The sequence below is a fragment of the Devosia oryzisoli genome, from assembly GCF_014837245.1.
In the GTDB taxonomy this organism is placed as follows: Bacteria; Pseudomonadota; Alphaproteobacteria; order Rhizobiales; family Devosiaceae; genus Devosia; species Devosia oryzisoli.
Map to the genome: position 1 here is coordinate 282,489 of NZ_JACYFU010000004.1, position 56,973 is coordinate 339,461.

The 56,973-nt window shown below is 61.7% G+C and carries 53 protein-coding genes, 1 tRNA gene and 1 pseudogene (2 of these 55 running past the window's edge); 35 read left to right on the top strand and 20 right to left on the bottom strand.

All coding sequences use genetic code 11. The features are described 5' to 3' along the window. Positions 1–169 carry the final stretch of an MFS transporter gene (locus IC608_RS15830; RefSeq protein WP_345890912.1) on the top strand. The gene continues 1,139 nt to the left of window position 1, outside the view, so only the last 169 of its 1,308 coding nucleotides appear in the window; the start codon falls outside the window, past its left edge; its stop codon occupies positions 167–169. Between the two features lie 334 nt (positions 170–503). On the opposite strand, the gene IC608_RS15835 is transcribed toward IC608_RS15830, so the two are convergent. The 3 genes from IC608_RS15835 to IC608_RS15845 all read right to left on the bottom strand — a co-directional run bounded on the left by IC608_RS15835 (position 504) and on the right by IC608_RS15845 (position 3,353). Continuing rightward, positions 504–580: transfer RNA gene (locus tag IC608_RS15835), tRNA-Met, on the bottom strand. A gap of 59 nt (positions 581–639) precedes the next feature. Then, positions 640–2,118: a UdgX family uracil-DNA binding protein gene (locus tag IC608_RS15840; RefSeq protein ID WP_191777525.1), complete on the bottom strand. Its 1,479-nt coding sequence runs from the start codon at positions 2,116–2,118 to the stop codon at positions 640–642. Then, positions 2,118–3,353: a putative DNA modification/repair radical SAM protein gene (locus tag IC608_RS15845; protein ID WP_191777527.1), complete on the bottom strand. Its 1,236-nt coding sequence runs from the start codon at positions 3,351–3,353 to the stop codon at positions 2,118–2,120. The genes IC608_RS15840 and IC608_RS15845 overlap by 1 nt, the downstream gene beginning before the upstream one ends. 186 nt (positions 3,354–3,539) lie before the next feature. Here IC608_RS15845 and IC608_RS15850 point away from each other — a divergent pair, with 186 nt between their 5' ends. The 3 genes from IC608_RS15850 to IC608_RS15860 all read left to right on the top strand — a co-directional run bounded on the left by IC608_RS15850 (position 3,540) and on the right by IC608_RS15860 (position 5,342). Continuing rightward, positions 3,540–3,896 (top strand): DUF2200 domain-containing protein, encoded by a 357-nt coding sequence (locus IC608_RS15850; protein WP_191777529.1) that lies wholly within the window; start codon positions 3,540–3,542, stop codon positions 3,894–3,896. A gap of 170 nt (positions 3,897–4,066) precedes the next feature. Continuing rightward, a complete protein-coding gene (locus tag IC608_RS15855; protein ID WP_191777531.1) occupies positions 4,067–5,017 on the top strand; it encodes a ring-cleaving dioxygenase in 951 nt (316 codons plus the stop codon). 136 nt (positions 5,018–5,153) lie between these two features. Continuing rightward, positions 5,154–5,342: a hypothetical protein gene (locus IC608_RS15860; RefSeq protein ID WP_191777533.1), complete on the top strand. Its 189-nt coding sequence runs from the start codon at positions 5,154–5,156 to the stop codon at positions 5,340–5,342. An 83-nt stretch (positions 5,343–5,425) separates the two neighbouring features. Here the strand turns inward: IC608_RS15860 and mnmA are convergent, their stop codons facing one another. Next, entirely contained in the window at positions 5,426–6,577 is a 1,152-nt protein-coding gene (mnmA, locus tag IC608_RS15865) for a tRNA 2-thiouridine(34) synthase MnmA (RefSeq protein WP_191777535.1), read from the bottom strand. A 248-nt stretch (positions 6,578–6,825) separates the two neighbouring features. On the opposite strand from mnmA, the gene IC608_RS18525 reads away from it, so the two are divergent. The 3 genes from IC608_RS18525 (at position 6,826) to sciP (ending at position 9,498) form a co-directional block, all read left to right on the top strand. Further along, entirely contained in the window at positions 6,826–8,388 is a 1,563-nt protein-coding gene (locus IC608_RS18525; RefSeq protein WP_191777537.1) for a flagellar hook-length control protein FliK, read from the top strand. Positions 8,389–8,397: 9 nt separating this feature from the next. Further along, positions 8,398–9,057, top strand: coding sequence for a flagellar hook assembly protein FlgD (locus tag IC608_RS15875; RefSeq protein WP_191777539.1), 660 nt, complete (start codon positions 8,398–8,400; stop codon positions 9,055–9,057). A gap of 162 nt (positions 9,058–9,219) precedes the next feature. Then, positions 9,220–9,498 (top strand): CtrA inhibitor SciP, encoded by a 279-nt coding sequence (gene sciP, locus IC608_RS15880; protein ID WP_191777541.1) that lies wholly within the window; start codon positions 9,220–9,222, stop codon positions 9,496–9,498. A 187-nt stretch (positions 9,499–9,685) separates the two neighbouring features. Here sciP and IC608_RS15885 read toward each other — a convergent pair whose 3' ends face one another. Beyond that, positions 9,686–10,306, bottom strand: coding sequence for a glutathione S-transferase family protein (locus IC608_RS15885; RefSeq protein WP_191777543.1), 621 nt, complete (start codon positions 10,304–10,306; stop codon positions 9,686–9,688). 212 nt (positions 10,307–10,518) lie between these two features. Here IC608_RS15885 and fliF point away from each other — a divergent pair, with 212 nt between their 5' ends. From fliF to IC608_RS15920, 7 genes are read left to right on the top strand one after another with little or no spacing between them, the layout of a single operon-like run. Continuing rightward, positions 10,519–12,159, top strand: coding sequence for a flagellar basal-body MS-ring/collar protein FliF (fliF, locus tag IC608_RS15890; RefSeq protein WP_191777545.1), 1,641 nt, complete (start codon positions 10,519–10,521; stop codon positions 12,157–12,159). Positions 12,160–12,162: 3 nt separating this feature from the next. Then, complete coding sequence (fliG, locus tag IC608_RS15895) at positions 12,163–13,245, top strand: flagellar motor switch protein FliG (protein WP_191777547.1); 1,083 nt, start codon at positions 12,163–12,165, stop codon at positions 13,243–13,245. A 4-nt stretch (positions 13,246–13,249) separates the two neighbouring features. Next, complete coding sequence (locus IC608_RS15900) at positions 13,250–13,909, top strand: FliH/SctL family protein (RefSeq protein WP_191777549.1); 660 nt, start codon at positions 13,250–13,252, stop codon at positions 13,907–13,909. 50 nt (positions 13,910–13,959) lie between these two features. Continuing rightward, a complete protein-coding gene (fliN, locus tag IC608_RS15905) occupies positions 13,960–14,247 on the top strand; it encodes a flagellar motor switch protein FliN (RefSeq protein WP_248306452.1) in 288 nt (95 codons plus the stop codon). Positions 14,248–14,262: 15 nt separating this feature from the next. Then, complete coding sequence (gene flbD, locus IC608_RS15910; protein WP_191777553.1) at positions 14,263–15,630, top strand: sigma-54-dependent transcriptional regulator FlbD; 1,368 nt, start codon at positions 14,263–14,265, stop codon at positions 15,628–15,630. A 15-nt stretch (positions 15,631–15,645) separates the two neighbouring features. Further along, positions 15,646–17,769, top strand: a complete 2,124-nt coding sequence (gene flhA, locus IC608_RS15915; RefSeq protein WP_191777554.1) for a flagellar biosynthesis protein FlhA — start codon at positions 15,646–15,648, stop codon at positions 17,767–17,769. A gap of 51 nt (positions 17,770–17,820) precedes the next feature. Then, on the top strand, positions 17,821–18,165 hold the full coding sequence (locus IC608_RS15920) for a nuclear transport factor 2 family protein (protein WP_191777557.1): 345 nt from the start codon (positions 17,821–17,823) through the stop codon (positions 18,163–18,165). A 138-nt stretch (positions 18,166–18,303) separates the two neighbouring features. Here IC608_RS15920 and IC608_RS15925 read toward each other — a convergent pair whose 3' ends face one another. Next, a complete protein-coding gene (locus IC608_RS15925) occupies positions 18,304–18,498 on the bottom strand; it encodes a DUF2934 domain-containing protein (RefSeq protein ID WP_191777559.1) in 195 nt (64 codons plus the stop codon). 162 nt (positions 18,499–18,660) lie between these two features. Here IC608_RS15925 and IC608_RS15930 point away from each other — a divergent pair, with 162 nt between their 5' ends. Then, on the top strand, positions 18,661–19,119 hold the full coding sequence (locus IC608_RS15930; protein ID WP_191777561.1) for a GNAT family N-acetyltransferase: 459 nt from the start codon (positions 18,661–18,663) through the stop codon (positions 19,117–19,119). Between the two features lie 351 nt (positions 19,120–19,470). Further along, the gene (locus tag IC608_RS15935; RefSeq protein ID WP_191777563.1) at positions 19,471–20,631 is read left to right on the top strand and encodes a PRC-barrel domain-containing protein; all 1,161 of its coding nucleotides are present in this window, start codon (positions 19,471–19,473) and stop codon (positions 20,629–20,631) included. Positions 20,632–20,696: 65 nt separating this feature from the next. On the opposite strand, the gene fliJ is transcribed toward IC608_RS15935, so the two are convergent. Together fliJ and fliI are read right to left on the bottom strand one after the other, a co-directional pair. After that, positions 20,697–21,113, bottom strand: a complete 417-nt coding sequence (gene fliJ, locus IC608_RS15940) for a flagellar export protein FliJ (RefSeq protein WP_191777565.1) — start codon at positions 21,111–21,113, stop codon at positions 20,697–20,699. Positions 21,114–21,174: 61 nt separating this feature from the next. Continuing rightward, positions 21,175–22,503, bottom strand: coding sequence for a flagellar protein export ATPase FliI (gene fliI / locus IC608_RS15945; RefSeq protein ID WP_191777676.1), 1,329 nt, complete (start codon positions 22,501–22,503; stop codon positions 21,175–21,177). Between the two features lie 456 nt (positions 22,504–22,959). Here fliI and ctrA point away from each other — a divergent pair, with 456 nt between their 5' ends. From ctrA to IC608_RS15960, 3 genes are all read left to right on the top strand, one after another. Next, the gene (gene ctrA, locus IC608_RS15950) at positions 22,960–23,667 is read left to right on the top strand and encodes a response regulator transcription factor CtrA (RefSeq protein WP_191777567.1); all 708 of its coding nucleotides are present in this window, start codon (positions 22,960–22,962) and stop codon (positions 23,665–23,667) included. A gap of 143 nt (positions 23,668–23,810) precedes the next feature. Continuing rightward, positions 23,811–24,941: a coiled-coil domain-containing protein gene (locus IC608_RS15955; RefSeq protein ID WP_191777569.1), complete on the top strand. Its 1,131-nt coding sequence runs from the start codon at positions 23,811–23,813 to the stop codon at positions 24,939–24,941. Positions 24,942–25,120: 179 nt separating this feature from the next. Continuing rightward, positions 25,121–26,383, top strand: coding sequence for an RNA polymerase sigma factor (locus tag IC608_RS15960; protein ID WP_191777571.1), 1,263 nt, complete (start codon positions 25,121–25,123; stop codon positions 26,381–26,383). 3 nt (positions 26,384–26,386) lie between these two features. Here IC608_RS15960 and IC608_RS15965 read toward each other — a convergent pair whose 3' ends face one another. From IC608_RS15965 to IC608_RS15975, 3 genes are all read right to left on the bottom strand, one after another. Next, complete coding sequence (locus IC608_RS15965; protein ID WP_191777573.1) at positions 26,387–26,758, bottom strand: response regulator; 372 nt, start codon at positions 26,756–26,758, stop codon at positions 26,387–26,389. A gap of 73 nt (positions 26,759–26,831) precedes the next feature. Beyond that, the gene (gene chpT / locus IC608_RS15970; protein ID WP_191777574.1) at positions 26,832–27,518 is read right to left on the bottom strand and encodes a histidine phosphotransferase ChpT; all 687 of its coding nucleotides are present in this window, start codon (positions 27,516–27,518) and stop codon (positions 26,832–26,834) included. Between the two features lie 70 nt (positions 27,519–27,588). Continuing rightward, complete coding sequence (locus tag IC608_RS15975; RefSeq protein WP_191777576.1) at positions 27,589–28,056, bottom strand: YHS domain-containing (seleno)protein; 468 nt, start codon at positions 28,054–28,056, stop codon at positions 27,589–27,591. Between the two features lie 119 nt (positions 28,057–28,175). Between IC608_RS15975 and IC608_RS15980 the strand changes: the two genes are divergently transcribed. After that, on the top strand, positions 28,176–28,742 hold the full coding sequence (locus IC608_RS15980; protein WP_191777578.1) for a DUF1134 domain-containing protein: 567 nt from the start codon (positions 28,176–28,178) through the stop codon (positions 28,740–28,742). A gap of 173 nt (positions 28,743–28,915) precedes the next feature. After that, entirely contained in the window at positions 28,916–30,070 is a 1,155-nt protein-coding gene (locus tag IC608_RS15985; protein WP_191777580.1) for a coiled-coil domain-containing protein, read from the top strand. Here IC608_RS15985 and IC608_RS15990 read toward each other — a convergent pair. Beyond that, positions 30,067–30,432: a hypothetical protein gene (locus tag IC608_RS15990; RefSeq protein WP_191777582.1), complete on the bottom strand. Its 366-nt coding sequence runs from the start codon at positions 30,430–30,432 to the stop codon at positions 30,067–30,069. The genes IC608_RS15985 and IC608_RS15990 overlap by 4 nt on opposite strands. On the opposite strand from IC608_RS15990, the gene IC608_RS15995 reads away from it, so the two are divergent. The 7 genes from IC608_RS15995 to IC608_RS16025 all read left to right on the top strand — a co-directional run bounded on the left by IC608_RS15995 (position 30,431) and on the right by IC608_RS16025 (position 38,322). Then, positions 30,431–31,477: an RluA family pseudouridine synthase gene (locus IC608_RS15995; RefSeq protein WP_191777584.1), complete on the top strand. Its 1,047-nt coding sequence runs from the start codon at positions 30,431–30,433 to the stop codon at positions 31,475–31,477. The two genes, IC608_RS15990 and IC608_RS15995, sit on opposite strands and share 2 nt — an antisense overlap. A 206-nt stretch (positions 31,478–31,683) precedes the next feature. Further along, positions 31,684–32,553: an RNA polymerase sigma factor RpoH gene (gene rpoH / locus IC608_RS16000; RefSeq protein ID WP_191777586.1), complete on the top strand. Its 870-nt coding sequence runs from the start codon at positions 31,684–31,686 to the stop codon at positions 32,551–32,553. A 268-nt stretch (positions 32,554–32,821) separates the two neighbouring features. Next, a complete protein-coding gene (gene ftsH, locus IC608_RS16005) occupies positions 32,822–34,753 on the top strand; it encodes an ATP-dependent zinc metalloprotease FtsH (RefSeq protein ID WP_191777594.1) in 1,932 nt (643 codons plus the stop codon). A 126-nt stretch (positions 34,754–34,879) separates the two neighbouring features. After that, positions 34,880–36,223 carry a phosphoglucosamine mutase gene (glmM, locus tag IC608_RS16010; RefSeq protein WP_191777596.1) on the top strand — a complete coding sequence of 448 codons (1,344 nt, stop codon included), beginning with the start codon at positions 34,880–34,882 and terminating at the stop codon, positions 36,221–36,223. Between the two features lie 160 nt (positions 36,224–36,383). After that, positions 36,384–37,124, top strand: a complete 741-nt coding sequence (locus IC608_RS16015) for a hypothetical protein (RefSeq protein ID WP_191777598.1) — start codon at positions 36,384–36,386, stop codon at positions 37,122–37,124. Between the two features lie 127 nt (positions 37,125–37,251). After that, the gene (locus IC608_RS16020; protein ID WP_191777600.1) at positions 37,252–37,491 is read left to right on the top strand and encodes a Rossmann-fold NAD(P)-binding domain-containing protein; all 240 of its coding nucleotides are present in this window, start codon (positions 37,252–37,254) and stop codon (positions 37,489–37,491) included. Positions 37,492–37,731: 240 nt separating this feature from the next. Further along, positions 37,732–38,322, top strand: a complete 591-nt coding sequence (locus IC608_RS16025) for a transglutaminase-like cysteine peptidase (RefSeq protein ID WP_191777601.1) — start codon at positions 37,732–37,734, stop codon at positions 38,320–38,322. Between the two features lie 15 nt (positions 38,323–38,337). Here the strand turns inward: IC608_RS16025 and IC608_RS16030 are convergent, their stop codons facing one another. Further along, complete coding sequence (locus IC608_RS16030; protein ID WP_191777603.1) at positions 38,338–39,564, bottom strand: hypothetical protein; 1,227 nt, start codon at positions 39,562–39,564, stop codon at positions 38,338–38,340. 13 nt (positions 39,565–39,577) lie between these two features. Here IC608_RS16030 and IC608_RS16035 point away from each other — a divergent pair, with 13 nt between their 5' ends. Beyond that, a complete protein-coding gene (locus IC608_RS16035) occupies positions 39,578–40,702 on the top strand; it encodes a hypothetical protein (protein WP_191777605.1) in 1,125 nt (374 codons plus the stop codon). A gap of 1,242 nt (positions 40,703–41,944) precedes the next feature. Here the strand turns inward: IC608_RS16035 and IC608_RS16040 are convergent. Beyond that, positions 41,945–42,466 (bottom strand): transposase, encoded by a 522-nt coding sequence (locus IC608_RS16040; RefSeq protein WP_428056036.1) that lies wholly within the window; start codon positions 42,464–42,466, stop codon positions 41,945–41,947. Here IC608_RS16040 and IC608_RS16045 point away from each other — a divergent pair. The 5 genes and pseudogenes from IC608_RS16045 to IC608_RS16065 form a co-directional block, all read left to right on the top strand. Continuing rightward, a pseudogene (locus tag IC608_RS16045) lies at positions 42,404–42,810 on the top strand (transposase); the annotation flags it as partial. The gene IC608_RS16040 and the pseudogene IC608_RS16045 sit on opposite strands and share 63 nt — an antisense overlap. Before the next feature lie 197 nt (positions 42,811–43,007). After that, positions 43,008–44,204 (top strand): hypothetical protein, encoded by a 1,197-nt coding sequence (locus IC608_RS16050; RefSeq protein ID WP_191777607.1) that lies wholly within the window; start codon positions 43,008–43,010, stop codon positions 44,202–44,204. Positions 44,205–44,364: 160 nt separating this feature from the next. Continuing rightward, positions 44,365–46,230 (top strand): Z1 domain-containing protein, encoded by a 1,866-nt coding sequence (locus tag IC608_RS16055; protein WP_248306431.1) that lies wholly within the window; start codon positions 44,365–44,367, stop codon positions 46,228–46,230. A gap of 31 nt (positions 46,231–46,261) precedes the next feature. Continuing rightward, positions 46,262–47,047: a hypothetical protein gene (locus tag IC608_RS16060; RefSeq protein ID WP_191777609.1), complete on the top strand. Its 786-nt coding sequence runs from the start codon at positions 46,262–46,264 to the stop codon at positions 47,045–47,047. Next, positions 47,010–47,555 (top strand): hypothetical protein, encoded by a 546-nt coding sequence (locus tag IC608_RS16065; RefSeq protein WP_210316382.1) that lies wholly within the window; start codon positions 47,010–47,012, stop codon positions 47,553–47,555. The genes IC608_RS16060 and IC608_RS16065 overlap by 38 nt, the downstream gene beginning before the upstream one ends. A gap of 134 nt (positions 47,556–47,689) precedes the next feature. Here IC608_RS16065 and IC608_RS16070 read toward each other — a convergent pair whose 3' ends face one another. The 6 genes from IC608_RS16070 to IC608_RS16095 form a co-directional block, all read right to left on the bottom strand. Further along, positions 47,690–49,609: a TniQ family protein gene (locus tag IC608_RS16070; RefSeq protein ID WP_191777613.1), complete on the bottom strand. Its 1,920-nt coding sequence runs from the start codon at positions 49,607–49,609 to the stop codon at positions 47,690–47,692. After that, positions 49,606–50,607: an ATP-binding protein gene (locus IC608_RS16075; RefSeq protein ID WP_191777615.1), complete on the bottom strand. Its 1,002-nt coding sequence runs from the start codon at positions 50,605–50,607 to the stop codon at positions 49,606–49,608. Before IC608_RS16075 ends, IC608_RS16070 begins: the two co-directional genes overlap by 4 nt. Further along, positions 50,604–52,721, bottom strand: coding sequence for a hypothetical protein (locus IC608_RS16080; protein WP_191777617.1), 2,118 nt, complete (start codon positions 52,719–52,721; stop codon positions 50,604–50,606). Before IC608_RS16080 ends, IC608_RS16075 begins: the two co-directional genes overlap by 4 nt. Continuing rightward, a complete protein-coding gene (locus tag IC608_RS16085) occupies positions 52,718–52,954 on the bottom strand; it encodes a hypothetical protein (RefSeq protein ID WP_191777619.1) in 237 nt (78 codons plus the stop codon). The genes IC608_RS16080 and IC608_RS16085 overlap by 4 nt, the downstream gene beginning before the upstream one ends. Then, a complete protein-coding gene (locus tag IC608_RS16090; protein ID WP_191777622.1) occupies positions 52,951–53,697 on the bottom strand; it encodes a hypothetical protein in 747 nt (248 codons plus the stop codon). Before IC608_RS16090 ends, IC608_RS16085 begins: the two co-directional genes overlap by 4 nt. Before the next feature lie 890 nt (positions 53,698–54,587). Beyond that, entirely contained in the window at positions 54,588–55,211 is a 624-nt protein-coding gene (locus tag IC608_RS16095; RefSeq protein WP_191777624.1) for a hypothetical protein, read from the bottom strand. Between the two features lie 311 nt (positions 55,212–55,522). Between IC608_RS16095 and IC608_RS16100 the strand changes: the two genes are divergently transcribed. Continuing rightward, positions 55,523–56,973, top strand: partial view of an AAA family ATPase gene (locus IC608_RS16100; RefSeq protein WP_191777626.1) — the 5' portion only. It continues 544 nt past the right edge of the window; only the first 1,451 of its 1,995 coding nucleotides appear in the window; its start codon is at positions 55,523–55,525; its stop codon lies beyond the right edge, outside the window.

The following is a 56,973-nucleotide window of genomic DNA, read 5'->3' on the forward strand; positions in this document are numbered from 1 at the left end:
TGCCGGCTCGGTCGCACGGTTCGGCGGGCTGCTGGCACCCTCGGCCCTGGCGGTCGTCATCGCCCAGGACTTCTCCCTCGCCATCGCTCTGTTCGCGGGCCTGCTCATCGTGGGTGCAGTCGCGGCCTCTTTCGTCGATACCGAAACGCGCCACGCGGTTCTGACCTGAAGACCGGAACCAGAACGAGCGCACGGCCTCGGACAAATCAGTGCCTTCACGGCAGTCAACGCAAGGCCTGCATGTCCGAAAAAGGGCCGGCAGCCGACGGCGTATAAGGTGGCCCACAATTTCCCTTGCAGAGGACGGAAGCCTTCCCTCGTCGCCTCCGATCGCCTGCAAAGGAGATCAGCGGCGGTTAGGCAGCGCGGTCAACGGTTATAAATCGCGCTGAGAGCCAGTCGTTACCCCGCCCGTCACAGTGCGGTGACATGTATCCGGCGCTGCGCCTACCAATTGCTGGCAAACGTCAAGGATTCCGGGCTTCTTTTTCGGTGATACAAATTGGTAGCGGAGGAGGGATTTGAACCCCCGACACAAGGATTATGATTCCTCTGCTCTAACCAACTGAGCTACTCCGCCCCAAGAGGCTGCCGGTGGTTGGCCGACGCGGGCCTTACTAAGTTCGCCCCTGACTGCTGTCAAGCGCGACCGCGCGTACCACCCGACTTTTCGAGGCTTTCCATCACTTCACGCACCATCGCCAGGTCCGCTTCGAATTTCCCGCGCTCACGCGCCTTCCCCTCAGCGTCGGGGATGCGCAGCAGATAGGACGGATGATTGGTGATGAACAGCACCGAACCATCATCGAGCGGGATCGGCTCGCCGCGCACCTTGGAGATGGTGACACTGGCCCGGCCGAGCAGGCTTTGTGCGGCCGTGGCGCCGAGAGCAACGACGACCTTGGGGCGCACGAACTGACGTTCAAGGTCGACCCAGAACTTGCAAGCTTGCACCTCGCCCCCATCGGGACGCTGGTGAATCCGCCGCTTGCCGCGCGGCTCGAATTTGAAGTGCTTGACCGCATTGGTCACGTAGACTTTCCTGCGATCGATCCCCACCTTTTCGATCGCCTCGTCCAGCACCTGCCCGGCCGGCCCGATGAAGGGTTTGCCTTGCAGGTCCTCCTGGTCGCCCGGCTGTTCGCCGACGAACATGACCTCCGCCGACACAGGACCCTCCCCGAACACGGCCTGCGTGGCGTGCTCGTAAAGCGGGCAGCGGCGGCACTCTTCGATGGCAATCTTGGCCTCCGCCAGCGAAGCGATCTCCTTGGGCTCATTGGGATCACCGTCGTGCGCTCGCGCTTTTTGGCGCAAATGGCGGGCGGGGGGCTGGGTGGCGGCGCGGGCGATCATGTCCTGCTCCAAGGCCTGGGCGTTCCGGATCAGGGGGGCAATGCGCTCCGCTTCGGGCAGGTTGCGCCAGTATTTGACCGGCATCTCCGATTTCATCATGGAAACCTTGAGCCGCGCCGGATTGAAGATCGAGCTGTAGTAGGTTTTCCAGTCCTCCTCCACCGCATCCTCGGCCGGTACGTCGGCCTTGCGCCCGCCCGGCCCGAAGCGCAAGTGCTCCAGATCCCACCAGGCGCTGGCATAGGGCGTGACGATGCCCCAAACCATGCCGGCGAACCGCCGGGCAAAGAAGGGCGCAGTAGCCTCAAGTGTGTAATGCTCAGGCTCGAACCAACCGAGGAAGCGTTCGGCACCGGACGCGTCGGGCACCGTCTTGAACCGCACGAAAGCCTTCATCTTGTGGCTGTCCCGCCGGACGGCAGACGCCATCCTGGTCAGCACGCTGGCGTCCCTGTCGCCCGCATTGGTGAGCAGTTGCGAATCCGCCTGTTGACGCCACAGCACCCGATAGAGAATGGCGAACCGCTCGGGGTCGGAGTGCTGGATCACCTGCCGCGCCAGATCGATGAACGCGCGGGGGACCGACCCCACCGGCCCATCCGGGTTCGGCAGGAATTCCTCGCCGCCCTCGAAGAGACCATTTTCCTCCCTTCCCTGTCTCCAGACGATCTGGTGCGGCGCCACGCCCGCCGCCAGCAGGCGCCGCGCCTTGCCGCGCCATTCGTCGAAGTCATTGGGGCTCTCGATACGGACCGCCAGCATCAGAAGAGCGAGAGCTGTTCAGGCGGCGGCGCGAGCTTCTGGCGCAGGCGGGCATCGTCGGTGAGGCCGCCCGGCGTCCAGTCGGCGGTGGAAATGAAAGGCCGCACCTTGTCGATCGAGGCGGTCATGCGCGCCACGTCGTCGAGCCGCAGCCGGTGGTGACGGCGTGACACCAGGATCCGCTTGACGGCGTTCACCCCCAGCCCCGGCACACGCAGCAGGGTTTCGCGTTCTGCCCGATTGACGTCGACCGGGAAATTCTGGCGGTGCTTGAGCGCCCAGGCGAGCTTGGGATCGACGGCGAGGTCGAGGTGCCCCTCCTCTCCGCCCGAGACGATTTCCGGCACGTCGAACCCGTAAAAGCGGATCAACCAGTCTGCCTGGTAGAGCCGGTGCTCCCGCATCAGCGGCGGCGGCTTGAGGGGCAGGCGTGAACTGGCATCAGGGATGGGCGAGAAGGCGGAATAATAAACGCGCTTGAGCTGGTACCCCGAATAGAGCCCCGCCGCTCGGGTCAGGATCGCCCCGTCGTCGGCGCCATCGGCCCCCACGATCATCTGCGTCGATTGGCCAGCGGGGGCGAATTTGGCCGGCTTTGCGCGCGCCTTCTTTTCCGGCTCGGCCTCGACCAGTTTGCCGCGCAGGCGCGCCATGGCGGTGCGGATTTCGGAGGGCCGCTTTTCCGGCGCAAATGTCTCGAGCGCCGCGTCAGTGGGCAATTCGATATTGGTGGAGAGGCGATCCGCCCAGCGCCCAGCCTCCACGAGAAGCTCAGGCGAGGCGTTGGGAATGACCTTGAGATGGATGTAGCCGGCGAAATGATGGGTTTCGCGCAGGGTGCGCGCCACCCGCACCATCTCCTCCATCGTGTGGTCCGGCGAGCGGATGATGCCGGAGGAGAGGAACAACCCTTCGATATAGTTGCGCTTGTAGAAGTCGAGCGTCAGCCGCACGACCTCGTCGACCGCAAAGCGGGCACGCTGCACATTGGACGAAGACCGGTTGATGCAATAGGCACAGTCATAGATGCAGAAATTGGTGAGCAGCAGTTTGAGCAGGCTGATGCAGCGACCGTCCGGCGCGTAGGAGTGGCAGATGCCGCTGCCTTCGGTCGAGCCGATGCCCTTCGTCCCGCTGCTGTCGCGCTTTTCCGTCCCGCTCGAAGCGCATGAGGCATCGTACTTGGCCGCGTCGGCCAGAATGGCGAGTTTTCGCGTCAGCGTCAGAGCAACCATATGTTCATCCTTTGTTCTTTAGCTCTATCGCTTTGCGCGGCGACCGGCATGTCAAAAAGACATAGGTGGAGAACTTGTGATCGCGGTCCCGTGGTCAGCCGAGAAAAGCGGCCGAGGCAGCCGCGCCAACAGGCGTTCCAATGACGGGCGCTGGGGGTTATGCTGACCCCATTGCGGAGAAGGATGATGACCGAGGACCGGATTTTCACCACTAGTGTCGCCAGCGTCTACCCTCTCTACGTCGCCAAGGCCGAGCGCAAGGGACGATCCAAAGCGGAGGTAGACCAGATCCTCTTCTGGCTCACCGGGCACGACGCGGCATCCCTGCAGCGCGAACTGGACGCCGGGACGGACTTCCGGACCTTCTTTGCCACCGCGCCGCACATGAACCCCGTGCGGGAACGGATCACCGGCGTGGTGTGCGGTGTTCGTGTGGAAGAGATCGAGGACCCGTTGATGCGCGAGATCCGCTACCTCGACAAGCTGATCGACGAACTGGCCAAGGGCAAGGCGATGGACAAGATCCTTCGCCAGCCTGCCTGACCGGCTCGGGAGCGCGTGCGCGAAACGGGGACTATTGAGGCTCGCCTCCTAGCGCCGTTCACTAATCGACACCAATGCGTTGCCATTGGTGCGCTATTAAACCTCACCGATCAGCCATACATTTCCGGTCGAACACGGCGACAGGCGCCGCACCTTTTGGGAGCACAACCATGACCCTCGACCTTGGCGGCATCCACCATCTGACGGCCGTTACCGCCGACGCCCCACGCAATCTCAAATTCTACACCCAGACGCTGGGCATGCGGCTCATCAAGAAGACGGTGAACCAGGACGACACCTCGGCCTATCACCTGTTCTATGGCGATGGCGTCGCCTCGCCCGGAGCCGACCTCACCTTCTTCGATTTTCCCGCAGCGCGCGAACAGCGCGGCAACCACACCGTGGGCCGCACCGGCCTGCGGGTGGATAGCGAGGACACGCTGGCCTGGTGGAAGGACCATCTGCAGAACGCCGGGGTCGGCACCAGCGCCATCAAGGAGCGTTTCGGCCACACCTCGCTTGATTTCGAGGATTTCGAGGGCCAGCGCTTCCGGCTCGGCGTCGATCCTGCGCATGCTGTCGTTCCGTGGTCAAAATCTCCCGTCCCCGAGGACAAGCAGATCATCGGCCTTGGACCGATCACGCTGTCCGTGCCCAAGCTCGAGCCCACCGACGCCATGCTGACGCGGGTGATGAACATGCGGCAAGTGCGGCACTATCCGGCGCGTGAACGAGGCAGCGAAGTGTTCGTCTACGAAATGGGACCGGGCGGCCCGGCGGCCGAACTCCATGTCGCGGTCGATCCCAGCCTGCCCGTGGCTCGGCCCGGGGCCGGCGGCGTCCACCACGTGGCCTTCCGCACGCCCGATCAGGAGAGCCTGCGGCAGTGGATCGAGCGGGTGAACAGCTTCGGCATCCGCTCCTCGGGCGAAGTGGAGCGGTTCTATTTCACCTCGCTCTATTTCCGCGAACCGAACGGCATTCTCTTTGAGATCGCCACGGACGTGCCCGGATTTGCCACCGACGAGCCGATGGAGAGCCTGGGAGAGAGCCTGTCCCTGCCACCCTTCCTCGAAAGCCGGCGGACGCAGATCGAAGCGGGTCTCAAGCCGCTGGTCTGACACAGACCGGTCTCCGCGGGCCGCCGGGAGTCTCTCTGGCGGCCCACAAACCGATGGGCGAAGCGTCGCACCGGCGCTTAGGGCGTGACAGCAGAGCCGATGCGGCCTATCTGGCACCAAGGAAAGGTTTCTCGCCATGCCCGACACACCGCCCGAAAGCCCCTTCAAGCTCAACCGCACGCGCATCTTCCTGCTGGCGATGGGTATCCTTGTGGTGTTGATCACCATGTCGATGATGATGGGCGGGCTGACCTCGTACCAGAGCCTCAAGGAGGCGGCCGACGCCGCCAAGGAACCAAGCGCGGCGCAAATGAACACGAACTAGGCGGATCCGGCCTGAGGATCCCGCCTTTTTCTGCTCCCCCTCGGGGAGAGGAATAGGAGCGTCTGACCGGAGCGGGACGAGTCTTAGGCCACCAGCGCCTGCGGCACTGCTTCGGCGATAAAGCCGCCGCCGAGCACCTGCGCGGTGGCACTGTCGTCGGCGTAAAAGACGCAGGCCTGGCCTGGGGAAATGCCGTATTCGCCGGCGACCAGTGTGACGTAGACCGCCCCCTCGCGCATCTGGATGACGGCCGGCTGCGGTCCGCGCGTCGAGCGCACCTTGACCTCAACCGGCGCGCCATTGCCCGCGCTGGCTTCCGCCAGGGGGGAGGCGCCCAGCCAATTGACGTCCCGCAAGCGCACTGTGTGCGTCCTTAGCGCCTCCCGCGGTCCCACGATAACGCGCCCTGCGCGGTGATCGAGCTTGACCACGTAGAGGGGTTCTCCGGCTGCGATGCCGAGGCCCTTGCGCTGTCCGATCGTGTAGTGAACGATCCCGTCGTGCGTGCCGAGGACGCGACCATCAAGGTGCACGATCTCGCCCTGCGCCAGCGCTTCGGGATACATGCGGGCGATAATGTCGGCATATTTGCCTTGCGGCACAAAGCAGATGTCCTGGCTGTCATGCTTGTCGGCGATTTCGAGATCGAACTCGCGTGCCAGCGCCCGCACTTCCGGCTTGCTCATGCCCCCGAGGGGAAAGCGCAGGAAGTCGAGCTGCTCCTGGGTGGTCGCAAACAGGAAATAGGACTGATCCCGATCCCCGTCGACCGGCCGGTAGAGCTGGCGATGGCCATCCTCGCCCAGCTTCGTCTGAACATAATGGCCGGTCGCCAGCACATCGGCGCCCAGCTCGCGCGCGACAGTCAGGAGGTCGACGAACTTCACCGACTGGTTGCAGGCGATGCACGGAACCGGCGTCTCGCCCTGCTGGTAGGCATTGGCGAAGGGCTCGATCACCGACGCCTTGAAGCGCTCTTCATAGTCGAGCACGTAATGCGGGATGCCCAGCTTTGCCGCGACCCGCCGGGCATCATGGATGTCCTGCCCGGCACAGCAGGCGCCCTTGCGATGCGTCGCTTCGCCATGGTCGTAAAGCTGTAGGGTGACGCCCACCACCTCGTAGCCTTCTCGGGCGAGCAGGCCTGCAACGACGGAGGAATCCACGCCCCCGGACATGGCGACGACGACGCGCGTGTCCTCCGGGCGCTTGGCGATATCAAGCGAGTTCAGCATCTCTTTTGGGTTCCGGTTGGGGTCAAGGGCCAGCGAAACTGTGTCGGGGGTTCTACGCCGCGACGGCGCGGCTGTCCACTTCCGCCCGGCAGCTTTTGCCGACCATCCGGCAGAAGCGCCCCCGATTTGCCTGGAAAAATGTGCAATGGGACGAACAAAAGCCCTGATGCACAACGGATTTTGGCCGCTCGCGAACTTGGCAGGGTGCTTGCATCGCACTGGAAAGCATTTTGATGAAGGGCGCCCCCGTGGCATCACATCTGACCATCACCAGCGGCTCCACACCCGCCGCGTTCGGCAAGGCGTCCGGCCCGCAGGGCGACGACGCCAGGTCCGGATTGGGCGGCCTTTTTGCGGCCCTGCTTGGCGGCAGCGCCACGATACCGGGCGGCACGGCGCAGCAGAGCGGTGAGAACGCGGCCAGCCTCAACATCGGTGACCTGCTCAAACTTGGCCTCGAAACGGGCGACACGGACAACAAGGATGGCGAGGCACCGGACCCGGAGGCTTTGGCCGCCGCGCTCGGCGGCGCCATTCCTGCAGTGCCGCAGGTAACGCCCCAGCCGTTGGTGGATTTCATCGACGCCCTGTCGGCGCTCAAGACCAGCCTCGATGCCGGTCAGCCGCTCGACCCCGACCTGCTCAAGAAGGTCGATACTGCCCTTGATGGGCTGGCAGATGCACTCGGCCTCGACCTTTCTCAACTGGCTTTGCCGGAGGACTTTTCAAAGCTCCTCGGCGGCCTCGACGGCAAGTCGGCAAATCTTGCCAACACGCTCGCTGGCGCCCTGGGACCCATCGCGCAGTCCCTGGCCGGGGCACAGCCGGCCACTGATGCCTCCGCGCTTGAGGGCGCCGGAAGCGCAACTGCCATCTTGCAGGCCATCGGCGACAAACTCGCCGGCCTGATCGCGGCGCTGGAGGACGGCGAGGTATCGGCAGACAAGCTCAACGCCCTCGGCATGGGCAAGGGTCAGGCTGTCGACGCGCGCATCGAGGCCGCCCCGGCCCGTCTTGCGGAGGGGACAAAGCCGGATGCCTCAGCCCTCCCCGACCAGCCCGAGTTGGCCAAACCCAAGCTCGAACCCTCCCAGCCAACGCTGACCGGCTCGGCAGGGAGCGCAGCCTCGCCTGCCGAGGCCACCAAGGATGGCGCCGGCAAGTCCGGCAGCGACAAGGGCGAGGACAGCGGGCCGAACAAGGCGCACGAAATGCGCGCGGAAAAGCGCGAGGCTCGCGCTGACACGGCGGCCAATCCGCCTCCGCCGACCGATGCCTCCAACAATCCCGCACCCACCGGCTCGCAGCAGACCGGGTTCAGGGTCGATGCGACCGCCAATCCGCGTATCGTTCAGACCGGCTACCAGACCAGCCAGCAGCAGCTCAACCTGCCGCAGATCGCGTTCGAGCTGGGGCGTCAGGTTACCGAAGGCAACACGCGGTTTCAGATCCGCCTCGACCCGCCCGAATTGGGGCGCATCGATGTGCGGCTCGACATCGACAAGTCCGGGCAGGTGAACGCGCGCCTGACCGTGGAAAAGGCTGAAACGCTCGATCTCATGCAGCGCGACCAGCGGGGGCTGGAAAAGGCCCTGCAGCAGGCCGGCCTCGACAACAGCAAGACCAACCTCGAATTTTCGCTCAAGCAGAACCCGTTCGCCGGAAGCCAGGGTCAGCAGCAACAGTCCGCGCACGCGCAGGAGGGTCCCTTCCGTCTTGCCGGCAGCCCGGAGGAAGCGGAACCCTCCGCCCCCACCGTCAATCTCTACCGCGGCTCGCTGGTGGCGAGCGGCGTCAACATCATCGCATAGGAGAACGCCATGGCCGTCTCGGGCGTGAACCAGTCCCCATCCACCAGTTCCACGGCCAAGGGCCGGGCCGGCATCGCGGACAATTTCGACACCTTCCTCAACATCCTGACCACGCAGTTGCAGAACCAGAACCCGCTCGACCCGCTCGACACCAACCAGTTCACCCAGCAACTGGTGCAGTTCAGCGGCGTGGAGCAGCAACTCAAGACCAACGACTTCCTTCAGTCGCTGCTGCTCTCGACGCAGAACTCGTTCATGGCCGACGCCGTATCCTACATCGGCAAGCAGGTGACGGCCTCGGGCCAGACGGCCGAACTCAAGGATGGCGGCGCCAACTGGTCGTTCAACGCCGAAGCGGCCGTGGCCAACGCCAACGTCACCATCAAGAATGCAAGCGGCCAGGTCGTCTATACCGAAACCGGCTCGCTCGACGCCGGCAATGGCAGCTTCCTCTGGGATGGCAAGGGATCTGACGGCAATACCCAGCCGGACGGGCTCTACACCATCTCGATCGACGGGACCGATCTTTCGGGGCGCAATGTCAACGTGACGACCTCCTCCACCGGGGTGGTTACCGGGGTCGATTTCTCGGGCAGCGAACCGATGCTGACGGTGGGCAACCAGAAAATGGCTCTCAAGGACGTCACCAGCGTCAAGCTGGTGAGCTGATCATCGGCACGCTCTGGCGCACCGCAGCGGCCCCTGTTTGCACTGTATCAATACATTGAAAGACAAGACGTTTCTTAACCTGTTGTAAGTTTCCCCTTAGGGGTATTTTAAGGCCAACCCTCTACTCTCAGGACTATATGGTCAGGTTGAGTAGAGAGTAGAATGACCGTACAGATGCGTCCCCGCGTGAAGTACGTTATCGGCCCGGATGGAAGTCCGCTTACGATAGCAGACCTTCCGCCCCCTAATACACGCCGGTGGGTCATCCGGCGCAAGGCCGAGGTCGTTGCTGCCGTTCGCGGCGGGCTCCTCAGTCTCGAAGAAGCCTGCGAGCGTTATACGCTCAGTGTCGACGAATTCCTCAATTGGCAGGCCGCCATCGATAAGCATGGCCTTGCCGGTTTGCGGACCACCTGGATCCAGCACTACCGCGAGGGGTGAGAGGCGACGGGCGGAGCCCGTCAAATTGCTCCAGTGGAGCAATTTGAGCCTCGAACGCTCTGAGCCTTGCGAAGGGCCGGGCATCGGCGACATCAACACAAAGCCCGCCGGGGCGATCCGGCGGGCTTCTTGCGTCTATGCGTTCTACCCCTCCCGGGCCTCCCGGGGCCAGTGCGGCTAACCGCAATCACCCGTAGTCATCGGGCATCCAGCGCGCGCCAGCTGCGCGCGACCGCGAGCGCTCATAGTACGCCCGGGCCGCCGGCATGGCCTTGAGCTCGCGCGGCACCTTGTACCATCGGTGCACCGAGAGCCCCAGGGCGATGTCGGCAATCGAAAAAGCGTCGCCGGCAATGAACGGCTTTCCCTTCGCCAGTTCGGCCTCGAGAATGTCCATGCGCGTCGTCCACCTCTTCAGGCACTCGGAGATGCGTGCTTCGTCGTCGTAACCGGCAATCCCGCGCACCAGGCCCATCACGGCATAGCCCCAGACGGTCGAGAGTTCCGTCCCCTGCCAGCCGAGCCACTGCAGCGCCAGCCCCATCTTGTGCCGCTCCTCCGGCATCAGCCGCCCGCGCGTCTGCGCCAGATAGACGAGCAGCCCGTTGCTTTCCCACAGGCTTGAGCCGTCGTCCTCGATCAGCACCGGCACCTGTGCATTGGGGTTGAGCGCCAGAAACTCCGGCGTGCGAGGGTCGCGGTTGGGCAGACCCCAGTCCTCGCGCTCGTAGGGCTCGCCGAGTTCATCCAGCGCCCAAAGCACCTTGCGCACATTGATAGAGGTCACCCGACCCAGAACCTTGGTCATTCCATCCACTTCCCGTTAACCGCACCCGGCAGTTTTTGCCCGAATTCGCAAACGGGGGCGAGGGATTAAGACAATGTTTACCATAGGGTAGGTAATTTTTGCCCAGCGGTCGCGGGGGCTCCGATGACCGGCAAGGTGCGCAAGGCCCGGGCCGCGGGGGTTTTCCGGGTCCTGCGCCCTTCAAGGCAATCGGTAGGCGATCGAGTAGCGGCGTGGAAAGTCTGACCAAACTCATTAATCGCATCGGCATGCCGCGCATCGCGGCCATGGCCATGGTGGCCGTTCTGATGCTCGGCTTCTTTGCCTTTCTCATCACCCGGGCCCAGACGCCCAACCTTGCTCCCCTCTACTCCGGCCTGAGTCTCGAGGATTCCTCGGCCATCGTCACCGAGCTGCAGACGCTTAACGTGCCCTACGAGTTGCGCGGCGAAGGCGACACGATCCTGATCCCGCGCGACCAGATCACCACCACCCGCATGAACCTCGCCGGCCAGGGCCTGCCGCAGCGTGGCCAGGTGGGTTACGAAATCTTCGACCAGCAGTCGACGCTGGGCGCCACCAGCTTCGTCCAGAACATCAACAATGTTCGCGCGCTCGAAGGCGAACTGGCGCGCACCATTTCGTCGCTCAACCGCATCAAGGGCGCCCGCGTCCACCTCGTGCTGCCCGAGCGCGAACTGTTCCGCCGCGAACGGCAGGACCCCTCCGCCTCCATCGTCCTCTCGGTCCGCGGCGAGCTGTCGGCGGGTGAAATCCGGGCCATCCAGCACCTCGTTTCGTCCGCGATCGAGGGGCTGACGCCATCGCGCGTTGCTATCGTGGACGACAAGGGCAATCTCCTCGCCGCCGGCACAGGCGAGGCAGACAGCGGCATTCTTTCCGGTCAGGCGGACGAGAAAAGGCTTGGGTTCGAGAACCGCCTGCGCACCCGCCTCGAGGACATGCTCTCCAACGTCGTCGGCCCGGGCCGGGCGCGTGTGGAAGTGGCCGCCGAACTCGACTTCAACCGCTCCACCACGACGCAGGAAACCTTTGACCCGGATGGTCAGGTCGTGCGGTCCACCCAGACCAGCGAAAGTGAAAACCAGACCAATGGCGCAGACGGCCAGGTAACCGTGGCCAACGAACTGCCCGGCGCGAGCCAGGACGCCGCCGCCAACGGCCCGCTGGACCTGGGCAAGTCCAGCCAGGAAACCATCAACTACGAAATTTCCAAGACCACCCAGACTGCCGTGACCGAAGCGGGCGCGGTCAAGCGCCTCTCCGTGGCGGTCGTGGTGGATGGCACCTACACCGACGACGGCCAGGGCAACCTCACCTATACGCCGCGCTCTGCCGATGAAGTCGCCCAGATCCAGACGCTGGTCCGCTCCGCCGTCGGCTACTCGGCCGATCGCGGTGACACGGTGGAGGTGGTCAACATGCAGTTCGCCGAGCGGCCCGACCTCGCGCCCCCCGGAACCGACCAGACTGCCGGCCTCTTCGACTTCACCCGCGACGACCTGATGAATGGCGCCCAGATGGCGGTAACACTGCTGATCGCGCTGGCGCTCATCTTCTTCGTGATGCGGCCGCTGCTGCGTAAGGTGCTGACCCCTGAAACCCAACCACTGGCGCTGCCGACGGCCGCGGAACTGGGCCACCACGGCACGCTTGGCCCCAACGGGCAGTTGATCTCTGACGAACCGGCCGTACCCGAGGTCCCCAGGGACAAGACCCCCGCCTGGGTCGCCAACGCCAAATCCATGGGAGAAACGCAGCTCCAGACGCTCAAGACCGTGGGCACGCTGGTCGAGGAAAACCCCAAGCAGGCGGCCCTCATCGTCCGCGACTGGCTGGGGAGCGCAGCGTAAGCCATGGCCCTGGTTTCCCAATCCGGCTCGGAACAGTCCCTGACGCAAGGCGCGGGTGCACAACTCCAGGTTGGCGCCGGCGCCGAGCAGCGCGTGCTCAAGGGCGACGAGAAGGCGGCGGCGCTCCTCCTGGCGCTCGGCCCCGACTACGGCAAGCCCATATTCAGCGAACTCGACGAGCTTGAGATCAAGCAGCTCTCGCGCGCCATGGTCCGCCTCGGGCCGATCACGCAGGAAATGCTCGACGACCTGATGATCGAGTTCGTGACCACCATCTCCTCCAACGGCTCGCTCTCGGGCAACACGGACTCGACCGAACGGCTGCTGCTGTCCTTCCTCTCGCAGGAGCGCGTCGACGCCATCATGGAGGAAATCCGCGGTCCGGCCGGCCGCAACATGTGGGAAAAGCTTTCCAACGTGCAGGCCGACGTGCTCGCGGCCTATCTCAAGAACGAATATCCTCAGACCATCGCGGTGGTGCTGTCCAAGATCGCGACCGAGCACGCCTCCAAGGTGCTCGCCGTGCTGCCCGAGGAACTGGCCATGGACGTCGTCCAGCGCATGTTGGGCCTCGATCCGGTGCAGAAGGAAATCCTCGAGAAGATCGAGATGACCTTGCGGACCGAGTTCATGTCGACGCTCAACCACACCAAGCGCCGCGACAGCCACGAGCAGATGGCCGAAATCTTCAATGCCTTCGACCGCCAGACCGAAGCGCGCTTCATCACCAATCTCGAAGAGGTCAACCGCGACGACGCTGAGCGGATCAAGGCCCTGATGTTCACCTTCGAGGATCTGGCGAAGCTGGAGATGTCGGCGATCCAGACCCTGCTGTCGCGCATGGACAAGCGCGACCTGGCGCTGGCGCTCAAGGGCGCCAACGAGACTCTCAAGGAGTCCTTCTTCAAGAACATGTCGGCCCGTGCCGCAAAGCTGATGCAGGACGACATGGCCGATATGGGTCCGGTGCGCCTCAAGGACGTGGACGAGGCCCAGAGCCGCATGGTCGCGACCGCCAAGGACCTGGCGGCCAAGGGCGAGATCATCATCCTCAAGACCAACGCCGACGACCAGATGGTGGCGTGATCCGATGGCCAGTCCCGCCCGCTTCACCTTCGATCTCGATCTCGAGCCCCGCCCCGGCAATCGGGCCGCCGCGGGCCCGGTGCCCTCCATTCCCGAAGACGTCGTGGCCCAGCTGGTCGCCAACGCGCGCCAGGAAGGCTACGCCGAGGGCCTTTCGGCGGGCCAGCGCAACGCCGCGCACCAGGCAGAGCAAACTGTTGCCGCGGCGGCCGGTACGCTTGCCATGCAGACGGCCGAACTGGCGCGAGCCCTGGACGACGCCATCGAAAGCCACCGCAAGGACGCCGTCGATCTTGCCGCTGCTATCGGGCGCAAGCTGGCGCTGCACCTGGTCGCCCGTTTCCCCATTGTCGAGATCGAGGCGCTGATCGCCGAGTGCCTGCCCAGCCTGAGTGGCGTGCCCCATCTCGTCATCCGCTGCCATCCCGATCTCGCCGATGCCATTCGCGACGCCGCCACGGCGCAGATTACAGCGTCGGGGTTTGCGGGGCGGCTGGTCGTCATGGGCGACCCGGAGATCCGCATGGGCGACGGTCGTCTTGAATGGGTCGACGGGGGTCTCGGGCGCGACATCGCCGACACCTCTCGCCAGATCGACCGGCAGATTTCGGCTTATCTCGCGGCCCGCAGCCGCACCAGGACGCACGAGGAGCACGGCGCATGACCGGTCCGAACGACGATTTCACCGCCAGCGATGCCCTGAGCCTGGACGAGATGGAAGCCACCATGCGCTCCACCGAGGAAGGCTACGATGAAAAGACCGCCGCTGACCTCGAGGCCGTGTTCGACGTCCCCGTCCGCGTCTCAGTGGTGCTTGGACGCACCAAGATGCCCGTTTCCCACCTGCTCAAGCTCGATACCGGCACGGTGATCGAACTGGACCGCCAGGTGGGGGAAGCGGTGGAAATCTTCATCAACGACCGCCTCGTCGCGCGTGGAGAAATCGTGCTGGTCGAGGACCGGCTCGGCGTCACCATGACCGAAATCATCAAGCCGCAATAAGGAGGGAGAAAACCCATGCGCCTCCTGATCATCGGAGCTCTCGAAGGCCAGCTCTCCACCGCCACCAAGATGGCGATGGATGGCGGCGCCAAAGTGGCACACGCACCCTCCATCGAAATCGGCCTCGCCTCCCTTCGCGCCGGCAAGGGCGCCGACCTGCTGCTGGTCGATGTGATGATGGACATCGCCGCCCTGATCGCCGGGCTCGAAGCCGAGCGCATCGCGGTGCCGGTCGTGGCCTGCGGCGTCGAGACCAATGCCGCGGCCGCCGTCAACGCCATCCGGGCGGGAGCCAAGGAATACATCCCCCTGCCGCCCGATGCCGAGCTCATCTCGGCCGTCATTGCTGCCGTGGCGCGGGAAAGCTCGGACTTCCTCTATCGTGACCCGGCCATGGAGCGCGTCGTCCGCATGGCCGAACAGGTCGCTGGTTCCGAGGCATCCATCCTCATCACCGGCGAAAGCGGCACCGGCAAGGAAGTCGTCGCCAAATACGTGCATGCGCGCTCCAAGCGGGCGAGCAAACCCTTCATTTCGGTCAACTGCGCCGCCATCCCCGAAGCGCTGCTCGAAAGCGAACTGTTCGGCCACGAGAAAGGCGCCTTCACCGGCGCCATCGCGCGCCGCATAGGCAAGTTCGAGGAAGCCTCGGGCGGCACGCTGTTGCTCGACGAAATCTCCGAGATGGACGTGCGGCTGCAGGCCAAGCTGCTGCGCGCCATCCAGGAGCGTGTCATCGACCGCGTCGGTGGCACCAAGCCGGTTCCGGTGGACATCCGCATTCTGGCCACTTCGAACCGCAACCTGAACGAGGCGGTGCGCGAGGGCAGCTTCCGCGAGGATCTGCTCTTCCGCCTCAACGTGGTCAATCTCAAATTGCCCGCGTTGCGCGACCGCCCCGGCGACATCATCGCGCTTTCCGAGCATTTCGTGGCCAAGTATGCCAAGGCCAATGGCATCCCGCCCCGCGAACTGTCTCGGGAAGCGCGCGAGGCGCTCGTCAAGGCGCCCTGGCCGGGCAATGTCCGCGAACTGGAAAACACACTGCACCGGGCCGTGCTGTTGTCGTCTGGCGATACCATCGGCCCCGAGGCCATCGTCCTGCCCGATGGCATGGGCCTGGCCGAAGCGGCCCGCGCCACCTCTCCAGCTGAAATGGCGGCCCAGACGGCCGAGGCCATGAGCCGCGCCCTGGTCGGCCGTACCGTGGCCGACGTGGAACGCGACTTGATCCTCGACACCCTCGATCACACCTTTGGCAACCGGACCCATGCCGCCACCATCCTCGGCATCTCCATCCGGACGCTGCGCAACAAGCTCAACCAGTATGCCGACGAGGGTGTCGACGTGCCCGAGCCGGGCGAACGGCGTGGCGCTGCGTAAGGGCGTGCACAAGCAATGACCGACGTCCCCTCCTCCCCATCCGGGTTCAAGCTACCCAGTTTCGGCACGGTGCTGACCACGCTGCGCTCGGGCGATATTGCCCTTGCCACTGGCGTGATGGGGCTGATCGTCATTCTCATCGTCCCCATGCCGCCGATCCTGGTGGACATGATGCTGGCGATCTCGATCGTCTTCTCGGTCATGATCCTCATGACCTCGCTGTTCATCCAGAAGCCGCTCGAATTCTCGTCTTTCCCGACGGTCCTCCTCATCGCCACCATGTTGCGGCTGGGCCTCAACCTCGCCACCACGCGGCTGATTTTGGGCGAGGGCCATAACGGGACGGCCGCCGCCGGCCACGTCATCGAGGCGTTCGGGCAGTTCGTCACGCGCGGCAATTTCGTCATCGGGCTGGTGGTCTTCATCATCCTCGTGATCGTCAACTTCATCGTCATCACCAAGGGCTCGGGTCGTATCGCCGAAGTCGCGGCGCGCTTCAGCCTCGACGCCATGCCCGGCAAGCAGATGGCCATCGACGCCGACCTTTCGGCCGGCCTCATTGACGAAGCGACGGCCAGGAAGCGCCGGGCCGAACTCGAAGGTGAAAGCGCCTTTTTCGGCAACATGGACGGCGCCAGCAAATTCGTGCGCGGCGATGCCATCGCCGGCTTGATTATCACCTTCATCAATGTCTCGGCCGGCATACTGATCGGCGTCATGCAGGAAGGACTGACCTTCCAGGAGGCCGGCAACGTCTATACCCTACTCACGATCGGCGACGGTCTGGTTTCGCAAATCCCCGCGCTCATCGTATCGACCGCGGCGGGCATTCTGGTGTCGAAATCTGGCGTCACCGGCGCCGCAGACAAGGCCCTTACGCTGCAGTTCACCGGTTATCCAAAAGCCCTCGGCATGTCTTCGGCCGTCATGGGCGCGCTGGCCCTCCTGCCGGGCATGCCGCTCATCCCGTTTCTGGCCCTCTCCGGCGGGGTCGGTTACGCGGCCTGGCGGGCCGGCCGGACCAAGGCGGCACGGACCATTGAAGAGGCGGTGAAAACCGCTGCCGAAGCCGCGCCGGCCGCGGCAGCACAATCGGCCGAGCCGCCCATCACCGACAGCCTCAAGATCGACGATCTGAAGCTCGAACTGGGCTACGGGCTCCTCAGCCTCGTCAAGGAAGACGAAACGGGCACCGATCGCCTCACCGAGCAGATCAAGGCCCTGCGCCGCCAGCTCGCGCTCGAGCTCGGCTTCGTCATGCCCCCGGTCCGCATTCTCGACAACATGCAGCTCGAGCCCAACGACTACAAGGTGCGCATCAAGGAGGTCGAGGCCGGCCACGGGCAGATCTACGCGAACCAGCTCATGGTCATGGACCCTTACGGCAACCAGGTCGACCTGCCGGGCAACCACACCACCGAGCCCACCTTCGGCCTGCCTGCCACATGGATCGATCCGGCCCTGCGCGACGAGGCGGAACTGCGTGGCCTGTCCATCATCGATCCCTCGACCGTCATTTCCACCCACTTGACGGAAATCCTCAAGGCCAATGTGGCGGACCTCCTGAGCTACGCCAACGTGCAGTCCCTGCTCTCGGGCCTGCCCAAGGATCAGCAGAAGCTGGTGGAAGACATCGTGCCGAGCCAGATTTCCGTCTCGGGTGTGCAGCGGGTGCTCCAGGCGCTCTTGGCCGAGCGCATTTCCATTCGCGACCTCTCAACCATTCTCGAGGGCATTGCCGAGATCGCCGGCAATGGCCGGTCGGTGCAAACGGTGACCGAGCATGTGCGCTCCCGGCTCGCGCGCCAGATTTGCGCTGCCAACCAGGGGCCGGACGGCACGCTGCCGCTGCTGACGCTCTCGCCGCAATGGGAACGCGACTTCGCTGAAGCCATGATGGGTGATGGCGAGAACCGGCACCTCGCCATGGCCCCGAGCAAGCTGCAGCAGTTCATTGGCGCCATCCAGAGCGGCTTTGAACGGGCCGCGCAACAGGGTGAACTGCCGGTGCTGATCACCTCCCCCGGCATTCGCGTCCATGTCCGGTCCATCATCGAGCGCTTCCGCCCGCAGACCGTGGTCATGAGCCAGAACGAGGTGCATCCGCGCGTCCGCCTCAAGACCGTGGGCAGCATCTAGCGGGCTGGAACTACTCCCAGCCATGGTCATTCCTCCGCTGGGAGGTGAGCCATGGATGAACCCTGGGTCCTCGAAGAACGCATGTGGAGGGGAGGCGGCGTCGCCTTCGGTGCCGCCATGGCTCCCGATTGCCTCATGGCCTTTGCCCCTGTCGGCATCCTGCGCAACCAGGCTATCGTTGAGGGGCTGGAACAGGCCCCGCGCTGGAGCGAAATTCACATGAACCAGCGCATCACCGCCTCGCCCAGCGCAGACACGATGGTGCTCGCCTATCGGGCGACGGCGCGGCGGGAGGGTGCCGAGCCCTACGAGGCTTGGTGCACGTCCACCTACATCCGCCTCGGCGGACGCTGGAAAATCGTCCAGCATCAGCAGAGCCAGATCCTTCAGGACTGAGCACGAGAGCGCTCGGTCAGGGCAACCGCGCGCTGAGAAGCACGAAAGGCGGCCGCTCGAAGCAACATGCCGCAAGGGAGGGCCGACCGCCAGCGACAACGGTGAAGCCGTTGCCCCGGCGGCTGGCTGCGCCCGTGCCTAACCCAGGCCACCCGGTACGACGGGGGGCGGCGTGACGGTCGAGGTTTCTTCGGACGTATCGACGTCCTCCTTCTCAGCCAGTTCCCGCTCGGCCTGATACCAGAAGTCCTGTTCCCGGCCCTCGGGCTGCCCGGCCTCATCCCAGAGCTGGTAGGCACGGTTGCGAATCTTGTCATTGTCGATGTCGTGCATGATATCCCTCCTCGCATGGATCATGATCAACGCCACGGTGCGAACACGGTTGCCTCGGTATCGAGCGCCGCAAGACGTATCGCCCTGGCCCCGCAATTGGCGGCCTTAAAAAGGCCGATGCAGGTGATTGAGCCCCGGCAGGGGCAGGGCTAGAACGGTGCCATGCAAGAGCCAGTCATTCTCCCCGTTCCCGTTTTCTCAACCTTGGCCAATGCGGCCTTTGCGCTTCGCCGCGAAGTCTTCGTCTGGGAACAGAAGGTGCCGCCCGAGGTCGAGCTCGACCACTACGATCTTGAGGCCACGCACTTCGCCGCCATTGCGGAAGGTGAAGTGGTCGGAACGCTGCGGCTGGTCTACCTGCGTGAGCACGTCAAGATCGGGCGCGTCGCCGTACGCCAGCACTTCCGCGGACGGGGCATCGCCAGGAAGATGATCGGCATTGCCATGGATCATGCGCGGGCGCAGGGGCACGACCGCTTCTACCTCGGTGCGCAATCGGACAAGCTTGAATTCTACCGCAGCCTCGGTTTCGTTCCCTTCGGCCCGGAATTTATCGACGGAGGCATGCCCCACCGGGCCATGCGCGACTACGACAAGGATAGCGCCCGGCTCGCCGATTAACACCGCGTTAAGCCGTTAACCCCGTGCCCCTCGCCCATCCTGAAAATTTCACTAAAGGTGTGGTCGTGGCCCACCGCACACCTACCTAGCGCCGGGCCCGCACGGCGCTCCTCGTTGACGCTGCCGAACGACAGGACCCGGTTAACGGGAGGCAAAAAGGAACCGGCGCTGGCCAAAATCAGCGCCGGTTCCTTTGCTTTTACGGGCCTACGGCCAAAGCAAAAAAAAGCTGCGGAACGGCATCCGTGATCGTGGCGTTGTGATCACATGACGGGCCGTACGATGCGCTACCGCCAAGTGTTGCATCGCACGGCCCAGTTCACCGCCAACGATGAACCTATGGAGCTTACAATGATCCGCACGCTTCTGACCACTACGGCCATCGCCGTTGTGATGAGCACCAGTGCCTATGCCCAAGACGCGAATACGAACGCTCCGGCCACCACCGAGACCGCGCCTGCGGCCACCGATTCGATGGCTCCGGCTGCGGGTTCGACGGATGCCAACGCTTCCACGAACACTGATGCCTCGGCCGGCGCCAGCACGTCCACGGACGCCGCCGCCTCGGACAACAACGCCATGGATGCCAATGCCCAGGCGAGCCAGTCTTGGGACATGTCGGCTGGCTACACCCGTGTCGACAGCGACAGCCTTGTCAGCAAGATGATGGGCATGCCCGTCTATTCGAGCGCCGGTGATGACGCCGAGGAAATCGGTACCATCAATGATCTGGTGCTGGGCGAGAACGGCGAGATCAACGCCGTGGTGATTGGCGTGGGTGGCTTCCTCGGCATCGGCGAAAAGAACGTCGCCGTCGATTTTGGCTCGCTCGAGTTCACCATCGCGGCCGACAACACGGAGCGTTGGGTGCTCCCGACCACGGCAGACGCGCTGAATGCAGCTCCCGAGTTTACCTGGGAAGATGATGAGCCGGCTGACAACATGGCTCCAGCTGCCGACGGCGGCGCGATGGCCCCGGCCGCTCCGGCGGCGGATAACGCCATGGCCCCCGCTGCTGATCCCAACGCTGCGCCGGCAGATGCCAATGCGGCTCCGGTCGATCCGAATGCAGCCCCGGCTGATCCTGCCGCCGCTCCAGATGCGAATGCGGCTCCGGCGGCTGACGACTCCGCTGCGATGGCCCCGGCGGACCAGGACGACAACGGGATGCAGCGCGAAGGCTACAACACCATCGAGGTTGACGCCCTGACCGCTGAAAACCTCACCGGCGCCACCGTGATCGGCCCGGACGGCGAGGACATTGCGGAAGTGGGTGACATCCTTCTCACCCAGGACGGCAAGATCGACGCCATGCTGATCGACTTTGGTGGCTTCCTGGGCATCGGCCAGAAGCGCGTTGCCGTGGCGCTCGACAATATCGAGTTCGCGGCCAATGAAGACGGCGACATCGTAGTCTACACGAACTTCACCAAGGAGCAGCTCGAGGCCCAGCCCGAGTACAACGAAGACACTTATGCCAATGAGCCCAACCAGCGTCTGACGGCCCAGTAAGCTCCGCTGGACCGAAATGGAAGAGGCCCGCTCCGGCGGGCCTTTTTCGTATGCTCTGGACGCTTCTACTGGCCGCTGCGGAACCGCAGCCGGGCAATCTCGTCGTACTCTGACTGCTCGATCTTGTTCTGCTCGTCCTTCTCGCGCTGATGCTCGCGCTGGTCGAGCAGTTCAACCTTCTTGAGGTCCTCCAGCGCCTCGGCAAGGGCATCCTGCGCGCTTTCGAGCTTGCTCTTCATGTCATTGGCCGAAGCCAGCAGATTGTCCCGCCGCTGCAGCGCCGCCTTGGCAAAGGTCGAGTAGGCGAAGTGCGCCACGTCCGAAATGCCGGTCTTGGTGTGCTCGATCTCGATCTGCTGGTCGAGTTCGGTCGCCATGCGCTCGAAGTCGGCGATCATCATCTCGATCTGCACGACCTGACGACGCTTTTCGTCCACCTGGAACTTCTTGAGCCGGATGAGGCTCTCGCTGCGCGATTTCACGACCTGTACTCCTTACACACCAAGTCAGTTCCGGACCGAGCCCGACACCCGGACCCCTCCATCAGTCCCCCGCCTCCGCGTCGGCGACGATCCCGGCCAGCATCGCATAGCCTTCCCCGATCGACGTCGTCTCTTCCCGCTGCTGGCTCAGAAAAGCTTCCAGCTTCGGGTTGATGGCGATGGCGCGGTCCACTTTCGGATCTGACCCTTTCCGGTAAGCCCCCAGCCGGATCAGTTCCTCCATGTCCGAATAAATGGACATGAACTCCCGCGCCTTGGCCAGGACCGGCCGTACCTCGGCCGGGACGCACCCTGGCATGGTGCGCGAGATGGACCGGAGCACGTTCACGGCGGGGTAGCGCCCCCGCTCGGCAATCCCGCGCTCCATCACGATGTGCCCATCGAGAATACCGCGAACGGCATCGGCGATCGGCTCATTGTGATCATCACCTTCCACTAAAACGGTAAAAAGACCGGTAACGGAGCCGGAGCCGGGAGTGCCCGGGCCGGCCCGCTCCAACAGGCGCGGCAATTCGGTGAAAACCGTCGGCGGATAGCCCTTGGCCGTGGGCGGCTCGCCGATCGAGAGGCCGATTTCACGCTGGGCCATTGCGAAACGGGTCAGGCTGTCCATCATGCAGAGCACGCGTTTGCCCTGATCGCGGAAGTACTCGGCCAGCGCCATGGAGATGTACGCCGCCTGGCGCCGCATCAGCGCCGCCTCGTCCGAGGTAGCAACGACAACCACGGCGCGGGCCAGCCCCTCCTCGCCCAGATATTCCTGGATGAACTCGTGCACCTCCCGCCCGCGCTCGCCGATCAGCCCGATCACCGACACGTCGACATCGGTATTGCGGGCTAGCATGGACATGAGCACCGACTTGCCCACGCCCGATCCTGCAAAGATGCCCATGCGCTGCCCTTCACACAGCGTGGTGAAGGTATTGAGGCACCTTACTCCCAGTTCGATCGGCTCGCCGACGCGCGTGCGGTCATGCGCCGCCAGGGGGGACTGGCGCAGCGGATAGGACAGCGCGCCGCGCGGCAACGGACCCTTGCCGTCGATGGGTTCGCCATTGGCATTGACGACACGCCCCAGCCAGCCTTCCGAGGGATTGACCGAGCCGTCATGGCGCTTGAACACGGCCTTGCACCCCATGCGAACGCCGCTCAATTCACCAAACGGCAGGCACAGCGCATGCCCGCTGCGAAAGCCGATGATTTCTGCCACCAACATGCCGCCGTCGCTGGTCTCTATCTCGACGCGGCCGCCGATCTTGAGCTCGCGCACAGGCCCCACGACCTCGATGAGAAGACCCTGGACGGACTTCACCCGCCCGAACACCTCGATCTCGTCGATAGCATCGATGGCCGCGATCAGCGCCTTCATGGGGATCATTTTCCCTGCTGACGAACCGGCGAAGCAATGCATCCGCAGGCCGTGACAATGGTTACTCCACAGGCTTAAGAAGGGCCTATCCCGCGAATCACCAGGTAACCCGACGTTAACGCAAAAGCGCTATTTGCGGAGGGTGGTGGACACTATCGGCTACGCGCCTCTCCCGTCCCCCAACCCCCTCCCTTGCCACAATTGCTTGAGTCCCGAGAGTCGCTTAACCGCGCCACTTAATGTATTACCTTAAGAAAAATTGATAGAATTAACCTTTATTTTTCAATGACTTAGACTAAATTCATCTTACCTGCGATTGCGTATTGCCTAACCGAATTAAACTTTGTTAACTATTTGGGCTTAGGCTTCAGTCATATCCAGTAGGGTTGGAGCGATAGAGGCAATTGGCCTTGCTTCTCGCGGGTTCCAGCAGGAACGAATGACAAGGGGAATATAATGCGGGTACTCCTTATTGAGGACGATAGCGCCACGGCGCAGAGCATCGAGTTGATGCTCAAGTCCGAGAGTTTCAACGTCTACACCACCGATCTGGGTGAGGAGGGCGTCGATCTCGGAAAACTCTACGATTACGACATCATTCTTCTCGATCTGAACCTGCCCGACATGAGCGGTTACGAGGTGCTGCGCACCCTTCGCGTCGCCAAGGTTCAGACACCCATTCTGATCCTTTCCGGTCTGGCCGGTATCGAGGACAAGGTGCGCGGTCTCGGCTTCGGCGCCGACGATTACATGACCAAGCCCTTCCACAAGGACGAGCTCGTGGCCCGCATCCACGCCATCGTCCGGCGCTCCAAGGGCCATGCGCAGTCGGTCATCTCGACCGGCGATCTCATGGTCAACCTCGACACCAAGACTGTGGAAGTCCAGGGCCAGCGCGTGCATTTGACAGGCAAGGAATACCAGATGCTGGAACTCCTTTCGCTGCGCAAGGGCACTACGCTCACCAAGGAAATGTTCCTCAACCACCTCTATGGCGGCATGGACGAACCCGAGCTCAAGATCATCGACGTGTTCATCTGCAAGCTGCGCAAGAAGCTCAGCGTGGCCACCGGCGGCAAGAACTACATCGAGACCGTCTGGGGTCGCGGCTATGTGCTGCGCGAGCCGGACGAGAGCGAGGTCTATGCCGAGAGCGTCGCCTGATCCTGAGGCGACTGCTGATTTCTTCAAAGCCCTGCGCTCACCAGCGCGGGGCTTTTCCGTTTTGACCCTGTCGCCCAGTTGACGCACACTCGGAACCGGGCCCGCAAAGAGGGCGTTCCGAGCCAGGCACAAAGGGGATTTCCATGGCAGACATGTCTCAACGCTTGCGCGAACCGCTTGTTCTCACCCTGCTGGTCCTGGCCGCGGTGGGATGGTTTGCCTTCCTTGCCATGTGGATCAACGCCAGCAATCAGGCCAACCAGCTCCAGCAGCAGCTGGCGCAGGCAAACACAGCCCGCCAGGAAGCCGCGGCTCAGCTTGCAGAGCGCGAGGGACTGAACGGAGACATCGAGCAGGTCCAGGCTGAACTCGAGGCAGCCAAGGGCGACCTCCAGAGCACGAACGCCGACCTGCAGGCTGCTCGCGATAATCTCACGTCGATCGCAGCGGACATCGAAAGCGGCAAGGGTGAAATCGAAGCTCGGCAGCAGCAATTGGCCGACTTTACGGCACAGCAGGAAGAGGCCCAGGCACAAACCGACGCCTTGACCGAACAGAACGACCAGCTCACCCAGCAGATCGAAACGGCAACGCAGCAGTTGAACGATGTGGGCGCCCGCCTCGCTGAAGCCCGCAAGCAGGAAGAGACGGCAACGGCCAATCTGGCCCAGCTGACGCAGGAAGCGGCGGTCGCCACCAAGCAGCTTTCCGACACCCAGACCAGCCTGCAGTCCTCCCGCGAGGAGATGACGACGCTTCAGACACAGCTGGCCGACCGCACCGCGCAACAGGAAGAGGCTGGCAAGCAGGTTCAGACTCTGCAGCAGCAGATTGATGATCTGACCTCCCGTCGCGACGAGTTGCAGGCCAGTGTCGATGATTATCAGGGCCAGCTCAACACGCTTCAGCCCCAGGTGCAGGAACTGACGGCGACACTGGCCCAGCGCAGCCAGGAGCTCAAGGATATGGAGGCCCGGATAGCCGACCAGCGCGCCGCCCAGGCGGTGCCGAGCGGAAACTATCGCGCCGAAAGCGGGCTGGGCCTGACGCTCAATGACGATGGCAGTTTCGAGATGCGCGCCCGCAACGGCCGGAGCGTGGATGGACAGTACACAATGGACGACACCGCCCTGGTCCTGACCGACGCCTCCGGCGACATTGGAAACGCCAGCTTCCCCATGACGTGCACCCTCTCGAGCCAGGGCAGCACCATCGTCATTGCCGACGACGCCGATTGCCCGCTGGCAGGCCTAAGCTTCGCCCGCGGCAACTGATCGTCCAATATACCACTCGAGGCCGGCGCCACCGACGCCGGCCTTTTGCTATGCCCAGCCGGCTGTCGAAACAGCCCGCCGCCACGCGTCGTATCCCCAGAGGCCGCAAGGGCCTTGACGAGGTGGGGCGAACGCGATGCTCTTTCGCTGGAACGGGCTGACAGGGAATGGGCACCAGGATGAGCGATCGGAGCGAAACCGAGCGGGCCATCACAACCGTGTGGAGAACCGAGCAAGCCCGCCTCATTGCCGGACTGACGCGGCAGGTGCGGGACATTTCGCTGGCAGAAGAGCTGGCACAGGAAGCGCTGATGGCCGCCTTGCGGACCTGGCCGGGAACGGGCGTCCCGCGCAACCCGGGCGCCTGGCTCATGCAGGCCGGCAAGCGCAAGGCCATCGATTACTTCCGCCACCGCAAGATGGCAGCGGGCAAGCTCGAGGAAATCGGGCGCGCGCTGGAGGACGATGTGCCTGACGCCGAGGCGGCCCTGCACGAGGGGCTGGACGACGACGTCGGCGATGATCTGCTGCGCCTCATCTTCACCTCCTGCCATCCCATCCTGCCGGCGGAAAGCCGCGTGGCCCTGACGCTGCGGCTGATCGGAGGCCTGACCACGGAAGAGATCGCCCGCGCATTTCTGGCCAACGACACAACGATCGGGCAGCGCATCGTGCGGGCCAAGCGCACGATCGCCGATGCGGGCGTCCCCTTCGAAGTTCCGCGCGGAGCCGAGCGCGAAGAGCGGCTGGCATCAGTTCTGGGCGTCCTCTACCTCATCTTCAACGAAGGCTACTCCGCCACCGCAGGCGAAGACTGGATGCGGCCACAGCTCTGCGAGGAAGCCATGCGCATGGGACGCATTCTGGCCGGGCTGATGCCCGACGAGCCGGAAGTCCATGGACTGCTCGCCCTGATGGAGCTCCAGCACTCGCGCTCCGCGGCGCGCACTGACGCCAGTGGCGCACCGGTCCTGCTGCTCGATCAGAACCGCGCGCTATGGGACCAATTGATGATCCGGCGGGGCCTCGATGGCCTCACCCACGCCCAGCGCCTCGGCGGAGCCATGGGTCCATACACGCTGCAGGCCGCCATCGCAGCCTGTCACGCCCGCGCTCGAAGGGCCGAAAACACCGACTGGGACCAGATCGCCGCCATCTACGACCTGCTCAATCAGGTGACGCCGTCACCGGTGATCGCCCTCAATCGCGCCGTGGCCGTCTCGATGGCCAAAGGTCCGCAGGCCGCGCTTCCGCTCGTCGACGCCATTCGCGACGAGCCGGCTCTCAAAAACTATTACCTGCTCTACGGCGTGCGCGGCGATATTCTGCGCAAGCTAGGCCGGCACAGCGAGGCGAACCTCGAGTTCCGCCGGGCGGCGGAACTGACGCGCAACGCGCGTGAAAGATCGTTCCTCCTGGGCCGCGCGGAGGAGACTGCGTAGGGCTCAGGCGGCCGCAGCGGCGCCCTTGCCGAACTTTTGTGCCATTGATTTCCGGTCGAACGGCTTCATCATGTAGTCGTTGGCACCGGCCCGCAGCGCCATGGCGATGGCGCCGACGTCGTTTTCGACGGTGCAGTAGACGACGTGGGGCGTCTCCCCACCGATGAAGGCGCGCAGCAGTTTGAGAAACTCCAGCCCGCTCATGATCGGCATGTTGGAGTCCAGCAGGATGACGTCGGGCATGTCCTGCCGGCACTTTTCGAAAGCGTCCTGCCCGTCCTCCGCCTCCTCGACGATATAGTCGAGGTCCTCGAGGATCCGGCGGGCAACCTTGCGCACGACGGTCGAGTCATCAACGATCAGGCAACTGCGCATGGCCAGAGGACCCTGTGAATGGTGGACGCCTCTGCAACTATGCCAGCCAAACGGTTGGAGAAAGGTTGACGGGTTAGGCGCTATTGGCGCTCTTGTCCTGCGTCTTGGGCACGGCGGTAAAGAAGAACGTGTCGTTCTCGATGCCGATGGCGAGCTCCATGTCCGTCATGCGGGCAAGAAGACCGGTGTAGAACGGCTGGATGCCCCGCGCGTCGACAGCCCCTTCCTCCGGCATGCCGGACAGCAGGCCGGCCGAGCCTGAGGGCACGAGGGTTTTCTGGCGCTTTTCCGGGTCACTCGACGAGGCGAACTCGAATTTCTCTTGGCCCGCCGGCCCCGAAATGCGTGCCGCCACCCGGCCACCGCGCGGCACCGAACCGGCCGCGATGAGCAGCATGTTCATGAACAGCTTGGCCTTGTGCTTGGGCAGCAGGATCAGCGGCACGTCCCATTCGAGGTCGGCTTTCTCGATATCGAACAGAATGCGGGCGACCCGCTCGCACTCGCGCGTATCGATGTCCGTACCGGCCGTGGAGGAAGCACCATAGGCCAGGCGCGCGAATTCGAGCTTGGCGCGGCTCTGCTTGGCAGCGCTGGCGATCAGGTCGCGCGCTCCATCCGCCATGTCGGACTGGGCAGGATCGGATAGGACTTCGAGCCCGTTGCCGATGGCCCCGATGGGATTGATGAGATCGTGGCAGACCCTAGAGCACAGCATAGCCGCCAAATCGGTCGCCTTGAGCTCAATGATATCGGTCATCGCACGTCTCCATGGGTCGCCCACCGGCGAGAATCGTTTTTGCGACAATAGAAGGCTCGTCGCCTGCGCACTACTCTCGGGAGAGCGTTTTGGACAGAACCTGCCAATGCTCCTCGGCGCGCAGCGCGGCCGCATCTGGCGCCAGCAGAAATGCCTCCCGATTGGCCGCCGAATAGAAGAGGTAAAGCCGTTCCTTGTAGACGACGTAGATGGCGGGATCGGCATCGGCGACAAAGCCGCGCGACAGGCTCATCGCACCATGCCCGCCGAACTGCGGGGAATAGAGCTCCGGGTGACGCCGGAAGATTTCGAGATTAGCCGGGTTGGCGAAATACCATGGCGCGCCCATCCAGTCGAATTCGTGATCCGGCCGTCCTGGCAATGGCGCCGGTTCGGTGAAATAGGAAATCGGGTCGAAGCCGCCGATCGCCACCCCCGTCAGGGGATCAGTCAGAATGAGGCTAACGGTCGACTGCCCGAGCGCCGGCCCCATCATGGCGCCAACCGGCCCGAAAAGCGGCAGAACCAAGGCAAGCATGGTTAAGATTTGTTTAGAGGTTTGCTTCATCATTGCCCAATGATTGGCGCGCCGGAAGGCCCCACCCTGCCGCAAAGACCTTAGGTCTTCGTAACCGGCTCCACACGAGGAGACACTCCATGCTCAAGCGCCTCGCACAGCTCGCTACCTTCTTGCTGGCCCTGCTGGCCGCCGCGCCCGCTCTGGCGCAGGGGTCGCTGAGCGACACCTATTCCGGCGAAGAACTGGTCGAGAGTGGAAACCAGTTTTTCGGTTCGGCCGCGCAGGGCCTGGCGTCCCTTGTTGAACGGGCAGTGGGGCAGTTCGGTCAGCCCAATGGCTATATCCTGGGCCAGGAAGCCGGCGGCGCCCTCATCGTCGGCGCCAAGTACGGGGAAGGCACGCTCTATACCCGCAACGCCGGGCAGTATTCCATCTTCTGGCAGGGCCCCTCCATCGGCTTCGACGTCGGCGGCGATGGGTCGAAGGTGATGATGCTGGTCTACAACCTCACCTCGGTCCCCGAGATCCTGGGCCGCTACCCCGGTGTCGATGGCTCGGCTTATCTCCTGGGTGGCTTGGGCATGACGGTCACCAAGCGCGGCGGCGTGGTGGTGGTGCCGATCCGCTCTGGCGTCGGCGCCCGCCTCGGAATGAATGTCGGCTATCTCAACTTCACCAACCAGCCCACATGGAACCCCTTCTGACCCATCGGGCTTTAGCATCATAACCGTATCAGGCCGGGGCCTAGCCCCGGCTTTTTCGTGACGGCAGGGGCCAAACCCATTAGGGTTAACCTTGGGCAGGACTGGCCAGCGTCCTCCCATGCCACCAATCTAAGGCGGACCGTACGGGTTCGCGCGGCGCCGGAGAGTGCTCGATGCCGATCGAAAACATCATGTATTTTGCCTTGGGCCTGCTGGTGGCGGGCCTGATGGCGCTTGCGATATTACCGGCCGTGTGGAAGCGGGCCGTGCGGCTGACCAAGCGCCGGATCGAGGCCGCGACGCCGATTACCCTGGCCGAGTTCCGGGCCGACAAGGATCAACTGCGCGCTGAATTTGCGCTGTCGGCCCGCCGGCTCGAAATGACCATCGAGCAGTTGCGGACGCGCCTTGCCGAGCAGGCCAGTCTGGCCAACCAGGCCCGGACGGATGTCGGCGCGCTCACCGCCGAACGCGCCAAGCACCTCGAAATCGTCTCCGATCTTGAGGAACGCGAAGCGAGCCTGCGGGCGCGGGTTCTCGAGCTCGAAAAGGAAGGGGCCGATCTGGCCCAGCGCCTGAGGATGCGGGAACGCGATCTTGAATCGCGGGCGGCCGAAGTGCAGGACCTGCGAAATTCCCTGCGCCGCGGCCTGCCGGCGGAGACGGAACTCGACGGAGCCGACCTCTCGGGCGATTATCAGATCGACATCGAGCGGTTAACGACGGCTCTGGCGGTCGAGCGCAAGCGCGCGTCTTATCTCGAGGACCAGGCGCGCACCCTGGTTGCCGAGCTTGAAACCTCAGGCCGGCGCACCACCGAGGCCGAAGCAGCCATCGCCCAGATGCGCGACGCCTTGAGCGGCCGGGATGCCGAGCGGGAGGAGAGCGCCGAAGAGCTTCACGCAGCAGAGGCCCGCATCGCAAGCGCGGGAACCCGCTTGACCGAGCTTCTGGCCGAAACCACAGAAGAAGACGACACGGAACGTCCAGCCGATCTGGAGCGCAGGACCGTCAGCCTGGACGATTTGCGCGACGAGATCGGCGCCCTCGAAAGCGATATTCTGGCTGATTGGGGGACGGACCGCGCCGACGAGAACGCGTTGCGCGAGCGTCTCACCAGCATCGCCGCCGCCGTCAGCCGGGTGGTGTACACGGATCAGGAGGCCGCCGAGGCCAGTTCTGCCGGCCAGGAGAGCCTGTTCGACCGGGTGCAGCGCTTTGCCGATGACGGCGAGAGTGCCGATGTGCTGCCACGCGCCGCGGCGCAAAGCCGGCAGGGCGCCGTAACCGATCGCCTCGCCGCGCTCCGCGAACTCCAGGGGCGCTAGTTGGCCGCCGGTGCGTTGGTTATCACGACGCTGCGCAACAATTCCCCTGTGCCCGCATCGAACACGGCCAGTGTCACGGCAGCGCCCGCGCGATAGGTGACCTGCAGCGTCCCGTCCGTGTTGAGAGCCGAAAGCACCTCGGCGTCGGCCGGCACACTGACCGTCTCGGCCACGACCGGTGGCGGGCTGTCGCGCATCACGCGATAGACAAGGGCGAACCCAATCGCCATAAAGCCGAGCAACAGGATGCCGATCGACACACCGAACGAGCGGCGCGCCCGTCCCAGCAAAGCCCGTGCTTCCGGCGTTAACTCCGTCTGGGCCTGCGCGGCATTGGCATCGGACGGTTCAGGATTGGTCATGGCGGAAGACACCGATTTCGAATGTGAAGGCGAACCCGTGACGGTTGTCGTCGACGAGGCGATGGCCGGTGGCCGTCTTGATGCGACCTTGGCGCAAGCCCATGATGCGCTGAGCCGGAACCGGATCAAGGATCTGATCCTAGGCGGCGCCGTCTGCATCGACGGGCGACCGGCCGCCGAACCCAAATACCGGCTCAAGGCGGGAGAAACAATCACCCTTCTTGCGCCACCCCCGGAAGACCCCGATCCCGAGCCCGAGGATATCCCCCTCGACATCCTTTACGAGGACGAGCACCTGATCGTCATCAACAAGCCGGTCGGCATGGTGGTCCATCCAGCCCCCGGCTCTCCCAATGGCACACTGGTCAACGCCCTCATCTTCCATTGCGGGGAGAGCCTCAAGGGCATCGGCGGCGTCAAGCGGCCGGGCATCGTGCACCGGCTCGACAAGGACACGTCCGGCGTCATGGTGGCGGCCAAGACGGAACAGGCGCATCGCCATCTCTCCGCGCAGTTCGCCGATCACGGCCGCACCGGGCCCCTGCATCGCGCCTACACGGCCTTTGCCTGGGGCGCGACACAGTCGGGCATGGGGACGGTTGATGCGCCGCTGGGCCGCGATCCCGGCAATCGCCTCAAGCAGGCCGTGCTCCGACATGGACGCGAGGCCATCACCCACTATGCCGTCGAGCGCCGCTTCGGCGATGCCGGGTGGGATATCACGCAAATCCGGTGCGAACTCGAGACCGGGCGTACGCACCAGATCCGCGTCCACATGGCCCACATCGGTCATCCCCTGGTCGGCGACGCTCTCTACGCCCCTGGCTTTGCCACCAAGGTCCGCAAGCTCCCCCAGGAATTGGCAGCACTGGTTTCCAATCTGGAGCGGCAGGCCCTGCACGCGGCCGAACTGGGCTTTGAGCATCCTGCGATGGGTGAGGAGATGTTCTTCGAAGCCGACCTCCCCGACGATCTCGCCGACATCCTTGGCGCGCTCGAGCCCTATGACCGCAGCAACGCACGATCATCTCGCGATCGTGTTTGAACCATCCGGTGTTTTATCGTATTATGCCGATGAAGCAGTTTTGGCGCTGTTCGGAACCAACGTCGATTTGTAACGTTTCGAACCCTTCGTCCTCTTAAAAACGCCAAACTGACACCTATATCAACAGAGCGTCTGCCTTCGTGCCGGAAGGACGTAGCCAGGCGGTTCCGCCCGCGACAGCGGGGGATGTGAAAGGGGGTGCGTCCATGGCCCAAACCAATTTGCCGGTCCTCTCGTCCGAAGGGGGCCTCAGCCGCTATCTTCAGGAAATCCGCAAGTTTCCCATGCTGGAAGCGGATGAAGAATACATGCTGGCCAAGCGGTACAAAGAGCACGCCGATCCCGGCGCTGCCCAGAAGCTGATCACCAGCCATCTGCGTCTCGTTGCCAAGATCGCCATGGGCTATCGCGGCTACGGCCTGCCGATTTCCGAAGTGATCTCGGAAGGCAATGTCGGCCTGATGCACGCGGTCAAGCGCTTCGAGCCCGAAAAAGGCTTCCGGCTCGCGACATACGCCATGTGGTGGATCCGCGCCTCGATCCAGGAATACGTCCTGCGCTCCTGGAGCCTGGTCAAGATCGGGACGACTGCCGCGCAAAAGCGCCTGTTCTTCAACCTGCGCAAGGTGAAGGGTCAGATTGCCGCTCTCGAAGACGGCGCCCTGCATCCCGATCAGATCAAGCAGATCGCCACGACCCTTAAGGTGTCAGAGGCCGAAGTCGTGCAGATGAACTCGCGCCTCTCCGGTGATGCGTCACTCAATTCTCCCATGCGGGCCGACGAAGGGTCTTCGGAATGGCAGGATTGGCTGGTCGACGAAACGCCTGACCAGGAAACCAGCCTTGGCGAGAGCGAGGAATACGCCGAGCGCATGGGAATGCTCAACGAAGCCATGGATGTGCTCAACGAGCGCGAACGCGCCATCTTCCAGGCTCGGCGCCTGCAGGAAAACCCGTCCACCCTCGAGGAACTGGCCCAGCAATACGACGTCAGCCGCGAGCGCATCCGGCAGATTGAGGTGCGTGCGTTCGAGAAGGTGCAGGAGGCGGTCCGCGGCGCAGCGGCCGCTCACTGACACTACCCGGCAGCCATTTTGAAGCGCCCGGCCCTGGCCGGGCGCTTTCGCTTTTTGCTCCAGTCTGCGCCGCAGCATCGGTCGATGTTAATTTCACCGCGGCCCTGCATCCAACTGGCGGGGCAGAACGTATTAACCCCGACGCGACAAAATGACTGGACGCAGCGGCGGCAACGCCGCAGGTGTTGCCCTTGTAACGCCCTATTGCGGGACTTACATTCGCCCAAACACTGGTGCAGGACGCACCGGCTCCTCCGGGACAGGATTGATGAACGGAAATTTCCGCAACTTCGCCATCTGGCTGGTCATACTTTTCATGCTGATGGGCCTGTTCCAGGTCTTCCAGTCTTCCACGCGGTCGATTTCCGTTTCGGACAAGAGCTACAGCCAGTTCGTCTCCGACATCGACTCCAGCCGCGTCTCTAGCGTGACCATCACCAACAATGTGGTCTCCGGTGTGCTCAATGACGGCACGCGCTTCGAAACCATCATTCCCGATGGCGCCGACGTCATTTCCCGGCTCGAAGACCACAACGTGACGATCACGGCGCGCGAGCCCGAATCGAGCCCGTTCTGGTCTATCCTGCTGTCCTCCTGGCTGCCGTTCATCGTGATCATCGGCGTCTGGTTCTTCTTCATCCGGCAGATGCAGGGTGGGGGCCGTGGCGGCGCAATGGGCTTTGGCAAGTCCCGCGCCAAGCTTCTCACCGAGACCCAGGGCAAGGTGACCTTCGAGGACGTTGCTGGCGTGGATGAAGCCAAGCAGGACCTCGAGGAAATCGTCGAATTCCTGCGCGATCCAGGCAAGTTCCAGCGCCTGGGCGGCCGCATTCCGCGCGGCGTGCTGCTGGTCGGCCCTCCGGGTACCGGTAAGACGCTTCTCGCCCGCTCCGTGGCCGGCGAAGCCAACGTGCCCTTCTTCACCATCTCGGGTTCCGATTTCGTCGAAATGTTCGTCGGCGTCGGCGCATCGCGCGTCCGCGACATGTTCGAACAGGCCAAGAAGAACGCGCCCTGCATTATCTTCATCGACGAAATCGACGCGGTTGGCCGCCAGCGCGGTGCCGGTCTGGGCGGCGGTAACGACGAACGCGAGCAGACGCTTAACCAGCTCCTCGTCGAAATGGACGGCTTTGAGGCCAATGAGGGCATCATCCTGATTGCGGCCACCAACCGCCCTGACGTGCTTGACCCTGCCCTGCTCCGTCCCGGCCGCTTCGACCGGCAGGTCGTGGTGCCGAACCCGGACGTCTCGGGCCGCGAGAAGGTGCTCAAGGTCCACGTCCGCAAGGTGCCGCTGGCACCCGACGTCGATCTCAAGGTACTTGCTCGTGGCACGCCTGGCTTCTCGGGTGCCGATTTGATGAACCTCGTCAATGAGGCTGCCCTCATGGCGGCCCGGCGCAACAAGCGCTTCGTGACGCATCAGGAATTCGAGGACGCCAAGGACAAGATCATGATGGGCGCCGAGCGCCGCACCATGGCCATGACCGACGACGAAAAGAAGCTGACGGCTTATCATGAAGCCGGCCACGCCATCATTGCTCTCAAGATGGCCGGGCTCGACCCGATCCACAAGGCGACCATCATTCCCCGCGGCCGCGCCCTGGGCATGGTGATGACGCTGCCCGAGAACGACACCTATTCCTTCTCCAAGGAAAAGGCGTTGGCCCGGCTCGCCATGCTGTTTGGCGGCCGCGAGGCGGAGATCATCAAGTTCGGTCCCGCCAAGGTGACATCGGGCGCTTCGGGCGACATCCAGATGGCCACCGGTCTGGCCCGCTCCATGGTGATGGAATGGGGCATGAGCGAGCGTCTCGGTCGCGTTCGCTACAAGTCCAATGACCAGGAAGTGTTCCTTGGCCACTCGGTGACGCAGTCCAACAACATGTCGGACGAAACTGCCAAGCTGATCGACGAAGAAGTGCGCCAACTGATCGAGGATGGTGAGAAAACGGCCAAGAACATTCTCACCACCTACCATGACCAGTGGGAAGCCATCGCCCAGGCGCTCCTGGAATACGAGACGCTGACCGGCGACGAGTTGCGCGCCCTGATGGACGGCAAGCAGCCGGTCCGCCCCGATGACAATGGTCCGTCCGCGCCCAAGGCGTCGGGCGTACCCTCGGCTGGTGCTGCCGGCAAGAAGCGTCCTGGCCCGTCGCCCGATGCGCCGCCCGAGCCTGCTCCGGGCACTTAGGCAACGGGATCACACTCGCACAACAATTAAGGGTCACCTCACGGTGGCCCTTTCTCTTTACCCCGCTGTCGGCTATGCCGGTCGAAAAGTGGTATTCTACCAAGCGGACCAGTTGGGAGAACGGCGATGGCCAGGAAATACTTTGGCACCGATGGCATCCGTGGGCTCGCCAATGGCGACAAGCTGACCCCTGAACTCGCCATGAAGGTCGGCATGGCCGCCGGCACGCGCTTCGTGCGCGGCGACCATCGCAACCGTGTCGTGATCGGCAAGGACACCCGCCGCTCCGGCTATATGCTGGAAAACGCCCTCGCCGCCGGGTTCACCGCGGTGGGCATGGACGTCTATTTCCTCGGGCCCATGCCGACCCCGGCCGTAGCCATGCTGACCCGCTCGCTGCGCGCCGATCTTGGCGTCATGATCTCGGCCTCGCACAACCCTTACGACGATAACGGCATCAAATTCTTCCGCCCCGACGGCTACAAGCTCAGCGACGAGGTCGAAGCCGAGATCGAGCGGCTCATCGAAACCGACATGAGCAAGCTCCTCGCCCACGGCATGAAGATCGGCCGCGCCCACCGCGACGAAGAAGCCCGTACGCGCTACGTCGAATATGCCAAGCGCACCCTGCCCCGCGGCATGGACCTGTCGGGCCTGCGCGTCGTGCTCGATTGCGCCAACGGCGCCGCGCACAAGGTCGCCCCCATGGCGCTTTGGGAACTGGGTGCCGAGGTCATCGCCATCGGCATCGAGCCAGACGGCTACAACATCAACTACAAGGTCGGCTCCACGGCCCCCGACGCGGTTGCTGCCAAGGTCAAGGAAGTGCGGGCCGACATCGGCATCGCCCTCGACGGGGACGCGGACCGCGTCATCATCATCGACGAAAAGGGCAATGTCGTGGATGGCGATCAGTTCATGGCCGTCATCGCGCAGAGCTGGATGGAGCGCGAACTCCTCCAGGGCGGCGGCATCGTCGCCACCGTCATGTCCAATCTGGGCCTCGAACGCTATCTGCTCGGTCTCGGCCTGACGCTCGAGCGCACGCAGGTGGGCGATCGCTATGTCCTCGAAGCGATGCGCGCCAAGGGGTTCAATGTCGGCGGCGAACAGTCGGGCCACATCATTCTCTCCGACTACACCACCACCGGCGACGGTCTAGTCGCCGCGCTGCAACTGCTCTCCGTGCTCAAGCAGCAGGACAAGCCGATCTCCGAAATCTGCTCCCGCTTCGACAAGGTCCCGCAATTGCTGCGCAGCATCCGCTTCCGCTCCGGCAGGCCCCTGGAACACAAGCAGGTCATCCAGGCGATCGCCGATGGGCAAGCACTTCTGGGCACGGGCGGCCGCCTCGTCGTCCGGCCATCGGGCACCGAGCCGGTCATCCGGGTGATGGGCGAAGCCGATGACGCATCCTTGGTGGAGACTGTGGTCAGCCAGATTGAAGCCGCAATCCGCGACGTGGCTTAGTTTAACCGGAAGTTAACAAAAACCGATCGCGTTAGCAGAAGAGTAACCTTCTGTATTGATCACTATTTAGGGTTAAAAGTTTAGGTTAAGCGCGCTTTAAGAAGTTTGTTTGATAGTTGCCACATTCGACTGGTGTCGTGGCAACCCAAGGATATACTTCATGCGTAAGCTGACCGCAGTGGTGTTGGTGGCAGGAGCCACCCTCGTCGCGGGCCAGGCCGTTGCGGCCGACCTGCCCTACTACCCTCCCGTCATCGAGATTCCGGACGTCGACACAGGCTATGCCGGTTCGTTCTATCTGCGCGGCAGCGCCGGCCTCAACATGATGTGGGCCAAGGAAGTCAATCATCCGACCAACCTGCCTGCCACGACGACCACCTTCGCGATCGATGAATGGGGCTATGGCTACTCGATCGGCGCCGGTGCCGGCTACGAGACCGGAACGGGCCTTCGCTTCGACGTGACCGCCGACTACCTCGCCAATGACGGCATGCAGGCCACCATTACTGGCTCCAACAACCTCGCCGATGGTCCGCACAAGTTGCAGTTGCGGTCCACGGTGCTGCTGGCCAACGCCTATTATGACTTCGGCTTCGGCAACAATTACGGCTACGGCGCTGCCGGCGGTGCCTTCGGCTATGTGGGCGCGGGTGCCGGTGTGGCATTCAACGACATCATCACGACCGGCCCCGGTGATCCCGATGTCCATGGCAAGAGCACCAGCCTTGCTGCCGCCGGTATGGTCGGTGTGGGCTATGATTTTGGCGCTGTGGTTGCCGATGTCGGCTACCGCGCCCTCTACATCAACCGGCTGGAAAACAACGCCACCACCAACCCCTATTCCATCAACAACAACTGGGTCCACGAAGTGCGCGGCACCGTCCGTTACCGCTTCAACTGATCTTGGGACGTGGCGGACCGCCACACCCGCCATTCGTTCAAGGAGCCGGCCCCGCAAGGGACCGGCTCCTTTTTTTGGCGTTGCCGGACGCAATACCGCGCCCTTGGGCCAACGCCGCAGCCTTACCATGCCCGGCCTTGCTGCTGCAGTTGCCGATGAAATTGCCGCACTCGAGCGCCCAGCCGGCCCTGAAGCCATCCAGTTGATCCGCTGCGAGGCCGACGAAACCATCGCCCGCATCGTGGCCGGCTGGCCGCAGGCCTTCGATACAAAGCGAGCCCTTTCCCTCGGCTTCGTCCCAGATGCAGATTTCGACAGCATCATCCGCACTTACATTGAAGACGAGATGAACCAGCGGCCGCGCTAGTTCCGCCGCGGAGGGCTCCCAGACAACACAGATTAAACAAGCGCTGGGATTTGGTGCTGAGGTGACCTGCCCGCTTCGGTCGGTCGACCATGCGTACGCAGTGCCTCCCAATCACGGATTTGTTACCGCACATGGCCCATCGACCCGTCGGAGGTGGGCGTCGCTTTAACAAATTGTGGTCGCTGGATTTTGCCGGGACAGTGATGCTGACCGTTCCGGAGGCACGTTTTGGTGCCCCGGATGATGCAAGAAATCGTTAACAAATCGGTTGGCACACTCGCTCATGGTTCTTTATGGAACATGGCCATGCCAGATCACGCCCTCAAGGTTTCGCTCGCGGCTGCACTCGCGGCCTTAATGTTCTCCACCACACCGACGACCAGTTTCGCAGCCTCAGCGGCACCGCTGGGCTTTCAACTGTTTTGCCTGCAGCAACCGGCGCAATGCCAAGGCGGCGGCAAGTCCAAGGTGACGCTCACCAGCCAGATGCTCGAGAGCATCAGGCGCGTGAATAGCCAGATCAATCGCTCGATCCGTCCCCGTAATGACCCCGGTCCCGATGTGTGGACGCTTGGGGCGACCTCCGGCGACTGCGAGGACTATGTGCTGAGCAAGCGCCATGCGCTCATGAATGGCGGCCTGCCACCCAGCGCCCTGCGCATGGCCCATGTCCGCACCCGGGAGGGCATCGATCATGCGGTCCTGATCGTTAAGACCGACCGCGACGATCTCGTCCTCGACAACCTGGTGGGCGATGTGCTGCCAATGAGCAAAGTTTCCTATCGCATACTTGCAGTCTCCAGTGCTGATCCGATGGTGTGGACGCCCTGATCCGAACTCCGCCGACTACGGCAGCACGACGGTCAGATCGTCCGCGGTGAACTGCCAGTAGTGAGCGGTCCGGAATTCGAGCCGCGTTATCCCTTCGAAGTCGGCGGCGAGATAAGTCGGGCCGAGGGCCGAAAGGGTCATCTCCTCGTAATAAGCGGGCTCGTTCCCCTTGAATGCGGTGATCAGCAGCGTCTCCCCCTCCGCTTCCAGCGATGAGGCGCCGAAATAGCCGCCCACGAAGTCGAAGGGCTTGCTGCTGCTGATTGCGGCGGGGTGGCCGGACCCATTATAGGCGACGAATTCCCCCGACATGACCCCGTTCCGATAGCCTTCGGGGTCGTAGAACTTGCGGTGGGTCATGACGAAATTGTCCCAGCCCAGCCCGCCGTAACCCGATGGAATCTTGAGGACGCCCTCGCTCTGCAGGTCATCGAAGGTGATCTTTTCTTGCGCGCCGATGGGATCGGGTGAAGACCACCAGGCCTGTGCAACCTGAACCGGGGTCGTATTCACGTCGAGGTCGCGACCCGGAGCGAGCTTGTTGTGCCAGGCCCCTTGTCCAACCGCCACGGCGAAACGATGCGCGTCATCGGCGTGCAGGCGGCGCATGGAACGATCGGGACCAGCAAGCACGATGTCGGTGGTGCTGGTGTTCGGCAAAGTGCCTGTGAGCCGCAGTTCTGGAGCCAGCCCGACAAGGTGTGGTGCGGGTTCCGCGATCAGGTCTGCCGGACTGCCCGGACGGGACTTGAACTCGGTGGTCTGGACAGCATTGCCCGTTGTGACGAGCCAGTGGGACGGAACCCGAACGGTGAACTCATAGGTCCCCTCGAACATGATCGCGGCATCGGATTGCGTGCCCGACATGGTAAAGTTGGCAAAGCCCGAGCCATTTGACACCGCCCGTACGGGCCGTCCCCTGCCTTCAGCATCGACGATGATCCCTGACATGGGTTGGTCACCGAGATCATAGAGACCATCTCGATTGATATCCCGGAAGACGAAGACCGAGATGTTCAGATTGCCTTCCCAGTAACTCGACCAGTCCGCGCGGGCTGGATAATAGTCCTCCTCGGCCAGAGCCGGGAAAGCTGCAAGGCCGGCCAGGGCAGCCAGACCCGCGGCAAGCGGGGGAAATTTCCCCCGGCTCGCCCGACGAGGAGAGGGCCTACCCCCTCCTCGATCTGCCCCGGTGACGGCGTGAACTGGCCCCGCCAGCACCGTTGCGTCACTCCTTGCCATGGCCGCCGTTTCCATGACCGCCATTCTCATGGCCGCCATTGCCGTGGCCGCCATTGCCGTGGCCACCGTTGCCGTGGCCACCGTTGCCATGACCGCCATTCTCATGGCCGCCATTGCCGTGGCCACCATTGCCGTGACCGCCATTGCCATGACCGCCATTCTCATGGCCGCCATTGCCGTGGCCGCCATTGCCGTGGCCACCGTTGCCATGACCGCCATTCTCATGGCCGCCATTGCCGTGGCCACCATTCTCATGGCCGCCATTGCCGTGGCCACCATTGCCGTGGCCACCGTTGCCATGACCGCCATTCTCATGGCCGCCATTGCCGTGGCCGCCATTGCCGTGGCCACCATTGCCGTGGCCACCATTGCCATGGCCGCCGTTACCGTGACCGCCATTGCCGTGACCGCCATTGCCGTGGCCGCCATTGCCATGACCGCCGTTGCCGTGACCGCCATTCTCCTGGCCACCATTGCCGTGGCCGCCATTGCCGTGGCCACCGTTGCCGTGACCGCCATTGCCATGACCGCCATTGCCGTGGCCGCCATTGCCGTGGCCGCCATTGCCATGACCGCCATTGCCGTGGCCACCATTGCCGTGGCCGCCATTGCCGTGGCCGCCATTGCCGCCGTTGCCACCGTTGCCGCCGTTGCCGCCGTTGCCGTCGCCGCCATTGGAGCTACCGCCATTGTCATCGTCGTCCTCGTTGGAAACGAGCGACTCCGGAGGGGCACCGCCCGCGATCGCAGCGGTTCCGCGCCCGAGGCAGAGGCTGTCGGCAATATCGTTCAACTGCCGCGCAGTTGCCGCTCTGTTGGCCCCTGCTGCGAGGACCCGAATGCCGTCGGCAGTATTGAGGCACACCGGCATGGGCACGCGCGGGAACTGCCCGGCCTGGGCAAGAGTAAGTGCCAATGTGGAGATCTCGACATCGCTTCGCGGACTTGCGCCAAGGAAACCGTCGGCTGCCGGTGGACAGTCCCTCGCCTGATCCATGTCAGGACACACACCAAGCACTTGCGAAATAGTCGTGAACTGCTGCGCCTGAACTGCAAGAGGGGCTGCCAGAGTACCCAGAGCAAACAGACTGCCAATAAGATACTTCGATCTCATCTTAATACTCCTGTCTTTACCTGATTATACTCAAGAGCAAAGCGCGTTTACCTGCACAGTCGAAGCGGCTGGCGACAGAGGCACTCGCCTTCAAGTCTCTGACAAAGTATCGACGGGGAGCCCGCCCCTTTTGACGATGGACAATTTTGGGGAAAATCCGCTCGCCCGTGCTTCCTCTCGAGCGGCAGCGACCAAGGGAGCACGCGCGTGAGAGGCGACGCGCGGTGGCCGAAAGGCGGACACAAAGCGTGGAGAACGGAGCGTTCGGGATGGTGCCGGCCGGCGGGCCTGTGGAGCCTATGCCGGTTTGACCGTCGACAATCGTCAGCGCCCAATGCCCTTTAAGAAGGCGCATGGTTGGGGCACCAAAAGATCGTGAAGCCCCTCAGAATTTCAAAGCTCTTTTCAAGACATGAGGGCCAAAAAGGCTCATCAGACTAAACCATAATTTGGAGCATCGAGCGTTGGCCTAAGAAGGGACCAGCTGGGCGAGTTCAGAGGTTCAACTCGCCACACGACAGGGTAGGTGGCTCCACACTGCTGATTGGCAGTCAAGAAGGTCAGCGCAGCTTGCATCGCAAAAGCTCGGGCCATGTTGATCCCATCGGCCTTGGGGCGCTGTTGCCCTATCGGTCCGCTTAGAGGACTGTTGCCCAGGTTTTTAAGTTGCCCGCTAAAACGGTCATTCGACAGACCCAGGTCGTGTCCCCGGACGTTCTCTAATCGCATTGGTCAAGCTGTGATCGTCGCACTCTCTTGCCCTTGCCGGGCTCTCAGGTTCTCTCCGCGGTCGCCGCAGGGCGCCAAATGTTTGCGTTCAGGTCGGGTGGATCGAAGTGGTGTGCGCGGTCATAGCCGCAGTCCGGGAAGCGATCTAACCCTCGCGCGCGTCCCGGCAGGACGCATGGGGTGCACCGCCGCTCAGCGGCTTGGCGCAGGCATCTCAGCTGTCACGCCATTGCAGTGTCCCTGAACGCATTAGTAGTCGAGCTGGTGTCCTTGAAGACCGAACCTGTGCGCCACATGGCGTGCAACGTCACTGCCAGCTTGCGGACAAGGGCCACCTTGGGCTTCCGGGGTCCGGTTCTTAGGGCGATCGCGTGGGCCCAGTCCCGTATGCGCGATCCACCAAGGTTTCTGCAGTAGATGGCGTTGCGGCCTCGAACAGGCACGACCTGGCGAACTTATCCCCTGTTTCGATACCCTGCCGTTTCGACTGATCTCGCCGGACTCGTAGCGTCGTGGCGTCAGGCACGGCTCGACCGCTTAAAGCGGGTGGCGTCGCCAAAGGCAGCGAACACTGCAAGTGCAGTGATCGGCCCGCCGCCCGCTCTTGCTGGCATGAGCCAGCACATTGGGCATGAAGTGGACCCGGCAGCGCTGCCAGGTTGCGCACAGCACCTTGCTGCCGGCGGCCTTGATGCCCTCATGGCGTCCGAGACAACCAGCTTGACCCCGCGCGACCCGCGCCGTGTGAGCTTGCGCAGGCAGCCGGTCCAGATCGGCTCGGCTTCGGACGTGCCGATCTGCCCAGAACCTCGCGCCGGCCGTCACTGTTGACGCCCACGACGATACCGCCACTGAGACGATCCGGCCGCCCCGGCGCACCTTGAGGTAAGTGGCATCGATCCACAGATAGGGCCAGTCGCCTTCGAGGGGGCGATCGAGGAAGGCCTTTACCTTGCCGTCGATGTCTTCGCACAGCCGCTCTGCACCAGGTGTTGGGTCGCCAGCGCCTTCATCGCCACCGCCTTCGCACAGGAAACGCCAGAGGCAGCCAGCACCCAATGGAGGGCCGTCGCCGACCAGATTCGCGCCAAAGTGCCCAAGCTCGCCGCGATCATGGACGAGGCCGAGACCGATGTGCTGGCGTATATGACCTTCCCCAAGGAGCATCGCGTCCAGCTCCACAGCACCAACCCGATCGAACGGGTCAATGGCGAGATCAAGCGCCGCACCGAGGTCGTGGGCATCTTCCCCAACGACGACGCCATCATCCGCCTGATCGGCACCATCCTGCTCGAGCAAAACGATGAGTGGGCCGTCCAGAGGGGTCTCGCTACATGACACTAGAATCCGTCGCCCCATTGAGCGATGATCCTCTCGTCAGCCTGCCAGCCGTGGCCCGCTGATCAGCCCGGCCCATGCCGGAAAAGCCTCGAGGCCCAGCCTCAGCTACACCACGCTATGGGACACGATCCAGACCCAGCATCGGCTCGCCTCCACACCTATTTTGTGCGTCCACTCTGTCAGCTAGAGAGAATACTTCTGTATCTCAGGCGAACATGTTCCAATAGGGTACGAACCTGTAACAGCGTCGAGACTTCCCGTGGCTAAGACTATTCACCCTTTCCCAGCCCGTATGGCGCCGGAGCTAGCGCTTCATGGACTTTCTGGCCTGGCCGCTGGCGACGTTGTCTTAGACCCTATGACCGGATCAGGCACAGTATGTCGGCAGGCCTCCGATAACGGCCTGACCGCGATCGGCCTGGATATGGATCCTCTTGCTGTCTTGATGACCCGCACTTGGACGGCGCCGAGTTCAGATGAGGTGACGCGTGATTTCGCGGCCGCGGTCCTCGCTCAGGCCAAGGAGCTACCGGACAATTTCGAATTGGATTGGATCGACGGCGACGATGAGACGGTCGCTTTCACCAACTTTTGGTTTGCGGCCAAACAGCGTAACGACCTGCGCAAGATAGCGGCTGTTCTGCACAGGTATCGGCAGATGCCACTCTCGCAACACGATTGTGCCGCCTTGGACATCGCTAGCATTGCGCTCAGCAGAATCATCATCACGAAAGAAAACGGAGCTTCGCTAGCGCGGGACGTGTCCCATAGCCGGCCCCATAAGGTGATGGAGACATCAAGTTATGATGTCTGGCGAGGCTTCGGTCTTGCCGCGGCTTCGATCGCAAAAAAGCTGAGGACGGAGCCGCCTAAAGGCGGAGTTTCGGTCGCGCAGGGTGATGCTCGAGCCATGGACGGCATCGCGGCAGAGTCGATCAGCGCGGTATTCACATCACCGCCCTATCTGAACGCCATTGATTACCTTCGTGGTCATCGCCTAGCGTTGGTGTGGCTGGGCCACTCTATCCCCACACTTCGAAGCATACGATCCTCAAGCATCGGTGCCGAGCGGCGCCCGGACAGGATCGATGGTGCGGATGAGTTCCGCCGTATCCGGCAGGCGATCGGTTCCACCGAAAAGCTACCCAACCGCTTTTGCAACATGATTGATCGCTACGTGCAGGATCTGCAGCGGCTTATGAGCGAGGTCGAGCGCGTCCTAAAGACTGACGGACAAGCCACTTTCGTGGTTGGAAACTCCTGCCTCCGAGGGGTCTACATCGACAACGCGGCCGCAGTTGCGAAAGCTGGTGAAGAGGCAGGGTTGATCGTCACCAGCAGGGTCGAACGCGAACTGCCGGAGGCTAGCAGGTACTTGCCACTCACGTCCGATCAACTCGGTAAGCGCATGCGAAGCGAGATCATCCTTAGCTTCAACAAACCAGCGACCAACTGAACTAGCATTGCAATTGCTGCTGACTGCTTGCCGGGACAACGGAAGCGCCGAATAACTGCGTATATGAATTATCCACTGCTGACGCCGCATTAATAATAGCCGAATCTAAAAATTTGCGAAAATGTAGAACTTATTGATTCTTCATTTTCTGGAGTTCGAGTTGGACGGCGAATTTTTCGATCTTGATGCTATCTCCGCAGCTGCATCTTTGAAGAATAGGTACGAAAGCCAACTTGCAATCATGCAAGATCGTGGGCTTGAGACTAAAAGCGTTGAGGAGGCGGTTGGGGGTGCGCTCAACAACCTGACCAGCGTTCCCGGTAACGGAAAATCCGCGTTCGTCATTTACGGTGAGCCCCAGAGCGGTAAAACCGAAATGATGATCTGCCTGACGGCCAAGTTGCTAGACGAAGGCCACAAGATCATCATTCATCTGATGAACGACAGCGTCGATCTGCTCGCTCAGAATTTGGTCCGGTTCAGCACATCTGGCCTCTCACCCGCTCCAATGGAGGCGGGTGAAGCTATTAAAAAAGGGTTGTTCGATCGGGAAGCCGTTATCTTCTGCAAAAAGAACGGCAAGAACCTGAAGGGGCTGCTCGACGCTATCCGAAGCGCGCGCGAGAACGGACAAGCAGTCGAGTCTCTGGTTGTGATCGACGATGAAGCCGACTTCGCCTCACCTAATTCCAAGGTCAACTCGGGTGGGAAAACACCCATTAACGAATATATTGACAGCCTTATCGGGCAAGACGGCATCTATATTGGTGTAACTGCTACGCCCGCCCGTCTCAACCTGAATCATACCTTCGATAACAAGCCAGAGCACTGGGTCCGCTTCCCGCCGCACTCTAAGTATACAGGCCAAGACGTGTTTTTTCCTGAGGACCTTGCCGCTAAGGTGGAATTCAGACGGGTTTGGCTGCCTGGGGGCGGCACGCAGGACGAGGCGCGCAGTGCGATCATCCGCTTCTGCGTCACCGTTGCTCACCTCAACAAGGGCAAGAAGGGCAACGCCGTTGGCAATTACGCGATGCTCTTCCACACCAGCGGTAAAAAGGCAAAGCATGCGGTCGACACAGCAACAATTGAAAGCCTAATCCAAGATCTCAGAAGCACGACTGGTCCTGTCTTCAAAGCTTTGGCAAAAGAGGCGTTCGATACTGCCAGAAAACTTTTTCCGAAAGACTCCTCGAACGAGCTGGCCAAATACGTGGTCAAGAACATCTCCCGTTCGGTATCGATCGTGCTCAACAGCACTCGGGACCGTCGAGCACTGACGGGGAGCGCAACCACACCGAGTTCGCCCTTTACGTTCTACGTCGGCGGCAATGTGGTCTCGAGGGGAGTGACTTTTGACAATCTGTTATCGATGTTCTTCACGCGTGACGTGTCCAATAAGCTGCAGCAGGACACATATATCCAGCGAGCAAGGATGTTCGGTAGTCGCGGAAACTACCTTCGTCAATTTGAACTATCGATACCGCAGTACCTCTATAATGATTGGCAGCGCTGTTTTGTGTTTCACCGCCTTTCCTTGAAATCGATCGAAAATCAACTGGAGGCGCCAGCCTGGGTGGGCGACAAGCGCATAGCTGTTGCTGCTCCGTCCAGTATCGATCAAACGAAGGTTCAAGTCGAAAAAGGCGAAATGAGCTTCCTTTTATTCGATTGGGACCCAGCTCTTGACGTGATTGCGTCGGCCGCGCCGCACGCTATCGACACGCTCAAGAAGATGCAGGCAATCGTCGGCGAGACGGCGCTGCCTACGTATCTCATCGAGTATCTAAGTCGTTTCGACGGCAAGGACAAACTCGCGATACACACATCGCTACCGATCGCCGGGTATGGACCAGAAATCCTTGATCCCATTGCCCGGCGGCAAGGATTCTTGGGCGGCAATTCACTCCAGCCCAAACTGTTTCCCAAAGCGGAGCACCACGTGCGTATTGTTCGCAATCCTTCCAACAAGGCGCGCGTGTTTTTCAAGATCAAGGACTCCACGTTCGCCGTGCCGACGCCCTAGCCTCAGTTCGTCGGAGCGCCAAAGTTGAGCGATGGACATCGAGATTTTTATTCTTCGGTCCGATTGGGACCGATTTGACGACTTGATGAATGCGACCGCGGAGCGAGGCTTTTTTGCCGAGGCGGTCGACGATGACCTACATAGACGCGGTGGGCCGCGCCTGCCCTGCCTTATTGGGTTCTCGCCTGGAGAACTTTCCCACTTCGGGACGCTCTCCGTCGGCAACAAAGCTGCCGAAGGGCGAAAGCGGATCAATGTCAGCGGGGCAGATGAGCTACCCGTTCCGCTCCGCATCACCGGTCTAGTCGATGCCATCACGGCGCCTCACAAAACGGAAGTGCAAACTAGATTGCGGCAAGGCGGTCTTATCCGCACCACTGCTGCTAAAAAGCTTCTCGATGTTATTCGAAAGATCAATCCCGAACGCGCAAGTGCAATTGAGCACTTGTCGCTAGAGCAGTCTCGCATCGAAGCGCTGCCTGACCGGGTGCAAAATGCTCTGGCGATAGAAAAAGAAATGGTGTCAGCAGCTCTGGAGTTTTCGGGACTGGGAAAAGCAGCAGTGACCAACTGGCATCTGCCAGAAAACGAAAATTCTTCGTTTCTTGATGGGCTTGGCGAGGTACGGCTTCGAGAAGACGCCATGATCGTCCATGACATGAACCTTGTTCCCGGCTTTGAGCTCAGCCGCAGAGTAGGCTACTCGGCAGCGCTTTTCGAGGATGGCCATACGCGACTTTCGGTCGTGCTGGCCAACCATCTGCGGCTGGAGGAACAGCTTGGCGGTGACCTGGATCTACTTCAACGAGAACCTTAGAGCCTTCACTATCGTTCAATATAAGGCGATGGCCCTGGATCCTGACGGTACGCCTTATTTCGCGACCAGAGACAATCAACTGGCCAAAGAGATTGCGCGAATGGAGGCACATCTGGCGATCATCAGCAGGGCACCAAAAAATAGTGCCTGCGAGGGGTTTAGACTTTTAGAGAACCCTTTCTATATAAAGCTGTGTCCTAGGGTACAGTTCGAAGTCGCCGAATCCAGCATGATCCGCGGAATGTATTTGCCGCTCGATTATTTTACACTGCTGACCCAGGACCCTATGAACAGGGGGAGTCGCGGGGCGGGCAGGCTCGATTTCGAGAACGTCCCTCGGTATTTCGACAACACGAGTTTCATCAGCTTGGTGCAAAGTGGCTGGATCGGGACAACGATCGTGCAGTCTGAATTACTAGGGGAGCTCGTTCGGGAGATCGTACAGACCGGCCGGGCAGTAACTATTGCCACAGCAGTGACCAAAGCCGGTCAACATGCCGAACTGTGATCGCGGATCAGTTAATCGACCAGCAGGCATTGTTGCAAGCTCGGCCGGCGCAGATGCATAATTCGATCGAGAAGGGGCTGACCGCACGAATAACGGGATAGCAAACGGCTGGGCAGCTGGCATTGCAAAGGTGATTAACGGCTGCGACGGATAGAGGAATACCGGGCGTCCCTTTCGCCCATTATTGCCTCAAGCCTGTACCTAGCCCTTTCGACGTCCCGACGACGATATATTCCAACCATTGTCTGACGAAGCGGAAAGGCAGGTATCACGCCGGCACGGCTTAGGGCCGTTGCCATGCCTGGTGCTGTAGTGCCCCACTGCTTACGAACAGCCGTCAAACTGATGAACTCCAGGCAGAACTGGCTGAGGTCCGTCTGACGCATTGCAAGCTGCCGACGGCGGTTCACTGCGTTGACAGTGGGTTCGGCCTTTACCAGGCCCGACTGCATAATCTTCCGTACTGCAACGACATTGATCGAAAGGGTGAGCGCGCAATCTTCGGCGCTGACGAGTTCATCGGACGTCTGCTCAATCAGCGCCGCGCGCGCATCCTCCACACGGAGCAGCAGATCCCGTAGCGTGCGAACCTTCCCGACACTGAAGGTATGCCTAATGCGGCCATCAAAGATCGCGCCGACAACTTCGGAGGGCTGCCGGCAGGTCTGAAGGCCCGCGTCCCATATATTGACCAGCCCATTAGCAGTTGCCGATTTTGAGCAGTTGGCGCAAAGGCGCTGCATGATCTCGGTTATTTGAGTGCGGCGAAAGTAGCGGAGCGGCTTTAGGTCGACCGTGGGACGGGTAAAGAACGGCTCAAATATACCTGCGGCGTCGGAAAGCTTGATCATCTGCTGCGGCATGAGTCCAAGTGCGCTTGCGGCCTGCCTGAGGTTCAAGCAATCCTTCAGCTCGGAAAGCAGTGGCTCGAACCGCTTCAGATCAACCAGGGTAGCATTGCTAGGCTGGTTTTCTGCCCCCTCTGGCAGAACCTCCAACTCCTTGAGAATAGCGCGAAGAATGCGGTCGCTGATACCGAATTGCCGGCGTGCGGATTCGATGCTTTGCACCGTTCGTGGTGGCAAAGGCAGACCTAGGGCATCGGATTGATCGAATGGGAAAAGGTTCTGCTCAAGACCGATATCCACCATCATCTGACGCAGCGCCAACGCATCATCGCCGGTCCGCTTTCCCAGCCGATCGTGAAGCGAGCGGAAGACCCGCCGCAGGCCGATCTCGCAAGCTCCATGGGGATTAAGTGTTTTGCCGATCACGGACAGCTGCAGCCGCACGGCCGCTGGACCTTGGGTAACGACAGACAATCCCTTGCAGGCCCATGCAAGACGCTCGTCATGATTTTCGGGCCGTGGTACCGCCTGTGCGAACTGATGCGGAGCGCCAAGGTAAAGGCACAAAAAAAGCGCATCTGCCAAGGACAATGCATCAAGAATGGGACATTGCTCAACCCCGCGGAAACGGTTTTCGATGTAGATTTCAACGGGGTTGGAAAACCCTTTAGTCCTCGGCAATTGCCTGTCGCCGTGCTCGAGATCACGAAGCTGGACCGCGAGCTCCTCGCGTTCGCGTTTTTGATCCACTGACATTGGCACCGCAAAAAGGCGCAGGCCATGTGTGCTGCACGTGCTCACCCAGCTGTGGCGCCAAGCGCCGCGCTCCCAAGCAGCAGCTGGAAAGCGCAGATCAGGATGATTGGCGTAATCGTCGGCAAGACATCCGGGGCAGACATGGATGCGCTGCCGCAGCTGATTGCGGTCGAGCCTTTGACCAACATGGACATAGTCACCCTTGTCGCTCACAGTCCCCGCGACCTCGAGGAGGTCGACATCCACCTGAGCCAGCTGCGCAAGCGCACTGATGGCCTTGTGATCTCCACGAAGGAGGGCTCCATGATTGATCCCAAACCCTTGGCAAAACCGTGCCGCCGATCGGAGACCGTTCACGGCCGCTATTGTGCCGACGAAGCTTGAGAGGGTTTGGCCCACCCTGAGCTCGCTGCGCAAGGAAATGCGACGGTTAAGGCGGGTTTCACTCATCGTGCCCGTCCCTTTTTCTGCTCGTAGCGATCTTCGAGCTCTGCCTTTTCCCGTACGCCGATCTTGGACCAATCCTTGGCAAGAAAGGGATTGAAGTCCCGGCCCAAGCCGGTGCGCGCGGCATAGACGCGGGCGAAGTGGCTAATGGAGAGCGACGTGCTTTTCTCACGTACGGCGCTTACAACGGCCTCCTGCATGAGCTCGAGCGCTATGCCGACCGTGTTCTCGGCCGCCATTGCAATGCGTCCAGCAAGATCTTCCTCCAGACCATCCTCCACGATGCAGGCAAGCTGACAGTATTTGCTCAAAGCCTGACGCAGTGCAGGGTGGTAGCGTCCGTTCATAGGTTCGAAAAGCACGAACTTGGTGCGGCGGTGAACCTGATCGACCAGCCTCATGCGCCAGAACGGAAGCACGTCCTCGGTTCCTGAGATCAACAACGTAATTGGCCAATCTTCGGCCATCAGGAGCTCGTTAAGCGTGGCGCTCAGGCGCTCGATGGACTTGCCCGACTCCGAACGGCCGACGGCCTTGGCGGTGGTGAAACGCTGGAACTCGTCGATATGAAGCAGTGCTACACGATGTCCAGCACAATTGGCCACGACCACTTCCCAGAGTTCCACCTCGGTTAGTTTGTCATTGATGTCGACTTCGAGCACTCGCAAAATACGACGTGCCAGCTCCTTGCCGCTGAATGGGGAGGGCGTTGTCACCGACACAATGCGCGCTGGCCTGCCCAACGGATCGGCCAGGATCGATCCCAGGTTTGCAAGAGCCTTGCGGATAGAGTGGGACTTGCCGGCGCCCGTGGCGCCGGAGATCACTAAGGCATCCTGCTCGTGCCGGTTCCTGCCTTCGTATCCGAGTTCCGGATCCTTGCGGATCCACATCTGCTCGCAGGCGAGGTCAAGGGCGACGCGCAGTTCCCCATCCCGGGGGAAGGTAATATGAAGGTTGCGCATCGATTGGATGAGCTCAGAAACAGAAAGCGTGCTCATTGACCGTCTCCAAATGAGATGGAAATAGAGTGCTCGTCCTGATCTTCGTTGTGGACAGGGCGAGATTCATTGCCGGCGGGTAGCTTGATGGGCGCGTGCAACGCTTCGCGTTCCTTGCGGAACTCCTCGTCCCCCAGGGCAAAGTGGTAGGACTTGTTCAGGCGCTTCTCGATGTATTCGAGGCTTGGGGCATTTTCGGTTAGGCGAAGCAGCGCTGCGTCCCGGGCGAAAGTTGCAAGCCCAGTGCGTGCTTCTGTGGCACGCTTCTCTGACGTCGCCTTGTCATAGCCGAAGCGTATGGCAAGATCGTCGTCTACCATGTTGATGTGACGCAGGCTGATGCCGGCGAGTTCCCGTGGCCCTTCCACCATGAGCCAGCCATCAACGTGGCCCCTGATCTTGCTTGAGATTGGCTCTGGAACCTTGACCAGGATCTGGCCCAGATTTTCGTAGTCCACCCAGGTTTCCACCGTCGTCTGCGAGGTAAGCCGACGTAGCCTCTGCAACTCAGGCGACTGAAACTGCGATCCCGCAAGGTTGATACCGGTAACACCAAGCGTGCGCCTCTTCCGCTCGCCAAAGATCTCGATCATCTTGGCGGGGCCATGGCGTGGAGGCGGTGGTGCCAGTTCACACAACTTGTGCCAGGCGGCGATCGGCGTCATGCCAAGGCTAGACTTTGTGTGGTGGTACTTCTCGACCACCCATTCGATAGTTTTAGCTACAAGCTCATCAACGGTGATGCTGGCCTGACCCGCATGCTGGAAATCAGTCCGATTGTTGAAATTGGACCCCGTTTGGCCGGTGAAGTGGGCGAGAAGGTCACTTGCGATGGTCTTAAAGAAAGCTTCAATGGTCGGGCGCAGCCATGGAACGCCTGGGATTGAGGCCTGCGTTCCATTCATCCCTTTGAGGATCTTCTGGACCAGCTCGGCTTCATCGTAAACGCCGGCACGGTCGTGGACCCAGTTGCCCCAGCCATATTGGGGCCAGGAAGACTTCAACCCGAACGTCTCGGCCAGCTTCGACTTGTTCTCCATCGACATGCGCAGTGCTGCGGTGATGGCAGCAGCGCTTTCGCTCCAAGAAAAATGAATTCCTAGGATCGAATGAGTTGCAACGTCGATGACCACGACAAAGGTCACGCGAACCTTTTTGAGCTTGGTCCTAATTTCGGCGGGCAGATGCGCCCAGATGGCAGATTCCTCCACCAGGGTGTGCAGGTGGCAGAGCCAGCCGTCGACCTCCATGCGCTGCCCCGGCCTGGAATAATCCTGCCCGCCGTAACTAGCGCGGAAGAATTTCTCGGCGCTAGCCAGTCCATTGCGGGAGGCGTGCTTGATGAATCTGGAGATCGCCGCGATACGGAGCTTGAAGCTTTCGTAACAGGGGCATTTGACCACTGGATCGCAAGTTGTATCGCGAAGCAGGTTCTGCCGTTTGACCTCATCGAACAGGCGGTGCCACACATGACGGATCGAGGGTTTGGTCGGCTGCAGGTATTCTCCGATCGCCCAGTCGATCAGCTTTTCTTCAAATGGCGTGAAGCGAGCAGTTCGGTTACCCGAACCTTTGTGCCGGCCATCAACAAGGGCCGCAGGGTCGTCATCAAAGGCTCGCAGCCGCCGGTTCCATACCAGCAAGGTGGAGAGCGATATTGGCTTTTGCTTGCAGCTTAAGGTCGAGCGCACTTCGCGCCGCGCGAATTGCAGGGCAACTTCGAAATAAACCTGATCGAGAGCGATCTGCTCGCGATGTGGATAGTTGAGCGGGATGTCGTTGAGTGCTGCCCGCCATGCCATGACGAGCGCATATCTGTGGCTCACCCCCGCCGCCGCGACCGCTGAAAGCTCAGCGAGGGTGGGCGCGCTCTTGGCACGCTGCTCGACTTTTTGAAAAGTGTAGTAATCCCGGTCGATGCGCAGCTTGCGCGGATTGTCGATCCATTTGTCGAGCTCGGCGATCGGGATACTGCGGCAGCGCCCGGGATGCTCGACCTCGTCGAAATAGTAGTCAGTGGGTCCCTTGTGCGAGTAGCGACACTCCACGGTGCCGCCGAAAAGAATCCGATCGAATTGGCCGAACTGAACAGAAGGAAGCGGAAGTGCTTTCATCGGCCACGGCTCCGCTTTAGATATTCGGACTCGAGCAGGAAGCGCCCTGGCTGAACAAGCAGATGGACTAGCTCATCGATGCCGACTTCCCTCACCTCGCAGGGCTCATTGTTCACCGGCATAAAGAGGTAGCCGCTGTCCATTTCACCCACGTAGAAGTAAGGCTGGCCATCGATATACATGCGATCAGACGGCCAAAGGTCGACGACATTTTCGCGTTTGTGTCCGTTCATGATGCAAGCACCTCCGAGCGGACGGTCAGATAGTCATCATTGACCGGGACGAGCTTGCGCTTGGCGAGCAACCAGACGACCGTCCAGAAACTATCGGAATGAACTTCGAAGTGCCGGCCGGGATCTACGGGTTGGGCACTGGATTGACGAAGAAAGTCGCAGACCGCTCCAATGGTCACCGGGCGCTCTAGGCGAGACACATGAGCCAAGGCCGCTTCCGCGTTGTCCGGCTCGGCATCTTTGAGGGCGCGCATGTAGAGCTCGCCCCGATCAACCAGAGCCGGCACGAGGTTCCACTCGGTGCCAATCCATGCCCGGTCAGCAGTGCCAGGGGGAACGGCTTCCACCATGAGCTTGAAGTCGGCGATATACGCAGGACTCTCCGCCACCTCGAGACGCTTCACCGATACCAGATCACTGGTATTGTCGGTGCGGGTGATCAGAAGGTCCCAGATGGTGTGGCGAGGAACGCCAAGCCTGTCGACATAGGTGGTCCTGACATGCTGTTCCTGAATTTCAGCAACATCGGGCTCCTGCAACAGCTGCAGGATCCATCGGCGTTCCAAATCGGAATCGTGGCCCATTTCGCGGTTGGTATATGGGTTGAGCATGGTCCCACCCATGCCGCCTCCTGAAAGACCGGCACGACGCAGGCCGCTCGATGGGAGAATGCTGTGGGTGGTTAGAGCAATGGTGATGGGGTTATCAGGTTCAGACTTAACTATGTTGGCGTGAATGGACATGAGGTCTCGTATGGCCGCCACTGATCGCTTGACCGCCATAAGCGGCCATGGCAAAATTATGTGGCTATGTGAATTGATGGGTTGAGCGCTTAGGTGCGAGGCCTGAGAACGAAGGCGCTGAGGCTGCAACCTCGGTGCCTTTTTCGTTGTTCGTCAGTTCTTCAAACCGTAGGCTTTGGCGTTCTGAGCACGTGCTGTGCTCCGCTGATGTTGTCGTTCCGGGTTGTCTTTCTCCTTGCTGAAGTACCCCTCCAGCATTCCCGAGCTTTGCGAAAAGCAGAAGCCTTGCCAGGTCTAGCCGCACATTTTTCTTAGCTGAGCGAATTTTCCTATTAATTTCCACGACTTAGCTTTTCTCTTCTACTCAAGAATGTCTCGTGAAGGAGACAAAGTGCGCCGATGCTAAAAATGCCATCTATCTAAATAGCTGCCTATTTTCGCTCGCGGTCTTTTGTACATTCCCTTTTGTTTTCTGGCACTTAGGGGTGACCAGGGCTCGATGGACCGGCTATCCGCTCGCCACGAACATTGACGAATTTTTTGCGAAAAGAGCGGTATCGCTGGGTCGTGTTAGGAGGTCGACATGATCCAACGAGAAGCTTTGCCGCGTCGCAGAAGCAAGATGCGCCGACCACCGCGCGAGGATGGCCGAGTTCAGTTCCTGACGTACCTTCGCCCAGACCTAGTGAGAAAGCTTAAGCACCGGGCGCTTGACCAGAACACATGGACATTCCGCCTGGTCGAGGATCTGCTTACCGAAGCTCTTGCTATGATCGAAGAAGACGAAATGAGCATCACCTTCGAACACATGGAACGGGCGCGCCTCGCGTGGGAGGCGAGGCAACGCGCTCGTGACGCATTGCAAAGTGTGGCCTCGGAGAGCTCTCATCTCAACCAATCCAGTGAAAAGCGGTCTGACGGCGCTGCTCAAGATTGATGCGTACCAGGCTCTCGTCAGTGATCGGAGCGCGATAGTCGATGATGACGAGCCCTGCACAGACCATGGCGAGAGTGTAGTCTACCCAGCGCTCAGGTTCCTCAACCAGCGTCTCTTCAAGATCTCCCAGCCGAATACCTGCTGGGTGTGCTCGTAGCCTTCCGAGGAGCTTGACGGAAAACAGAGGCGGCAGGTTTGTTTCGCGACAGGCCCAGATCGTTCGGGCAGTGGTCTTAGCAGGATCGCTCAAAATGCTGGCGCGGTCGATCGCAAGTCCCACGCGACAGCCATGCGGGGGATCGAAGGTGCAGTTGATTGCTTCAGTCAAAGCAATTGCGCACCGCTTGTTATGGATGACAACGGCAAACGAGAAATAGGTATCTGGCGGGCAGTGCTCGGGCCGAACCAGTGGCTCAATTGAGCTTACCTCAGGGTCGAGTGACGCCTGGATCAGCGCGTCGCGCGCACTTCGCTGTGTGTACTGGATCGGGGTGGCGCATTTAACGCTCATAAAGCCCCGGCTGTTCTGCAACCGGTTCGCTGCTGTCGCAGAATAAGGAAGGACGATGCCTGACATGGACGGTCTTTCGAAAAGGCTGGGCGTATCGAATTCCACAGCACTGATTTTCAGAACGACCGTATTCCTGGGTCGCCACCAAAGTGTGTCATGATGGCCAAACCGTCAACACAGTCGAGGCAAGTTTCAGATATCTAGGTTTCTAGATTGCTAAGGCGGTCACAATCATCGTCGCTGCCGACGGCTTGACTTTGTTCTTATTATGTTCTTGTATTCTCCGTATGGAAGCCTGCCGATAGCGAGTTCGCTTAGCCGCCTCCTCAGACACCAATCAGCATGATGCACCGGACAGTTCGGGGTCAGAGGATATTATGGCACAAAGTGGCACGCGCGCTCTGTCAGAGCGCAAGAATGTAGCTTATCGGCTCGCGAGACAGATGCTGGACTGCTTGCTCCGCGCCACTGCGGAAAAGTTCAGGCTCGGTGATCTCGACGATCTTGATTTTGCGCCACCGCCAGCAAACAAGGTCGTGCCAAAGTTGCCGGCCGACAAAGCGGCCTACGCTATCAGGTTGGCATACTGTCTGGCACCGCACTTTCCAACTCTGAAGGAGCTGGTGGCAACGAAGGCATTCGTGACCATCACGAGCGCTGAGGGCGACGAGGGGGCAGTTATCGGGAAGGTCTTGGCCGAAATCGCTGCCAAGGATGCTGGCGGCATGGCACTCAATCCAACCTATCCACTGAACAGGCACAATCGCTTCATCGTTCTCGCCGACGGGACCGTCTTCTTTACTCCTGACGACCTGCGGGCAATCGCTGCCGCGGGGATGCTCGGTTATCCTGTTTTCTGTGTGATCCCCTCGGCCACCGAACTTCCCGAGAGTCTCACTGGTGTGGATCTGACCCTCAACCTTCCTGGTCTCACGCCTGAAATGCTCGAACTGTTGTTTGAGGTCTGTCACGATCAGATGCCGGCCGGCGTTCTGCAGTTTACCGGCGCCACCAAACTCAAAACAGTAGATTTGATTGCTCATATGCGGCGGGCACGTCCGGCCGCAGTTTGCCTGGACGGCCTGCAGCAGCTTGCACGGGCGAGAACTACTTTGCCGGCTTTAGACGTCATTGAGCTCAAGGATCTTGAGGGCTATGGCGAAGCGAAAGTTTGGGGGCTAGAGCTTGCCGAAGACCTGAAGCTATGGCGCGCGGGCCATCTCAGCTGGCAAGAAGTCGATCATCGTTCGGTTATTTTGGCGGGACCGCCAGGTACTGGGAAGACTTCATTCGCGGGGATACTGGCCGCAAGCCTACAGGTATCCCTGGTCACCACAAGCGTCGCGGAATGGAACTCATCAGACCATTTGTCGGGTACGCTGAAACGTATGCAAGCTGTTTTCGCTGAGGCAAAGGCAAAGGCTCCCTGTGTTCTGTTCATCGATGAGCTCGATGGAATCTCGAGCCGTTCTTCGATTTCGGGTCGTTACAGCGAGTACTGGACGCAAATCGTCAATCGGATGCTCGAGCTCGTGACGGACGCCTTGCGGGTTGAGGGCTTGATCATTGTTGGTGCTACCAATCATGTTGACCGGATTGACCCTGCACTGCGGCGCTCTGGGCGTCTAGACCAAGTGATATTTATCGAGTTGCCCGATGCGGCGGCCATCGCGCGTATTCTACAACGCTATGCTGGGCCCGTCTTCCCTTTCAGCCAACTGGAAGCATTGGCGCCTCGGCTCCTTGGATCGTCGGGTGCTGATATCGAGCGCCTGGTGCGAACGGCCAAGGCTACGGCGCGAAGAGCAGGACGGATGTTCTCGATCAG

Coding starts and splice junctions, on each gene's coding strand:
- ftsH (WP_191777594.1), top strand. CDS start 32,822: ATGAACGGAAATTTCCGCAACTTCGCCATCTGGCTGGTCATACTTTTC.
- fliI (WP_191777676.1), bottom strand. CDS start 22,503: ATGAAGGCGCTGATCGCGGCCATCGATGCTATCGACGAGATCGAGGTG.
- IC608_RS15955 (WP_191777569.1), top strand. CDS start 23,811: ATGGCAGACATGTCTCAACGCTTGCGCGAACCGCTTGTTCTCACCCTG.
- flhA (WP_191777554.1), top strand. CDS start 15,646: ATGACCGACGTCCCCTCCTCCCCATCCGGGTTCAAGCTACCCAGTTTC.
- IC608_RS15990 (WP_191777582.1), bottom strand. CDS start 30,432: ATGACCAATCCTGAACCGTCCGATGCCAATGCCGCGCAGGCCCAGACG.
- IC608_RS15935 (WP_191777563.1), top strand. CDS start 19,471: ATGATCCGCACGCTTCTGACCACTACGGCCATCGCCGTTGTGATGAGC.
- IC608_RS15850 (WP_191777529.1), top strand. CDS start 3,540: ATGACCGAGGACCGGATTTTCACCACTAGTGTCGCCAGCGTCTACCCT.
- mnmA (WP_191777535.1), bottom strand. CDS start 6,577: ATGCTGAACTCGCTTGATATCGCCAAGCGCCCGGAGGACACGCGCGTC.
- ctrA (WP_191777567.1), top strand. CDS start 22,960: ATGCGGGTACTCCTTATTGAGGACGATAGCGCCACGGCGCAGAGCATC.
- IC608_RS15980 (WP_191777578.1), top strand. CDS start 28,176: ATGCTCAAGCGCCTCGCACAGCTCGCTACCTTCTTGCTGGCCCTGCTG.
- IC608_RS15900 (WP_191777549.1), top strand. CDS start 13,250: ATGGCCAGTCCCGCCCGCTTCACCTTCGATCTCGATCTCGAGCCCCGC.
- IC608_RS16080 (WP_191777617.1), bottom strand. CDS start 52,721: ATGAAAGCACTTCCGCTTCCTTCTGTTCAGTTCGGCCAATTCGATCGG.
- IC608_RS16020 (WP_191777600.1), top strand. CDS start 37,252: ATGCCCGGCCTTGCTGCTGCAGTTGCCGATGAAATTGCCGCACTCGAG.
- IC608_RS15975 (WP_191777576.1), bottom strand. CDS start 28,056: ATGCTTGCCTTGGTTCTGCCGCTTTTCGGGCCGGTTGGCGCCATGATG.
- IC608_RS15885 (WP_191777543.1), bottom strand. CDS start 10,306: ATGACCAAGGTTCTGGGTCGGGTGACCTCTATCAATGTGCGCAAGGTG.
- IC608_RS16015 (WP_191777598.1), top strand. CDS start 36,384: ATGCGTAAGCTGACCGCAGTGGTGTTGGTGGCAGGAGCCACCCTCGTC.
- IC608_RS16030 (WP_191777603.1), bottom strand. CDS start 39,564: ATGGCAAGGAGTGACGCAACGGTGCTGGCGGGGCCAGTTCACGCCGTC.
- IC608_RS16075 (WP_191777615.1), bottom strand. CDS start 50,607: ATGAGCACGCTTTCTGTTTCTGAGCTCATCCAATCGATGCGCAACCTT.
- IC608_RS15925 (WP_191777559.1), bottom strand. CDS start 18,498: ATGCACGACATCGACAATGACAAGATTCGCAACCGTGCCTACCAGCTC.
- IC608_RS15985 (WP_191777580.1), top strand. CDS start 28,916: ATGCCGATCGAAAACATCATGTATTTTGCCTTGGGCCTGCTGGTGGCG.
- IC608_RS15965 (WP_191777573.1), bottom strand. CDS start 26,758: ATGCGCAGTTGCCTGATCGTTGATGACTCGACCGTCGTGCGCAAGGTT.
- IC608_RS16090 (WP_191777622.1), bottom strand. CDS start 53,697: ATGTCCATTCACGCCAACATAGTTAAGTCTGAACCTGATAACCCCATC.
- fliG (WP_191777547.1), top strand. CDS start 12,163: ATGGCCCTGGTTTCCCAATCCGGCTCGGAACAGTCCCTGACGCAAGGC.
- IC608_RS15920 (WP_191777557.1), top strand. CDS start 17,821: ATGGATGAACCCTGGGTCCTCGAAGAACGCATGTGGAGGGGAGGCGGC.
- IC608_RS15840 (WP_191777525.1), bottom strand. CDS start 2,118: ATGCTGGCGGTCCGTATCGAGAGCCCCAATGACTTCGACGAATGGCGC.
- IC608_RS16095 (WP_191777624.1), bottom strand. CDS start 55,211: ATGTCAGGCATCGTCCTTCCTTATTCTGCGACAGCAGCGAACCGGTTG.
- IC608_RS15995 (WP_191777584.1), top strand. CDS start 30,431: ATGGCGGAAGACACCGATTTCGAATGTGAAGGCGAACCCGTGACGGTT.
- flbD (WP_191777553.1), top strand. CDS start 14,263: ATGCGCCTCCTGATCATCGGAGCTCTCGAAGGCCAGCTCTCCACCGCC.
- IC608_RS15845 (WP_191777527.1), bottom strand. CDS start 3,353: ATGGTTGCTCTGACGCTGACGCGAAAACTCGCCATTCTGGCCGACGCG.
- IC608_RS15860 (WP_191777533.1), top strand. CDS start 5,154: ATGCCCGACACACCGCCCGAAAGCCCCTTCAAGCTCAACCGCACGCGC.
- IC608_RS16035 (WP_191777605.1), top strand. CDS start 39,578: ATGACCGCCATTCTCATGGCCGCCATTGCCGTGGCCGCCATTGCCGTG.
- IC608_RS16025 (WP_191777601.1), top strand. CDS start 37,732: ATGATGCAAGAAATCGTTAACAAATCGGTTGGCACACTCGCTCATGGT.
- IC608_RS16060 (WP_191777609.1), top strand. CDS start 46,262: ATGGACATCGAGATTTTTATTCTTCGGTCCGATTGGGACCGATTTGAC.
- IC608_RS15930 (WP_191777561.1), top strand. CDS start 18,661: ATGCAAGAGCCAGTCATTCTCCCCGTTCCCGTTTTCTCAACCTTGGCC.
- IC608_RS15960 (WP_191777571.1), top strand. CDS start 25,121: ATGAGCGATCGGAGCGAAACCGAGCGGGCCATCACAACCGTGTGGAGA.
- fliN (WP_248306452.1), top strand. CDS start 13,960: ATGGAAGCCACCATGCGCTCCACCGAGGAAGGCTACGATGAAAAGACC.
- IC608_RS16070 (WP_191777613.1), bottom strand. CDS start 49,609: ATGAGTGAAACCCGCCTTAACCGTCGCATTTCCTTGCGCAGCGAGCTC.
- chpT (WP_191777574.1), bottom strand. CDS start 27,518: ATGACCGATATCATTGAGCTCAAGGCGACCGATTTGGCGGCTATGCTG.
- IC608_RS15875 (WP_191777539.1), top strand. CDS start 8,398: ATGGCCGTCTCGGGCGTGAACCAGTCCCCATCCACCAGTTCCACGGCC.
- glmM (WP_191777596.1), top strand. CDS start 34,880: ATGGCCAGGAAATACTTTGGCACCGATGGCATCCGTGGGCTCGCCAAT.
- IC608_RS16085 (WP_191777619.1), bottom strand. CDS start 52,954: ATGAACGGACACAAACGCGAAAATGTCGTCGACCTTTGGCCGTCTGAT.
- rpoH (WP_191777586.1), top strand. CDS start 31,684: ATGGCCCAAACCAATTTGCCGGTCCTCTCGTCCGAAGGGGGCCTCAGC.
- sciP (WP_191777541.1), top strand. CDS start 9,220: ATGACCGTACAGATGCGTCCCCGCGTGAAGTACGTTATCGGCCCGGAT.
- IC608_RS15855 (WP_191777531.1), top strand. CDS start 4,067: ATGACCCTCGACCTTGGCGGCATCCACCATCTGACGGCCGTTACCGCC.